This window comes from Nonomuraea sp. NPDC050451 (assembly GCF_044458585.1).
Genome location: NZ_JBITHZ010000018.1, coordinates 176,460 through 225,607, shown reverse-complemented (window position 1 = coordinate 225,607; position 49,148 = coordinate 176,460). Strand labels below are relative to the sequence as shown.

The 49,148-nt window shown below is 71.3% G+C and carries 46 protein-coding genes (1 of these 46 only partly in view); 17 read left to right on the top strand and 29 right to left on the bottom strand.

The genetic code is table 11. The features are described from left to right. Positions 1-94: 94 nt before the first annotated feature. Both ACIBI9_RS40825 and ACIBI9_RS40820 read right to left on the bottom strand, forming a co-directional pair. Positions 95-1,195: a hypothetical protein gene (locus ACIBI9_RS40825; RefSeq protein ID WP_397230627.1), complete on the bottom strand. Its 1,101-nt coding sequence runs from the start codon at positions 1,193-1,195 to the stop codon at positions 95-97. A 63-nt stretch (positions 1,196-1,258) separates the two neighbouring features. Next, entirely contained in the window at positions 1,259-1,834 is a 576-nt protein-coding gene (locus tag ACIBI9_RS40820; protein ID WP_397230625.1) for a TetR/AcrR family transcriptional regulator, read from the bottom strand. Positions 1,835-1,932: 98 nt separating this feature from the next. Here ACIBI9_RS40820 and ACIBI9_RS40815 point away from each other — a divergent pair, with 98 nt between their 5' ends. Further along, on the top strand, positions 1,933-3,039 hold the full coding sequence (locus ACIBI9_RS40815; RefSeq protein ID WP_397230623.1) for an FAD-dependent monooxygenase: 1,107 nt from the start codon (positions 1,933-1,935) through the stop codon (positions 3,037-3,039). Here the strand turns inward: ACIBI9_RS40815 and ACIBI9_RS40810 are convergent. Then, positions 3,024-4,508 (bottom strand): pyridoxal phosphate-dependent decarboxylase family protein, encoded by a 1,485-nt coding sequence (locus ACIBI9_RS40810; RefSeq protein WP_397230621.1) that lies wholly within the window; start codon positions 4,506-4,508, stop codon positions 3,024-3,026. The two genes, ACIBI9_RS40815 and ACIBI9_RS40810, sit on opposite strands and share 16 nt — an antisense overlap. A 161-nt stretch (positions 4,509-4,669) precedes the next feature. Here ACIBI9_RS40810 and ACIBI9_RS40805 point away from each other — a divergent pair, with 161 nt between their 5' ends. Next, a complete protein-coding gene (locus ACIBI9_RS40805; RefSeq protein WP_397230619.1) occupies positions 4,670-5,383 on the top strand; it encodes a transcriptional regulator in 714 nt (237 codons plus the stop codon). Between the two features lie 42 nt (positions 5,384-5,425). Beyond that, a complete protein-coding gene (locus ACIBI9_RS40800; RefSeq protein WP_397230617.1) occupies positions 5,426-5,665 on the top strand; it encodes a hypothetical protein in 240 nt (79 codons plus the stop codon). Here ACIBI9_RS40800 and ACIBI9_RS40795 read toward each other — a convergent pair. Further along, positions 5,612-6,361, bottom strand: coding sequence for a tyrosine-protein phosphatase (locus ACIBI9_RS40795; RefSeq protein ID WP_397230615.1), 750 nt, complete (start codon positions 6,359-6,361; stop codon positions 5,612-5,614). The genes ACIBI9_RS40800 and ACIBI9_RS40795 overlap by 54 nt on opposite strands. A gap of 119 nt (positions 6,362-6,480) precedes the next feature. Between ACIBI9_RS40795 and ACIBI9_RS40790 the strand changes: the two genes are divergently transcribed. Beyond that, positions 6,481-7,005: an RNA polymerase sigma factor gene (locus ACIBI9_RS40790; protein ID WP_397230613.1), complete on the top strand. Its 525-nt coding sequence runs from the start codon at positions 6,481-6,483 to the stop codon at positions 7,003-7,005. Between the two features lie 22 nt (positions 7,006-7,027). After that, positions 7,028-8,185 carry a CU044_5270 family protein gene (locus tag ACIBI9_RS40785; RefSeq protein ID WP_397230611.1) on the top strand — a complete coding sequence of 386 codons (1,158 nt, stop codon included), beginning with the start codon at positions 7,028-7,030 and terminating at the stop codon, positions 8,183-8,185. Between the two features lie 34 nt (positions 8,186-8,219). Here the strand turns inward: ACIBI9_RS40785 and ACIBI9_RS40780 are convergent, their stop codons facing one another. Continuing rightward, complete coding sequence (locus ACIBI9_RS40780; RefSeq protein ID WP_397230609.1) at positions 8,220-9,620, bottom strand: hypothetical protein; 1,401 nt, start codon at positions 9,618-9,620, stop codon at positions 8,220-8,222. 253 nt (positions 9,621-9,873) lie between these two features. Between ACIBI9_RS40780 and ACIBI9_RS40775 the strand changes: the two genes are divergently transcribed. Then, a complete protein-coding gene (locus ACIBI9_RS40775; RefSeq protein WP_397230607.1) occupies positions 9,874-11,415 on the top strand; it encodes a three-helix bundle dimerization domain-containing protein in 1,542 nt (513 codons plus the stop codon). Between the two features lie 4 nt (positions 11,416-11,419). Here the strand turns inward: ACIBI9_RS40775 and ACIBI9_RS40770 are convergent, their stop codons facing one another. Genes ACIBI9_RS40770 through ACIBI9_RS40760 form a run of 3 tightly spaced genes read right to left on the bottom strand, consistent with a single transcriptional unit; the run spans position 11,420 to position 12,665 of the window. Then, complete coding sequence (locus ACIBI9_RS40770) at positions 11,420-11,668, bottom strand: hypothetical protein (RefSeq protein ID WP_397230605.1); 249 nt, start codon at positions 11,666-11,668, stop codon at positions 11,420-11,422. After that, positions 11,641-12,105 (bottom strand): TetR/AcrR family transcriptional regulator, encoded by a 465-nt coding sequence (locus ACIBI9_RS40765; RefSeq protein WP_397230603.1) that lies wholly within the window; start codon positions 12,103-12,105, stop codon positions 11,641-11,643. Before ACIBI9_RS40765 ends, ACIBI9_RS40770 begins: the two co-directional genes overlap by 28 nt. After that, positions 12,102-12,665, bottom strand: a complete 564-nt coding sequence (locus ACIBI9_RS40760; RefSeq protein WP_397230601.1) for a TetR/AcrR family transcriptional regulator — start codon at positions 12,663-12,665, stop codon at positions 12,102-12,104. The genes ACIBI9_RS40765 and ACIBI9_RS40760 overlap by 4 nt, the downstream gene beginning before the upstream one ends. A gap of 80 nt (positions 12,666-12,745) precedes the next feature. On the opposite strand from ACIBI9_RS40760, the gene ACIBI9_RS40755 reads away from it, so the two are divergent. Next, positions 12,746-13,210, top strand: a complete 465-nt coding sequence (locus ACIBI9_RS40755) for a cupin domain-containing protein (protein ID WP_397230599.1) — start codon at positions 12,746-12,748, stop codon at positions 13,208-13,210. Positions 13,211-13,464: 254 nt separating this feature from the next. On the opposite strand, the gene ACIBI9_RS40750 is transcribed toward ACIBI9_RS40755, so the two are convergent. Beyond that, positions 13,465-15,702 (bottom strand): Orn/Lys/Arg decarboxylase N-terminal domain-containing protein, encoded by a 2,238-nt coding sequence (locus ACIBI9_RS40750; protein WP_397230597.1) that lies wholly within the window; start codon positions 15,700-15,702, stop codon positions 13,465-13,467. Positions 15,703-15,842: 140 nt separating this feature from the next. On the opposite strand from ACIBI9_RS40750, the gene ACIBI9_RS40745 reads away from it, so the two are divergent. Together ACIBI9_RS40745 and ACIBI9_RS40740 are read left to right on the top strand one after the other, a co-directional pair. Next, complete coding sequence (locus tag ACIBI9_RS40745; RefSeq protein WP_397230595.1) at positions 15,843-16,394, top strand: MFS transporter; 552 nt, start codon at positions 15,843-15,845, stop codon at positions 16,392-16,394. A 119-nt stretch (positions 16,395-16,513) separates the two neighbouring features. Further along, the gene (locus tag ACIBI9_RS40740; RefSeq protein WP_397230593.1) at positions 16,514-17,530 is read left to right on the top strand and encodes an MBL fold metallo-hydrolase; all 1,017 of its coding nucleotides are present in this window, start codon (positions 16,514-16,516) and stop codon (positions 17,528-17,530) included. Here the strand turns inward: ACIBI9_RS40740 and ACIBI9_RS40735 are convergent. Together ACIBI9_RS40735 and ACIBI9_RS40730 are read right to left on the bottom strand one after the other, a co-directional pair. Beyond that, a complete protein-coding gene (locus tag ACIBI9_RS40735; protein ID WP_397230642.1) occupies positions 17,510-18,565 on the bottom strand; it encodes a CU044_5270 family protein in 1,056 nt (351 codons plus the stop codon). The genes ACIBI9_RS40740 and ACIBI9_RS40735 overlap by 21 nt on opposite strands. Before the next feature lies 1 nt (position 18,566). Further along, complete coding sequence (locus tag ACIBI9_RS40730; RefSeq protein WP_397230591.1) at positions 18,567-19,166, bottom strand: RNA polymerase sigma factor; 600 nt, start codon at positions 19,164-19,166, stop codon at positions 18,567-18,569. A gap of 184 nt (positions 19,167-19,350) precedes the next feature. Here ACIBI9_RS40730 and ACIBI9_RS40725 point away from each other — a divergent pair, with 184 nt between their 5' ends. The 3 genes from ACIBI9_RS40725 to ACIBI9_RS40715 all read left to right on the top strand — a co-directional run bounded on the left by ACIBI9_RS40725 (position 19,351) and on the right by ACIBI9_RS40715 (position 22,391). Further along, positions 19,351-20,514: a glycerophosphodiester phosphodiesterase gene (locus ACIBI9_RS40725; RefSeq protein WP_397230589.1), complete on the top strand. Its 1,164-nt coding sequence runs from the start codon at positions 19,351-19,353 to the stop codon at positions 20,512-20,514. Between the two features lie 90 nt (positions 20,515-20,604). Further along, positions 20,605-21,411 carry a hypothetical protein gene (locus ACIBI9_RS40720; protein ID WP_397230587.1) on the top strand — a complete coding sequence of 269 codons (807 nt, stop codon included), beginning with the start codon at positions 20,605-20,607 and terminating at the stop codon, positions 21,409-21,411. 317 nt (positions 21,412-21,728) lie between these two features. Continuing rightward, entirely contained in the window at positions 21,729-22,391 is a 663-nt protein-coding gene (locus ACIBI9_RS40715) for a class I SAM-dependent methyltransferase (RefSeq protein ID WP_397230585.1), read from the top strand. Positions 22,392-22,461: 70 nt separating this feature from the next. On the opposite strand, the gene ACIBI9_RS40710 is transcribed toward ACIBI9_RS40715, so the two are convergent. The 10 genes from ACIBI9_RS40710 to ACIBI9_RS40665 form a co-directional block, all read right to left on the bottom strand. Then, entirely contained in the window at positions 22,462-24,039 is a 1,578-nt protein-coding gene (locus ACIBI9_RS40710; RefSeq protein WP_397230583.1) for an alpha/beta fold hydrolase, read from the bottom strand. Positions 24,040-24,247: 208 nt separating this feature from the next. Beyond that, positions 24,248-25,522 carry a glycosyltransferase gene (locus ACIBI9_RS40705; protein WP_397230581.1) on the bottom strand — a complete coding sequence of 425 codons (1,275 nt, stop codon included), beginning with the start codon at positions 25,520-25,522 and terminating at the stop codon, positions 24,248-24,250. Next, positions 25,522-27,735: a glycoside hydrolase domain-containing protein gene (locus ACIBI9_RS40700; protein WP_397230640.1), complete on the bottom strand. Its 2,214-nt coding sequence runs from the start codon at positions 27,733-27,735 to the stop codon at positions 25,522-25,524. Before ACIBI9_RS40700 ends, ACIBI9_RS40705 begins: the two co-directional genes overlap by 1 nt. Positions 27,736-27,855: 120 nt before the next feature. After that, entirely contained in the window at positions 27,856-28,479 is a 624-nt protein-coding gene (locus tag ACIBI9_RS40695) for an acyl-homoserine-lactone synthase (protein WP_397230580.1), read from the bottom strand. Between the two features lie 85 nt (positions 28,480-28,564). Next, positions 28,565-29,350, bottom strand: coding sequence for an alpha/beta fold hydrolase (locus ACIBI9_RS40690; RefSeq protein WP_397230578.1), 786 nt, complete (start codon positions 29,348-29,350; stop codon positions 28,565-28,567). Positions 29,351-29,505: 155 nt separating this feature from the next. Further along, the gene (locus ACIBI9_RS40685) at positions 29,506-30,549 is read right to left on the bottom strand and encodes a zinc-binding dehydrogenase (protein ID WP_397230576.1); all 1,044 of its coding nucleotides are present in this window, start codon (positions 30,547-30,549) and stop codon (positions 29,506-29,508) included. A gap of 27 nt (positions 30,550-30,576) precedes the next feature. After that, a complete protein-coding gene (locus ACIBI9_RS40680; RefSeq protein WP_397230574.1) occupies positions 30,577-31,635 on the bottom strand; it encodes an NAD(P)/FAD-dependent oxidoreductase in 1,059 nt (352 codons plus the stop codon). Positions 31,636-31,644: 9 nt separating this feature from the next. Beyond that, positions 31,645-31,842: a ferredoxin gene (locus ACIBI9_RS40675; RefSeq protein ID WP_397230572.1), complete on the bottom strand. Its 198-nt coding sequence runs from the start codon at positions 31,840-31,842 to the stop codon at positions 31,645-31,647. 20 nt (positions 31,843-31,862) lie between these two features. Next, positions 31,863-32,105, bottom strand: a complete 243-nt coding sequence (locus tag ACIBI9_RS40670; protein WP_397230570.1) for a cytochrome P450 — start codon at positions 32,103-32,105, stop codon at positions 31,863-31,865. A 212-nt stretch (positions 32,106-32,317) separates the two neighbouring features. Further along, positions 32,318-32,950, bottom strand: a complete 633-nt coding sequence (locus ACIBI9_RS40665) for a hypothetical protein (protein WP_397230568.1) — start codon at positions 32,948-32,950, stop codon at positions 32,318-32,320. 181 nt (positions 32,951-33,131) lie between these two features. On the opposite strand from ACIBI9_RS40665, the gene ACIBI9_RS40660 reads away from it, so the two are divergent. After that, positions 33,132-33,728: a TetR/AcrR family transcriptional regulator gene (locus ACIBI9_RS40660; protein ID WP_397230566.1), complete on the top strand. Its 597-nt coding sequence runs from the start codon at positions 33,132-33,134 to the stop codon at positions 33,726-33,728. A 2,056-nt stretch (positions 33,729-35,784) separates the two neighbouring features. On the opposite strand, the gene ACIBI9_RS40655 is transcribed toward ACIBI9_RS40660, so the two are convergent. Genes ACIBI9_RS40655 through ACIBI9_RS40625 form a run of 7 tightly spaced genes read right to left on the bottom strand, consistent with a single transcriptional unit; the run spans position 35,785 to position 43,381 of the window. Further along, positions 35,785-36,912: a mandelate racemase/muconate lactonizing enzyme family protein gene (locus tag ACIBI9_RS40655; RefSeq protein WP_397230564.1), complete on the bottom strand. Its 1,128-nt coding sequence runs from the start codon at positions 36,910-36,912 to the stop codon at positions 35,785-35,787. A 4-nt stretch (positions 36,913-36,916) separates the two neighbouring features. Continuing rightward, entirely contained in the window at positions 36,917-37,888 is a 972-nt protein-coding gene (locus ACIBI9_RS40650) for a D-2-hydroxyacid dehydrogenase (RefSeq protein WP_397230562.1), read from the bottom strand. Further along, entirely contained in the window at positions 37,885-38,871 is a 987-nt protein-coding gene (locus tag ACIBI9_RS40645) for a hydroxyacid dehydrogenase (RefSeq protein ID WP_397230560.1), read from the bottom strand. Before ACIBI9_RS40645 ends, ACIBI9_RS40650 begins: the two co-directional genes overlap by 4 nt. After that, the gene (locus ACIBI9_RS40640) at positions 38,865-40,025 is read right to left on the bottom strand and encodes a hypothetical protein (RefSeq protein WP_397230558.1); all 1,161 of its coding nucleotides are present in this window, start codon (positions 40,023-40,025) and stop codon (positions 38,865-38,867) included. Before ACIBI9_RS40640 ends, ACIBI9_RS40645 begins: the two co-directional genes overlap by 7 nt. An 8-nt stretch (positions 40,026-40,033) precedes the next feature. Then, positions 40,034-40,888 carry a carbohydrate ABC transporter permease gene (locus tag ACIBI9_RS40635; protein ID WP_397230556.1) on the bottom strand — a complete coding sequence of 285 codons (855 nt, stop codon included), beginning with the start codon at positions 40,886-40,888 and terminating at the stop codon, positions 40,034-40,036. Further along, positions 40,888-41,892, bottom strand: a complete 1,005-nt coding sequence (locus ACIBI9_RS40630) for a carbohydrate ABC transporter permease (RefSeq protein ID WP_397230554.1) — start codon at positions 41,890-41,892, stop codon at positions 40,888-40,890. The genes ACIBI9_RS40635 and ACIBI9_RS40630 overlap by 1 nt, the downstream gene beginning before the upstream one ends. A gap of 43 nt (positions 41,893-41,935) precedes the next feature. Next, complete coding sequence (locus ACIBI9_RS40625; RefSeq protein ID WP_397230552.1) at positions 41,936-43,381, bottom strand: ABC transporter substrate-binding protein; 1,446 nt, start codon at positions 43,379-43,381, stop codon at positions 41,936-41,938. Between the two features lie 281 nt (positions 43,382-43,662). On the opposite strand from ACIBI9_RS40625, the gene ACIBI9_RS40620 reads away from it, so the two are divergent. The 3 genes from ACIBI9_RS40620 (at position 43,663) to ACIBI9_RS40610 (ending at position 47,340) form a co-directional block, all read left to right on the top strand. After that, positions 43,663-44,439: a sugar phosphate isomerase/epimerase family protein gene (locus ACIBI9_RS40620; protein ID WP_397230550.1), complete on the top strand. Its 777-nt coding sequence runs from the start codon at positions 43,663-43,665 to the stop codon at positions 44,437-44,439. Positions 44,440-44,468: 29 nt separating this feature from the next. After that, complete coding sequence (locus ACIBI9_RS40615; protein ID WP_397230548.1) at positions 44,469-45,479, top strand: LacI family DNA-binding transcriptional regulator; 1,011 nt, start codon at positions 44,469-44,471, stop codon at positions 45,477-45,479. A 67-nt stretch (positions 45,480-45,546) separates the two neighbouring features. Further along, positions 45,547-47,340 carry a DUF2264 domain-containing protein gene (locus ACIBI9_RS40610; RefSeq protein ID WP_397230546.1) on the top strand — a complete coding sequence of 598 codons (1,794 nt, stop codon included), beginning with the start codon at positions 45,547-45,549 and terminating at the stop codon, positions 47,338-47,340. 27 nt (positions 47,341-47,367) lie between these two features. On the opposite strand, the gene ACIBI9_RS40605 is transcribed toward ACIBI9_RS40610, so the two are convergent. Beyond that, entirely contained in the window at positions 47,368-48,294 is a 927-nt protein-coding gene (locus tag ACIBI9_RS40605; protein WP_397230543.1) for a LysR family transcriptional regulator, read from the bottom strand. 233 nt (positions 48,295-48,527) lie between these two features. On the opposite strand from ACIBI9_RS40605, the gene ACIBI9_RS40600 reads away from it, so the two are divergent. Continuing rightward, positions 48,528-49,148, top strand: the 5' portion of a protein-coding gene (locus ACIBI9_RS40600) for an ABC transporter substrate-binding protein (RefSeq protein ID WP_397230542.1). Its footprint extends 267 nt past the window's final position; only the first 621 of its 888 coding nucleotides appear in the window; the start codon lies at positions 48,528-48,530; its stop codon lies beyond the right edge, outside the window.

Genomic DNA, 49,148 nt, shown 5'->3' with positions numbered 1-49,148 from the left:
TCGTCGGTGAGGTCTCCACGTGCCATGCCGTTGGCCTACCAGGATCCAGGCCAAGGCGCAGGCGAATCCCCCTGATCTCAACTCCGTACAGGCCCTAGGAGTTGCGGAAGATCACGTCTCCCTGAGGAGGTTTCCAGGCGAAGCCCGCGGCCAGCGCCGAGCCCGTACGCGGCACGGCGACGAGGTCCGTCCATTCGAATCCGATCGCCGGCGGAGTGACGCTCTGCCGGGTCAGCACGCCGCCGGCGTACCGGAGCGCGTCGATGGACAGGGTGGTGTAGGCGTAGGGGTCCTGGCCGTCCGGGGTCGCGGTGATCGACTGCCGGGTCGTCGCCGCGTAGACGCCGCCCGAGCCGTCGCCGGACAGGGTCGTGACGCGGTCGCCGGGCAGCCGGAGCTGCTCCCACGTCCCGCCGCGCCGGTGCAGCAGGACGGCCCCCGGCTGCGTCCAGTCGCCCTGCTGGAACCCGGCGGCGATCCAGACGTCGCCGTTCGCGGCGGCGAGCACCGCGTCGAAGCGGACCCGTACCGGTCCGTACGCGGGGACGGCCGCCGCGGGCACCGCGACGGCGGGCAGCGCCACCGGGTGCCATGCCTTGCCGTCCCAGCGCATGACGGCGGAGGGACCCCAGCCCCAGATCTCGCCGGGCGTGCGGACGCTGATCTCCCTCAGTGACGCCGGCGCGGGCAGGCTCGTCCAGCGACCGCTGTGATAGCGCTTGAAGAACACTCCCCGCGTACGGTCGTCGCGGCCCACGACCCAGGCGTGCTCGCCGTCCGGGACGTCCAGATCGGTGATCGTGGTCCGCCCTGACCCCATGAGCCGCCAGCGCCTGCCGTCCCAGCGCGACAGCACCGAGCGGGCGCCGGTGTCGCCCGCGATCCACACGTCGGCCGGGGAGGACGCCTCGATCAGGGAGATCTCACGCAGGGCCCCGCCCGGCCCGGTGAACTCCGCCCATTCCCTGCCGTTCCAGTGCCTGATCAAGGGCACGGTGAGAGGCGAGCCGGTCCGCGGATCGAGCCTCTTGGTCTCGCGCCGGCCCGCGGCCCAGGCGTCCGCCGGTCCGGTGGCGGCGAGATCCGCGATGTACGTACGGGCTCCGCCGCGGAAGCCGACCTCCCAGCCGGAGACGGCCTCGACCGGCGTGACCATGAGCGCCGCCAGCACGACGGCCACCGGGATGCGGTACACAGTCGCATGATGGCGCCTGCCCGGAATCCGGCCGGCTGCGCCGAGCTGAACGATCGACGAACTTCACCCCAGCCGGGAGGTCAGCGCGCGCAGGCCCGCCAGGACCTCCGCCCCCGTCGGGGCCTGGTCCGGGTCGTTGAGCCACTGCGTCATCACGCCCAGCAGCAGCGCGAGGTGCACCGAGCCGACGGTGCGCACCTCGCGCTCGGCGATGTCCGCCTCGTCGCCGTCCACCAGGTGCGCGGCCATGCCGCGGCGGCCCTCGCGCTGACCGGCCACGAGCTCGTCACGCAGCTCCGGCGAGTGCTCGGCCTGCACCATGGCCTCCAGGTTGGCCAGCCACAGCGTGCGGTGCTCGCCGATCGACACGATGAGCCGCTCCCAGAGCGCCTCGAAGCGCTCATCGGGCGTGGCCTTCTCGTCCACGGCCGCCATCGCGGCGCCGATCTGCTCGCCCCACTCCCGCATCGCCTCCACCAGCGCCGCGTTGAGCAGCGCCTCGCGCGAGCCGAAGTGGTAGCCGATCGCGGCCATGCTGACGCCGGCCGCCGCCGAGATGTCGCGGACGGTCGTGCGCGCCCACCCCTTCTCCTCCAGGCAGCGCCGCGCTCCGGCCAGCAGGTCCTCACGGTTTCCCATGGCGCTCAGCCTAGCACGAGCGCATGAGACAGCTGTCTTGCGCATTTGCCCAAACTCGGCGTACGGTTGCCCCACCCCAACCGAGAAGGGAAGTCCCCATGCGGATCCTGATCTCCGGCGGCAGCGTCGCCGGCCCCGCCCTGGCCTACTGGCTGCACCGGCACGGCCACGCGCCGACGATCGTGGAGCGGGCCCCGGGCGTCCGCGGCGGCGGCGCCGCCATCGACTTCCGCGGCAGCGCGCTGCAGGTGCTGGAGCGGATGGGCCTGCTGGAGGAGATGCGCCGGCACGAGACGGGGATGACCGGGATGACGCTGGTCGACGACGCCGGCGCCCCTCTGGCCGAGCTGCCCGCCACCGCCATCTCCGGCGACCTGGAGGTGCTCAAGTCCGACGTGACGGCCATCCTGTACGAGGCCACCCGCGACACCACCGACTACCTGTTCGACGACACGATCACGGGGATCGACCAGGACGGCTCCGGCGTCCACGTGACCTTCGAGCGGGCCGGATCCCGCACGTTCGACCTGGTGATCGGCGCGGACGGGATGCACTCGACCGTGCGCCGGCTCGCCTTCGGCCCCGAGTCCCGCTACGTCCGCCACCTGGGCATCTACGGCGCGCTCTTCACCGCCCCCAACCTGTTCGGCCTCGACCGCACGGGCCTGATGCACAACACCGCCGGCCGCAGCGCGCTGGCCCTCGCCGCCCGCGGCAACAGCGAGCTCCGCGTCGGCCTGTCGTTCGGGGCCGACCACCTGGACTACGACCGGCGCGACCGCCGGCAGCAGGAGAAGCTGGTGGCCGAGCACTTCGCCGGCGCGGGCTGGGAGGTGCCCCGGCTGCTGGAGGCCATGAGCGAGGCCGAGGAGTTCTTCTTCGACTCCTCCGGCCAGGTCGTGATGGACTCGTGGTCGGCCGGGCGGGTGGCGCTGGTGGGCGATGCCGCCTACTGCGCCGCGCCCACCTCCGGCCGCGGCACCTCGCAGGCGTTGATCGGCGCGTACGTGCTGGCCGGCGAGCTGGCCGAGGCCCCGGACCACGCCACCGCCTTCGCGGCGTACGAGCGTGAGCTGCGTGACTACGTCGAGCGCAACCAGCTGCACGGCCGGGCCGCGGCCCGCTGGTTCCTCCAGCCGCCCACCGAGCCCCTGGTGGAGGTGGCCGAGGACATGGTGCCGCTCAAGGACTACACCGTGGGATGAGTTCCCTCCTGGACGCCCTCGGCCTCGCCCGCGGCGGCGACCAGGTGGACGAGCCGCTCCACCTCGGCAGCGGTCGTGTGCGGGTTGAGCAGGGTGAGCTTGAGCCGGACGCGGCCCGGCCCCTCTCCCGGGAGCTCGGTACGGCCGACGACGGCACGTCCCTCGCGGAGCAGGCGGCGCCGCAGCCCGGCGTTCACCCGGTCCGCCAGGTCGGGATCCGCGGGGAGATACCGGAAGAGGAACGCCGTCAGCACCGGGTCGGCGTGCAGCTCCAGCCGGGGATGGGCGCGTACGGCCGCCGCCCCGACCCGCGCCAGGTCGTGGCAGGCGTCCACGAGGCGGCCCAGGCCGTCCCTGCCGAAGGTCGCGAGCGTGACGGCGATCTTGAAGCCGTCGGGGCGGCGGCTGGTGCGCAGGGAGTGCCCGAGCAGGCTGGTGTAGCCGGCCTCCTCGTCGTCGGCCGGGTTGAGGTAGGCCGCGCGCCGTTCCAGCGACTCGTACGTCTCGGCCTGCCGTACCAGGAAGACGCCCGCGGCGACGGGCTGCCAGCCCAGCTTGTGCCAGTCCAGGGACACCGAGTCGGCCCGTCCGATGCCCGCCAGCAGCGGCGCCAGCCGGTCGGACAGCAGGGCGCCACCGCCGTAGGCGGCGTCCACGTGCAGCCAGGCCCCGTACTCGGCGGCCAGGGCCGCGCAGGCCCCCAGCGGGTCGATCGCGCCCGTGTCGGTGGTGCCGGCCGTGGCGACCACGGCCATCGGCAGCTCGCCACGCCGGACGCACTCCCGCAGCGCGGCGGCCAGCTCTTCCGGCCGCATCCGCAGCTCGTGGTCCACAGGGATGGTCACGACCGCGTCCTCGCCCAGGCCGAGGAGGGCCGCGGCGCGGCGTACCGAGAAGTGGGCGGCGGCGGAGGCGAAGATCCTCGCCCGCGGCGCGCCCGCCGGCAGGCCGCTGCGCTCGATCCGGTGCCCGGTCGCCTTCCCGAGCACCCGGTCCCTGGCCAGCATCAGGCCCAGGAAGTTGGACTCGGTGCCGCCGGAGGTGAGCACCCCCGCGGCCGAGTCCGGGTAGCCCACCAATCCGGCCAGCTCACCCAGCAGGAGGGTCTCCATGGCGGTGGTGGCGGGGGCCTGGTCCCAGGAGTCCTGCGACGGGTTGAGCGCGGAGATCGCCAGGTCGGCGGCCACGGCGACGGCCAGCGGCGGGCAGTGCAGGTGCGCGGCGCAGGCCGGGTCGGCCGGGTCGGCGCTGCCGGCGGCCACCAGCTCGGTCAACCGCCGCAGGACGTCATCGCCCGGCTCGGCGAAGCCCTGGGCGACTCTCGTGAAGAGCTCGCCGGGCGCACCGGCCGGGATGGGCCCGTGGCGCCGTGCCGCACCCTCCGAGAGAGCGGCCAGCACCGTACGCAGCAGAGGCTCCAGGGCGGCGGCGCCGGAGACGCCGCCGGACAGGGCGGGCACGACAGTCATGCCGTCCGAGCGTACCGGGACGGCGGTCAAGGTTACGGCTTGTTGCAGTGCTCTACAATAGTGAGAAGTTTCCATGAAGTAACACCTCCTTGGCGCCATACGCGGCAGCGCTCCTTCGACATGCTGTTGATCTTCTGGCAGCCACGAGACAGGTGCCGGTCATGACATCCACATCCGAGGACGACGCGCAGACGTTCACCACGGGCGATCGGGCGCACGCCGCGCTGGTGGTCGAGATCCTGGGGCCGGTCGTCCCGGTGCTCGCCCGGGCCATGGGCCCCAAGACCGAGGTGGTGCTGCACAACCTGACCACGATGCCCGACACGATCGCGGCCATCGGCGGCACGCTGACCGGCAGGGACATCGGCGGGCCGCCCACCGACCTGGGGCTGCGGACGTTCAAGGCGGGCTGGACCGAGCACCTGATCGGCTACCGGTCGGAGACCGCCGACGGGCTGGTGATGCGCTCGTCGAGCATCTTCTTCCACGCCCCCTCCGGCCGGTCGGTGGTGTGCCTGTGCGTCAACACCGACATCGGCGACCTGAAGCGGGCCGAGGAGATCCTGCGGGCGCTGACCTCGGCCGGCCCGGGCGCGGGCCCGCTGCTGGACGGGCCGCCCGGAGGGCCGGCCGAGACGTTCCCGCAGACGCTGGAGAGCCTGGGCGAGGGCATCCTGGCCGACGCCGTCGGCGCCGTGGGGGTGCCGGTCGAGCTGATGAAGAAGTCCCACAAGATCGCGGTGGTCGAGGACCTCAACAAGCGCGGCTTCTTCACCCTGCGCGGCGCCGTGGACCTGGCGGCGCAGCGGCTTCAGGTGAGCCGCTTCACGATCTACAACTACCTCAACGAAATCCAGACCGAACCTCTTGACTAAATATTGAATTCCTCTACTGTGTGTTGAACATTGGAGGTGGGCATGGAGTCGGGAGGGTATTTCGACACGGCGTCCATCGGGCTGGTGCCCGAGGCCGTCCGTGCCGCGGTCGGCGCCTGCTACGACGCGATGGGGCGCGGCACCCGGGGCTCGCGCGAGTGGCGGCCGGTCGTCGAGCGGGCGCACCGGGGAGGTGTCGTACGAGCCGCGCGGCGCCGAGGTCGCCTCCTACCGCTGGCTGCCGGCGTAGCCGTCGTGGACGTACCGGGCGCGGAGTTCTGAGATCAGCTCCTCGTCCACGCCGAGCCGGTCGGTGACATAGCGCCGGACGGAGCCGTGAGCCGCCGTCAGGTCGTCCAGGAAAAGCCGCATGATCTCGGCGGGGGCTCTGCCGTACCCGGGCCACTTCAGTTCGCGGCCCGGGTGGGCCACCCGCCAGTCGGCGACCAGCCGGTCGGTGGCCAGCTCGGTCAGCGCGAAATCCCGCACGATGTCGTCTTCCGGCACCTCCAGCAGGGCCAGCACCAGTGCGGCCACCAGCCCGGTCCTGTCCTTGCCGGAGGCGCAGTGGAACACCAGCGGCTCGTCCGCCGCGGCGATGACCTCCAGGGCCTGCCGCAGCTCCGCGACCCCGTCGAGGGCGACCTCGGCGTAACGGTCGGCCAGGAAGCGCCACGGGTCGGCGTCCGGGTCGATCTCCGCCTGGTCGTAGGGCCGGTGCTCGATGCTGAGGTTGTGATAGGCGACCCCGTCGTGGTGCGGCACCCGCCCCTTGGCCTCGATCTCCCAGGGGTAGCGCAGGTCGATCACCGTACGGACGCCCAGGCCGAGGAAGCGGTCCCAGTCCTCGCCGCGCAGCTTGGCCAGCGAATCGGATCTGAAGAGCCGCCCCCACCGCACCACGCTCCCGTCGGCGGCCCGGTAGCCGCCGAGATCCCGGAAGTTGTGCAGGCGCTCGAACGCGATATGTCTTCTCACGCGATCACTCTACGACCGCGCCATGACCCGCCCGCTCTCAGCATCCCCGGGACGTTCAGCCGGTACGGATAATTCGGTAGGTCGCGGTAATCCGGGGACGTCCGGAGGGACTACTGGGTGTGGATGATCCCGAGGAACGATTCACAGACCTCTACGACCGGCACTATCGCAGCGTCCTGGGCTACGCCCTGCTGCGGGCCGAGCGCGACCTGGCCGAGGACGTCTCCAGCGAGACGTTCCTCGTGGCGTGGCGGCGGCTCGACGACGTGCCGGAGCCGCCGCTGCCGTGGCTGCTCGGGGTGGCGCGCAACCTGCTGGCCAAGCAGCGCGACTCGCGCCACCGGCGGCAGGCCCTGGTCGACCGGATCGTGGCCCTGACCACCCCGCGCGACCAGCTGGCCTGGGACGTGGCCGAGCACGTCATCGACAGGGAGACCGCGCTGGCCGCGCTCTCGGCCCTGCCGGAGCACGACGTAGAGGCCATGATCTTCGCCACCTGGTACGGCCTGCCGCCCGAGCAGGCGGCCTCCGTCGTGGGCTGCTCGGTCCGTACGTACAACGTCCGGCTCCACCGTGCGCGCAAGCGCCTCACCCAGGCCCTCCGCCTGGGCGGCGCGAGCCCGGCCCGCAGCCTCGACTTCTGATCACACCCTTGGAGGACCTCTGATGACCGACCGACTCTTCGCCGAGCTCAAGCCCGACGGGCTGGACGAGCTGGCCGAGGACGGCTACCGGCGGCGCCGCTCGGCCGACCTGGCCCGCGCCTTCGCCACGCCGCGCGTCAAGCGGCGCTCGCGGCGGCCGTTCCTGCTGGTGGCGAGCGCGGCCGCGGCCGGGCTCGCGGCCGCGACCGTGGTCGTCGCCTCCGGCGAGACCCCGGCCCCCAAGACGCAGAGCCCGGGAGTCGCGGCCGAGCCGCTGAACGCCCGCTCCTTCCTGCTCGCGGCGGCCTCGACGGCGCTGCGCGAGCCGGACGGGTCCGGCCGCTACTGGTATCTCCGGGAGCGCACGTTCGCGAAGATACAGAACGTGCCGGGCGAGTACATGGCCAAGCTCAAGGCCCTGCTCGACGCGCAGAAGAGCAAGGAGGCGGAGCTCAAGGGCGACCCGGAGCGACTGGCCGCCGCGAAGAAGGAGTTCGACCGGAAGGTCACGGAGCTGAAGACCGGCGGGACCACCGAGCTGCCGTACACGGCCTTCGCCGCCGACACCCGTGAGACCTGGCGCCCGATGAAGGCGGGCGAGACCGGCCGCAGCGCGGGCAACCAGGACGTCGAGGTCACCTTCGGCTCCCCGCAGGACGAGGCCGACTGGCGCGCGGCCGGCTCCCCCGAGCTGGTCGAGAAGAGGCCCACGACCTACGACGACGACACCGAGCGGATCCTGTCGATCGACAACCCGAGCCTGAACCTGCGCAACATCGCGGACCTGCCCACCGGCGAGGACGCGTTGCGCCGCCGTCTGGACGACCTCTGGAAGCGCAGCCCGAACAGCGCGAACACCGACAAGGCCGGCTACCTCTGGCAGACCGGCGTGGACCTGATGACCGCGCCGCTCAAGCCGGGCACCCGCTCGGCCCTGTTCCGCGTGCTGGCCGACCAGCCGGTCATGACGCTCGAGGGCAAGACCTCGGACGCGCTGGGGCGTACCGGGGTCGCCCTCTCCGCGCCGACGGCGCACGCGCTCACGGTGCGGCTGATCGTGGACGAGCAGTCGGCGGAGCTGCTGCAGTACGAGCTGGCCGAGAAGGGCAAGCTCCTGCTGCGGGTGGCGCTGGAGGACATGGGCTGGTCCGACGAGCTCGGCAAGCGCCCGGCCGGCTGACGGCCCGGCCGGACGCCTTTCGCTGTCAGGGGGCTCAGCGGCGCCAGATCACCGCGGAGGGGGTGCCGGCGTCGACGGTGACGTCGCCGCTCCAGGTGAGGAAGGACTGCTGCGGAAGGTAGTCCTGGCCCAGGAAGAAGCCGCGCTTGATGCCGGTGACGTGCACGACGGCGCCGTTGTCGGTGCCGACCACGACGCGGTTGGCGGTGATCTCCTGGATGTCGTCGGCCGTCGTGCCGGGCGGCAGCTCCACGGTGGTCGCGGCCGGGTCGTCCCGCTGGATGGACCAGGTCGGGTCCACGTGGTTCGACAGGTGGACGGTGGCGCCGCTCCTGAGGCGTACGCCGAGCGAGACGCCGACCCAGGACGAGCCGGTGTTGGGCCGGTCGGTCGTCTTCTTGACCACCGCGTACAGGTAGTTGCGCTGGTCGCTGACCTCCGGCGTGGCAGGCGTCGTGTCGGAGGCGGCCTCGATCTTGCCCTCCCGGATCATCTCCTTGGACATGATCTGGTAGGTCCACGAGTTGGTGTCCATCATGTACTCGCGGGCCTCACCGGCCGGGCGGGTCTGCAGGGCCGACAGGAAGAACCGCATCGGGTCGGTGACCTTGTCGCACATGTTGTTGTTGTTCGTGCAGGTCTCCAGCTGGGCGTGGTCGCCCTCGTACGTGCCGGCGAACCGCAGCGTCTGGTGGTTGGCGGCCTGGTAGGTGTCGCTGCCCGCGATCCGGTTGCCGCGCTCGTCGACCTCCACCGCGTAGACCCACTCGATGTCGGTGGTACGGCCCCAGCGCGCCATCAGCGCCGGCGTGTTCGTCCCGCCGTCCTCGTTGCTCCACACGACGGAGTACGTGAGCTTCGTCCGGCCCGGCGCCGACCCCGGGCCGACCTCGTGCCAGGCGATGAGCGGGGTGTCGGTCGTCGCGTTCTGGTACGGGGTGCCGAGCTCGGACAGGTTGCGGCCGTAGACGATCGGGGCGTAGCGCAGCGCCAGGTACTCGGCGCCGCCCGGCGCGTACGTCGTCACCTTCACCCGGTCGAGCAGGACGGATGTGCTTCCCGCGGCGGACCGGTCACCGGCGAAGCGCAGCCGCAGCACGTGCGGCCCCGGCCGCAGCGCGCCGAGCGCGAGCTGCCGGGGCAGCCGCCGGTCTCCGGAGACGACGAGGTCGGTGGCGTAGCGGTTGTCGACGTAGATCGACACGACGGCCGACTCGCCGCCCTTCACGGCCCAGTCCGTGCCGGGCGCGGCGGCGTTCAGGTCGACGACCGCCTCGCCGGCCCGCTTCACGAGGAACGGCACCCGTACGTCGGAGTGGTCGCGGCGAACCTGGATCGGGCGGCCGTGATCGGCCTGCGCCACGGCGGGTGCGGCGAGCACGGCCGCCGTGGCGAAGGCCGCGGCAGCGGCGGTGAGCAGTTGGACGACTCGCATCAGAGTTTCCTCCGTGGGGGATTGCACCGCGAACCCGCGGTCAGAGCGATTGTCAGACCTGTCAGCCAACGCCGAGAGAGCAATCGCTGAAAATCAGGACAACGCCCCAGATCTCCGGCATATCCGGGCACAATACGGCCGATGGATAGGGTCTGGGGCCATGACGTCCGGCGAGCGGTTCCTCCTGCTCGTCCACCGCGCGCCCTCCACCACCTCGTAGGCCATGAAATCCAATTGAACAAAAAATGCTTCAATGGTGAACAGACGATTCCGGACGTCATTCAATAACCGATTGGCCCGGGTTATCTTCTCGACCGAAACCCCTATAAGGTTGGGCCCGGCGCGCGGGCAGACACGGCAGTCTGCGGCGATATATGAGGTCGAGGAGATACTGGTGGGCGTCGATACTCTGCGTGAGGAACAGGCGATAAGCCGGGCCACCGACCGCCTGGTTCAGCTTTACGCCGGCACTCACTCCGCCGAGCACGTCAGAGCCGTTATGGAGGCGGCCCGTAACCGCTTCGACGGCTTTCCCATCAGGGATTTCGTCCCCATTCTGGTGGAACGCATCGCGCACGGAGAGTTGGCGGCGGAGGCGCGGGCCGACGAGGTCGCGGACATCGAGGTTCCGGAACCGGCCGACGATATCCCCGATTCACCGGAAATTCACGCTCCGGAAAACGACCGGCCATCCCCGAAGCTGCCCTCCCTCATTCGCAGTAAGGGATTTCTTTCTCTCGCCGCGGCGGCGGTCGTCGTGGCCGCCGCCGTCGTCGTGGTCGTGAACACCGGCCAGGACGAGCCTCCACCCCCGCCCCCGCTCACGACCGTGCGGGGTGTGATCGGCTCCGAGAAGAAGGCGTTCTTCGAGGATCCACGCGTGCAGCAGGCCCTCGCCGGCAAGGGCGTGAAAGTCGAGGTCGAATCGGCGGGCTCGCGCCAGATCGCCACCTCGATCAACCTCGAACGGTACGACTTCGCGTTCCCGTCGAGCGCGCCCGCGGGCGAGTCGATCCAGCGCACGCGCAAGGTCAGCACGAAATACACGCCGTTCTCCTCGCCGATGGCGATCGCGACCTTCCAGCCGATCGTGGACCTGCTGGCCAAGGCGGGCGTGGTGAAAAAGGGGACCGTCCCGACCTTCAGCGTCGACCGCTACCTCGGCCTCGTCACGGCGGGCACGAAGTGGTCCCAGCTCTCGCGCAACTCCGCCTACCCCGTCGACAAGAACGTCCTGGTCTCCACGACGGACCCGCGCACGTCGAATTCCGCGGCCATGTACCTGGCGACCGCGAGCTATGTCGCGAACGGCAACGCGGTCGTGCACGGCGCCACCGCCGAGAAGAGCGTGCTGCCCCTGATGACCCAGCTCTTCACCAGCCAGGGCTACACCGACAACACCTCCGAGGGCCCGTTCAACGAATACCTCACGGTGGGCATGGGCCCGACCCCGATGGTCTGGATCTACGAGGCGCAGTACGTGGACGCCGCCGCGCGGGGGCGGCTCAAGCCCGGGATGGTGCTGATGTACCCGTCGCCGACCGTGCTGTCCCAGCACACGCTCGTGCCCCTCACCCCGTCCGGCGACCGGATCGGACGCCTGTTGAGCACCGACCCCGAGCTGCAGGGACTCGCCGCCGAGCACGGGCTCCGCTCGGGCGACGCCACCCGGTTCGCCAAGGTCGCCGCCGATCACAACGTGCCCGCCCCGAAGGACCTCATCGACGTGGTCGACATCCCTTCGTACGACACGCTTGAACACCTGCTCGACGGCGTCGCCAAGTCGTACGGCTAGAGCCTCAGCGCTCCTGCGGGGCGTCGTTCAGGATGTCGAATGCCTGGCGGGCCAGGCCGCGCGCCGACTCCAGCGTGCGCTCCTCCTCGGGCAGCGCGTGGAAGGCCAGGACCGTGGCGCGCAGCGCGGCCACGCAGGCGCGGGCGAGCACGGAGGCCCGCAGGGACAGGGCCCGCTCGTCCTCCCCGCCACCCGAGCCGACCAGCCGCTCACGCAGCGCGGCCGTCAGGCCGTCCTCCAGCTCCAGCAGCACCGGCTGCGCGGACCGGGCCGGGTGGGAGAACACCTGGCCGGGCAGGCCGCTGAACAGCAGGGCCACCCCGGTGCCGCGAGGTGGAACAGGGCGTTGCGCACGGCGAGGTAGGGCCCCTCGCCCGCGGGCCTGCCCCGCACCAGCCGGGCGAACTCGGGGAACAGCTCGAGGATCTCCCCCAGGATCAGGTCTTCCTTGGACGGGAAGTAGCGGAAGAACGTCCGCTCGGTCACCCCCACGGCCTCGGCGATGTCGCGCACCGTGGTCTCGGCGTACCCCCGCTCCTCGAACATGCGCGTCGCGGCCTCCTGCAAGGCCTGCCTCGTCGCCCTCTTGTGCAGCTCGCGCCGTCCGGCAGTGACCAGCTGTGGCGTTTCGCCGTATGCAGCGGTTCTCCACGGTCGACGCGGGCGGGTCGACCAAGCCCGTGGCCTCACGGACGGAGGCCGTTGAGCGCGATCTCGGCGAACCGCCGCCAGTCACCCGCCGAGCGCCGGATGACGGCCGCCAGACCGCACACGACCATGTTGATGTCCGCGGCCGTCACGTCCGGCCGGACCGTGCCGCCGGCTCGCGCCGCATCGATCAGCTCCGCGACGACGGCGTGGAGCGCCGCGCGCGGCTCCCCTTGCGGCTCGGTCGAGCCCATGGCCTGCTCGATCACCTCCGACATCCCGCGGTCACCCGCCAGTACCTCGCCGACGTGACCCAGGAAGCGGCCCAGCGCCTGGGACGGGTCACCCTCGGCCAGGCATCGCTCCCTCGCGAAGGCGACCATCTCGGCGGAGCGGCGCTCGGCGACGGCCTCGATCAGGGCCTCGCGGGTCGGGAACTTGCGGTAGAGAGTGCCGACGCCCACCCCGGCCACGCGGGCGACCTCCGACATCTGCACGTCATAGCCGTGCTCCGCGAACAGCGCCCGGGCCGCCTCCAGGACGCGGTCACGGTTGCGCTCGGCATCGGTACGCGGCTTGCGGCGGGTCGGCGGAGTTGACATGCCTTGCGATCCCCTGTCTAGACTCATTACGGAATCAGGATTCCGCATTCCATTATGCCACGTCCGAAAGGGCCGTCACCATGTCGAAGGATCGTTTCATCCTGCTCAAGCCGGGCGAGGTACGGCCGAGCCGGGTCCCCATGCCTCCCGTGTTCGGTCTCAAGGCCAGGACCGAGGACACCGAGGGCAGGCTCTCCCTGCTGGAGGTGACCCTGGGCCGCGACATCCCCCGCCACGTCCACCACGTGGCCGACGAATGCGTCTATGTGCTGGACGGCGTGCTGGAGGTCGAGTTCGACGACCGGGTCGAGCAGGTGGCGGCGGGCGGGTTCGTGCTGTTGCCGCACGGCGTCCCGCACGCCCTGCGCAGGGGATCCACCCCGCCCCCGCGGGTGATCCAGATCTCCACGCCGGGCGGATGGGAGTGCTACCTCGAGGACGCCGCCGAGGCCGGACCGGACGCCACCACCACTGACGGGCAGTTCGACCCCAGGAAGCTCAACCTCATCGCCGCCAAGCACCAGATCACCTACGAGGAGCAGTGACCCGAGCCGGGCAGCTCGCATGAGGTCGGCGGCCCTGCCTCACGCAGGCGATCGAGGACCTCCCGTCGGCCACGACCCCGCCATGCGGATCGGCCTGCAGAGCCGCGGCACGTTCCGCCTCGCCGCCGGGCGGCGCCGGGCAACCGGCAGGCCGTCACTGCCCGGCGGAGTCCGTTGGAGATCACGTCCAGGGTCGCGAGCACGGCCGGCAGCGGGATCCGCCTCATCCGCACGGCCAGGGCGGTGAGGCGGGCTCAGACCTTGACGACCTCCACCCAGTAGCGGCCCTCGCCGTCGCGGTGGGCGCCGTGGATCTCGGTGGCCAGGTCGGGAAAGGCCCGGTCGAAGTCCTCCAGAGCCCGCAAATAGGTCATCAGCGGCCCGTCGGCCGGGCCGGTCGCCTCGCCGGGCATCAGCATGGGGATGCCGGGCGGGGTGACCACCACCGTGGCCGCGGCGACCCGGCCCGGCAGGTCGTCCAGCGGAACGCGTTCGGTGCGGGCCCGGATCATGGCCTGGTAGCAGTCGGCGGGGGTGGACACCGGCTCCGGCAGGGTGGTGAAGACCTGGTCGAGCAGCTTCCCGAGCTCGGAGTCGCGCAGCTTCTCGTGGACCAGGGTGCAGAACTTCTGCAGCGAGACCGCGGGCGGCCCGAAGCCGGGCAGCACCTCCGCCAAGGGGAGATCGTCGTCGTAGGCGTTCTTGAAGTCGGTGAGCGCGTCGATCAGCGTGCCCCATTTGCCCTTGGTGATCCCCATGGAGAACAGCACCAGCAGCGTGTGGTCGCCGGTCTTCTCCACCACGATGCCGCGCCGCGCCAGGTAGGCGGCCACGATGCGGGCCGGGATGCCCCAGTCGAGCGTGCCGGTGGCGGCGTCTGCCCCCGGACAGGTGATCGTCACCTTGACCGGGTCGAGCAGGCCGTAGCCTTCGGACATCCCGTCGAACCCGTGCCACGCCGCCCCCGCCCCCAGAGCCCAGCACCGGGGCTCGGTGCACAGCAGCGCCGGGTCGGCCTCGGCGAACGAGACGGTCTGCCCGGTGCGCGGGTCGGTGACCGTACGGGGCTGCCAGACGCCGAAGAACCAGTCGGGCCGCCGGCCGTCCTCGCGGATGCGCGCGGCCAGCCTCACCATCGCCTGCCGGAACCGGACCGCCTCGACGATCGCCTCCCCGGTGAGGAACGGCCCCGACGGGCCGTCCATCATCGCCGCCGCGACGTCCAGCGAGGCGATCATCGGATAGAGCGGCGAGGTGGAGGCGTGCATGAGGTACGTCTCGTTGAACGCGTCGTAGTCGACCGGCGCCCGCTCCGCGGGTCGGACGTGCAGCATCGCCGCCTGCGACAGCGCGGCCAGCAGCTTGTGCGTCGACTGGGTGGCGAACACGGTGGGGCGGCCGGGGCCGGGCAGCGTGCGCTCGTCGATCGCCATGCCGTACCGGCCGGTGTAGAGCGGGTTGAACCGGGCGTAGGCGAACCACGCCTCGTCGAAGTGCAGCCGCGGCACGCTGGCGCCCAGCAGCTCGCCGACCCGCACCGCGTCGTAGCACACCCCGTCGTAGGTGGAGTTGGTGATCACCGCGTACGCCGGCGCTCCGGCGGCCAGGGGGTGAGCGGCCACCCGCGCCCTGACCGCGTCCGCCTCCAGCACGGCGGGCGGGATCGGGCCCGCCAGCCCGAGCCCGTTGCGCTCGGGCACGAGGTAGACCGGGCGGGCCCCGCTGATGGCCAGCGCGTGCTGGACCGACTTGTGGCAGTTGCGGTCGACCAGGACGGTGTCGTCGCGGGCGATCGCGTGGTGGCCGACGATGCGGTTGGCGGTGGAGTTGCCGTTGACGACGAAGAACGTGCGGTCGGCGCCGAAGACGCGGGCGGCGTTGCGCTCGGCCTCGCCGATCGGGCCGGTGTGGTCGAGCGGCGATCCCAGCTCGGTGACGGAGATGGACAGATCGGTGCGCAGCAGCCGCTCCCCGTAGAAGTCGAAGAACGCCCGGCCCACCGGCGACTTGAGGAACGCCACGCCTCCGGCGTGCGCCGGCGTGTGCCAGGAGTAGCGATGGTGGTCCTCAAGGCGCCGCAGCGCGCCGAAGAACGGCGGCAGGATCTTCTCGGCGTACTGCTCGGCCGCGTAGGCGATGCGCCCGGCGATGAAGCGCGGGGTGTCCTCCAGCGGGAAGACGTAGCCCTGGATGACCTCGTACACCCACAGCGGAAGCTCCTGCTCCTGCGTCATCAGGAAGACGGGCAGGCCGCGGAACCGCCTGGAGACCGCGCCCAGCAGCTCCTCGGCCCCCGGCGCGTCCCACGCCACCAGCACCGCCGACAGCGACGCGTCGGACCCGACCACCGCCAGGGCGTCCTCGGCACGGTGGGTCCAGCGCACCTGGAGCCCGAGCTCGTCCATCGCCGCGCACACGCGGCGGAGCTGCTCGGCGAGTGCCGAATCGGCGTCGGGACGTTCGGTGACGGCGGCCAGAACCGTTCGCTCCATGCGGCACTCCGTGGTCAGGGGGAAGGGTCGGGAAGGTCCTGCGGGCCCCACGCCATAGTAACCCTCTGGAGTCGAATGACAACATCACGTAGCGGTCGCGACAAGTGATCGTCAAGTGCGTGAGAGTAAAGTGTCGGACCGTGACTGGACGATGGCAGATGATGGTCGCCCTGAGCTTGTGCGTGGCGCTCTTCTCCGCGAACTGGACCGCGCTGCACGCAGCTCAGGAGATGATCTCCAGAGACCTCGACTTGACCCCGGCCGCCGGTGTATGGCTGGTCTACATCTATCCGGCCGCTCTGTTAGCGGTGTTGATCCCCATAAAAGGCCGGCTCGGCGTGCTCCTCCTGGGGCTCGGCGCGTTCGGCCTGGCCTCGGCGGCAGCCGCGTTCGCCGCGAACGGCGTCATGCTGGTCGGCTGCCGGGCCGCGCAGGGACTGGCGGCCGCGATCGTGCTGCGGGCGGGCTTCGAGCTCGCCAGGGAGCACTTCCGCGGCACCGAGTTGTGGCCGGCGCTGGTGATCCCGGTGGTGCTCGCCGTCCCGGCCCAGATCGCGGGGCCCGTGATCGGCGGCGTCATCACCGAATTCCTGTCCTTCCGGTGGGTCTTCCTGATCAATGTGCCGCTGACCGTCGTGGCCTTGCTCGCGGTCGCGCTCTTCACGCCACGCAGAGCCCCCGCGCCCGCCTGACCAGCTTAGATATCGGCTTCGCTATCGAAGCGCGAGCGTTACCAATATTGGACATCGCATGATCGGCTCTGGTCTGCTGGGCGGCACCGACGTCCACCCGTGAAAGCAGGTCCGCCCGCATGTCGTTCGAGCAGTCCAACCTGTCCCGCCGTACTCTGCTGGTCGCCTCGGCCCTCCTGCCGCTGGCAGGAGGCGCGGCCGAGGCGTCGGCCGCCACGGCCAGGCGCGCGAAGGACTACTACGACCGCGCGGCCGCACTGGCCGGCGACGACCCGGTCCTGCGGCAGCTCGTCAAGGCGCTCTCCCCCGGCGCCGCGATCCCGGAGGTCAAGGCCCCCGAGCCGCTGAAGATCTTCGACAACGTGGCCGTGGTGAGCACCGGCTTCGTCTCGGCCACGGCGCTCCTCACGTCCGGGGGCGTCATCCTCATCGACGCGCTGGGGTCGCCGGACGACGCCAAGAAGATCATCGTCCCGGAGCTGCGTTCGCTGGGAGTGGATCCCTCGACGATCAAGTACGTGGTGGCCGCCCACGGCCACAGCGATCACTTCGGCGGCGCCCAGTACCTCGCCGACCAGTACGGGGCCCGCGTCATGATGGCCCCGGCCGACTGGAAACTCATCGCCGCCGACCGTCCGGCCAACGCTCCCAAGCGGGACCTGGACATCGCCGACGGTCAGCGGCTGACCCTCGGCGACACCACGGTCACCTTCCATTACACGCCCGGACACACGCCGGGCACCGTCTCGCCGATCTTCCCGGTGCGGTGGAAGGGGCAGCGGCACACCGCGATGTTGTGGGGCGGCACCAACCCGCCCACCGCCACCAAGGACAAGCGGACCCTCCTCACCTCCGTGCTCGCCTTCACCGCCCGGATGAGGCAGACAGGCGTGGACGTCGAGCTGAACAACCACGGGCTCTGCGACAACGGCCTCGCGCGCATGGAGGAGCTGCGCAGCGGGTCGTCCGGGGCCGCGAACCCGTTCGTCATCGGCGCTCCCCGGGCGCAGCGCTTCATGAAGGTCATGGAGACCATGCTGCGCGGCCGGATCGCCGCCGACCGCGAGGCGAGCACCGGCGCCCGGTCGGCGGCCGGGTCCGCCGGGCCCGTGCGGTCAACCCCCGACTGCTGCTGACGGCGCGTGGCCGGCCACCGAGACGCTGAGCTGCGCGGAGGAGGTCAGCACCGTGCCCACCGGCGCCCCCGCCCGTTCGGCGTCGGTGACGACGCTGCGCTCACCCAGGTAGAGGTACGTCTCGCGGTCGAAGATGTACTCCTGCCGCTGCCCGATCACGGGATCGACCCTGGCCGCGGCGATCCCTTCGCGCCCGGCGGCGTCCACGGCGTGCTCGACGGTGACGACGCCGGGGATGGCCGCCGCCGCGCGGAACAGGGCGGCGCGCTGGGCCGCGGGCAGGTACGCCTCCGTGAGCAGGCCGCGAACCCGGTCCCAGGCGTCGGTGTCGTCCTGCCGGGTGTTGCCCAGCTGGGTGTAGAGGTGCTCGTACATCTTGCGCGGGTCGGTGGGCAGGCGGCTCACGTAGGCGTAGTCGTTGCGCAGGAACTCGGCGCGGTCGTCGAAGTCGGCGAGCTTGGAAGGGCCTGCGCCGCGGCCGACGTTCTCGCGGGCCTCGGGCGGGATCGGCCAGCCGGGCCACGGCTTGGGCTCCAGCACCTCTTCCTCGATGAACCCGCCCGTCGCGTCGCCGTCCACGGGCAGCCAGACCTTGCGCACGGCTCGGGACAGGTACCGCATGGGGCGTCCGTCGCGGTCCTCTCCGGTGGCGGGGTCCATGGTCCGCGACTCGTAGACGAGGAACTGGCCGGGCTCGGGATGCAGTTCGGGCGTCTTGGTCACGTTCTGCGCGGCCCGGGCGAGGACCTCGGACGCCGCCGCGGGCATCGGGTGGATGACCGCGGGCGGGTCGTCCCGGCGGGTCGTGACGACCACGACTCCGGCCGCCAGCGCGGCGGCCAGGCCGGCCGCCAGGCCGAGCCTGCCCAGGCGGAAGGGGGCGCGGAACGGGCGGCGTACCGCGTCCTGGGCGAGCCGGCGCGGACCGCGTTCCCCGTCCTGGGCGATGGCGGCCAGCAGCCGGTCCTCCTGTGCACGCAGGCGGTCCGGGTCGGGCCGGGGGACCTCCGAGCGGAACCGCTCGAGCCTGGTCATCTCATTCACAGACGGACTCCTCGCTGACGGTGGCCGAAGGGTTGATCCCGCCGAGCTCGGCCCGGAGCCTGCCCCGGGCCCGGTTGATGCGCGACTGCACGGTCCCCAGGCGTACGCCCAGCGCCTCGGCGGCCTCCGCGTAGCTGAGCCCGCCCCAGGCGACCAGCAGCAACGCGTCGCGGTGCCCCTTGGGCAGCGCCGCCAGCGCCCCCGCCAGTCGCCGCCGGGACGCCTCGGCGCTGAGCCGCTCGTCGCTGCGCTCGGCGAACGACGCCGTGACGGGGTCGGCACCGGTGCGCTCCACGACGCGTAGCTGCTGGACCTCGGTCCGGACGTGGCGGCGCATCAGGTTGGTGGCGATGCCGTACAGCCAGGGCCGCGCGCTCGGGCGGGACAGGTCGTAGCCGTCGCGCTGCCGGAACGCCGTCAGGAACGTCTCAGCCACCACGTCGTCGGCGGCGTCCTCGCCCAGCCTGCGCGTGACATAGCGGGTGATGTCCGCGGCGTGCCGGCGGAAGACCTCGGCGAACACCTCGGGGTCACGCCGGGACCGTTCGATGCACGAGGCGTCATCCACCTCTGCCCGGCTCGTCCCGCTCATTCTGTGGCCTCACGGCTCTGAAGTAGCACACCTGTTGTTGCCGAGCGGGCTGCGGCTTGTTCCCACCACGGTGTCACCGGAAATTCCGCCAATATTGGCCCATAGTCGCATTTCGGTCCTTACCATAATCGCCGCGGCGATCACCGGTGAGAGTCTCCGGTGCCGATGCCGCAGGGAGTTTCACGTGCGAAAGATCGCGGCCACCACGCTCGCCATCATCACCCCCCTCGCCGGAGCCGGTGCCAGTGCCGCTCCGGCCGCCGCCGAGGCCACGCCCGACCGGTCCCAGGTCGTCGTCATCGGCCACCGCGGCGCGGCGGGCCACCGCCCCGAGCACACGCAGGGCGGCTACGAGCTCGCCGTGGCCATGGGCGCCGACTGGATCGAGCCCGACCTGGTGCCGACCAAGGACCACGTGCTGGTCGTCCGGCACGAGAACGAGATCTCCGGCACCACCGACGTGTCGCTGCACCCCGAGTTCGCCGCGCGCAAGACCACCAAGGTCGTCGACGGGCGCAACGTGACCGGGTGGTTCACCGAGGACTTCACGCTGGCCGAGCTGAAGACGCTGCGCGCGGTCGAGCGGCTGCCCGCGATCCGCCAGCGCAACACCGTTTACAACGGCTACTACCAGGTGCTCACCTTCCAGGAGGTGCTCGACCTGGCCAAGCGGCTCTCGCGCCAGTACGGGAGGCAGGTCGGCGTCTTCCCCGAGACCAAGCACCCGACGTACTTCAGGTCGATCGGGCTGCCGCTGGAGGAGCCGCTGATCGAGACCGTCAAGCGCAACGGCCTCAACCGGCCGGGCGGCCCGGTGGTGGTGCAGTCGTTCGAGCCGTCCAGCCTCAAGCGGGTGGCCAAGGACCTGCGCGTGCCGCTGTGGCAGGCGCTGGGCACCACCGGCCGGCCGTACGACCTGACGGCGGCCGGGGACCCGACGACGTACGCGGACATGATGAAGCCCGAGGGGCTGGCGAAGATCGCGCAGTACGCGCAGTGGATCGGGCCGGACAAGTCCTCGGCGATCTCCCTCAACCCGGACGGCAGCTGGGGAGCACCGACGACGCTGGTCTCCGACACGCACAAGGCGGGACTGAAGATCGGCGTCTACACCTTCCGCAGCGAGAACCAGTACCTGCCCCTGCAGCTGCGCCGCGGCCAGGTCGCGACCGACCACGGTGACGCGCTGGCGGAGTACCGCGCGCACCTGGACCTGGGCGTGGACGCGTTCGTCACCGACTACCCGGACGCCGCCGTCCTGGCGCGGGGTGAGCGGGGCAAGCCGCACAAGCAGGTGCAGCCCCAGCAGCAGTTCGACAACGGGCTGCCGGAAGAGGGCCAGCAGTAGGCAGGCGACGGGGCCGCCTCCGAAACGGGGGCGGCCCTCAGCCCGGTCCTGTGGTGTCGTGGCCACCGCCGCCCGACCCTGGCCGGAGAGATGCTGGTCCTCCAGCTGGCCATCGTCCTGGTGGTCCTGTTCGCCGTCGGCGCCATCTCGCTGGCGCAGTCGGCGGCGACGTTCGACCGCGTCGAGGGACGGCGGGTGACCGCGCTGGCCGAGCAGTTGGCGTGGAACCCGCTGTTGCGCGCCCAGATCGACCAGCCGGCGCCGCGCGAGGTGCTCGCCCCGCTGGTGCACTCGACACTGACGCAATCCGGTGTCACGTCGGTGACCGTGGCCGACGTCCACGGCAAGATCATCAGCTCGACGAACACCACGCTCCTGGACAGCGACCTGCCGCCGGGCGACCCGGGCCTGGCCCAGGCGCGAGGGCGGTCCGGCCACCTCGTGGTCGACGGGATCCCCGAGGTCGCCGCCCAAGTGCCCGTGCTGGACGACACTCCGGCCCGCCACGGCCGCCACCTCGGGACGGTCTCGGTCGGAGTGGCCACCCCCACCGTCTGGCAGCGACTGGTCGGCGCCTCCTCGTACCTGCTGACCTACCTCAGCGTCGCCATCCTGCTCGGTGGGCTCGGATCGTGGCTGCTGGCCAGGCGGATCAAACGCCAGACCCTCGGCATGGAGCCCCGCGAGATCGCCGGCCTGACCGAGCACCGCGAGGCCATGCTCCACGTCATCTCCGGGCTGATCCAGGTCAGGGAGCACGACGAGGTCGTCCGCTACATCCGGGCGATCCGCGAGCACCGCGAATCCCTCGACCTGAGCCTCAGCAGCCGCGTCCGCGACACCGCCCGGCGTGATTCCCGGGCCCGGCGGGCACGCGGTCGGCCGCATCGGCATTAGGGTCTACTACCAGGTCACAGGCCGCGACGACTGGAGCGACACCCTTGCCGATGACACCGACAAGGCCGGATCCCCACTCCCAGATGCGCCCCGGCTCGGACGACTCCACACTAATCAGGACATCTCTTTTGGGTACAGCTCTCCAATGACCTGGTCGGTCAGACGGTGAGGAGGGATCGGTCCTGGCAGCGGGTTTGGCGGGCGCGGCGGTGCTCGCGGTCACCATGGCCGCCTCCCAGTCCCCGCAGCGGCTTCTCCCCTGGTCGCCGACGTAAGTGATCGCAATGTCCCGCATCCGCACACCGCGAAGGGAAAGCATGACCTCCAGCACCACTCACGCCACCGGCGAACCGGACCGCCATCACACCGAGGCGGACCCGGCCCGGCTCGCGCCGAACGACCTCACGTTGTTCCTGGGACAGTGGCTGCGATCCCCTCTGCGGATCGGCGCCGTCGCTCCCAGCTCACGGCATCTCGCGCGCGCGGTCTCCTGCTCCCTCCCGGAACGCGGAGAGCCCGTGGTGGTCGAGCTGGGCCCCGGCACGGGGCCGTTCACCGCGGAGATCCAGCGCCGGCTCGGCGGCCGCGGCCGCCACCTGGCCATCGAGCTCAACCCGCGCCTGGCCGACCTGCTCCGGCACCGCTATCCGGGGGCCGAGGTGATCCAGGAGGACGCCAAGCATCTGCGGCGACTCCTGGACGAACGCGGGATCGAGCGCGCCGACGTCGTGGTGAGCGGCCTGCCCTGGACCCTCTTCCCGGCCGCCGACCAGCAGGAGCTCATGGACGCGACGACCGGGATCCTCGGGCCGTACAGCGCCTTCACCGCCTTCACCTACCTCCACGCCGTCCCCCTGAGCTCCGCGCGCCGCTTCCGCGACCTGATGACGGACCGCTTCGAGGAGGTCATCCCCAGCCGCACCGTCTGGCGCAACTGGCCCCCGGCCTTCGTCCTCCACGCCCGCCGCCCCCGATCCTGACACCCCGGAAAGCTGAGACGCCGCCCATGGCCACGTACCCGGGCCATGGGCGGCGTCAAAGGCGGCTGGCTCAGCCGGCCGGCCTGAAGGACGGGGTCGCGAGCGAGCCACCCCAGGTGAGCCGGTCGGTCGGCCACAGTCGGCCGGGCTGCCGCTTGGCCATGATCTCGGCCTTGCCGCCCACCTCGCAGCGGAAGCCCTTCGGGGGCACGGTCAGTGAGATCAGGTAGTTGTCGATGGGCACCGTGCTGCACTCGTCCTTGCCGTAGATGCGGTGACCCCAGCCCTCGTAGGTGAGCAGCGTCGCCTTCGATCCGAGCTGGCGGCCCACGTTGGCGGACCACATGTACGGAGTGGCAGGGTCGTGCAGCGAGTTCCCGAGCAGGATCGGGGCGTCGCCCGTGTACCGCAGCGCGTGCGGCGGGTTCGTCGTGGTCGAGTTCAGGCAGATCGGCATGTCGTCGTACGGGTACGGGTGGTACCGCACGTCGGGCGCCAGGCCGTTGGAGACGCGCATGAGAGCCGCGTACTCCGTGTAGTTCCGCACCCGGAGGTTGAAGTCCTGGCACAGGATCCGGGTCGGCAGCTCGGCCACGTCGCCCTCGACGGGCCCCCGGCCCGGCAGCGGCGGCACCCACGACGGCTCAGGGCCGCCGCTCAGCCAGTTGATGACCTCGCTCAGCGTGCGCCAGTCGGGCCCCTCGGTGCCGAGCGCGGCGTTGTAGACGACCTGCAGCTCCGTCATGGGCTTGCCCGGGGCGGTCGGGTAGTACAGCTCCCCGCGCCGCGCCTTGGCCAGCAGGTCCGCCCACATAGCGCGGATGTCACGCCCGTGCAGGACGCAGCTCTCGTCGACCTCGCACCAGCCCACGAACTCGTCGAACGCGTCCTCGACGGCGACCGCCTCGGTGGCGAGGAAGCCCGCGACGCCGAGGCTGTGGTCCATGTTGCTGTCGAGCGCGAGCGCCCGGATCCGGTTCGGGAACATCTCGGCGTACATCTGGCCGATCAGCGTCCCGTACGAGATGCCGTAGTAGGTCAGCTTCTCCTCGCCGAGGGCGGCGCGCAGGGCGTCCATGTCGCGGGCCACGTTGCGCGAGTCGACGTGGTCGTACAGCGGGCCGGTGCGCTCCCGGCAGTCCTTGTGCAGCTTCTTGGTGAAGGCGTCCCAGGCGTCGAACTCGGCCTGGGAGGAGATGACGGTGTGCGGCATCTGGTTGTACACCGACGCCGAGCAGATCACCGGGTGACTGCGGCCCACGCCCCTGGGGTCGAAGCCGACGATGTCGAAGCGCTTCTGGAGCTCGTCGGTGAACCAGGTGGCGCCGTACGCGGCCTCCACGCCGGACCCGCCGGGACCGCCCGGGTTGATCACCAGGGAGCCGATCCGGGCCGCGGGGTCCGTGGCCTTGCGCCGGGCGACGGCCAGGTCGATCTTCTCGCCGTTCGGGTTGGACCAGTCGATCGGGACGGCCAGCTTGCCGCACTCGGCGGAGGGCTCCTCCTCGCAGGGCGCCCAGGCGATGGTGCCTGTCGTGGCCTCCCCCGAGGCTCCGTCCCGGGTGGCCGCACCTGCGGCCGGCGAGACGGGCAAAAGCGCTGCTAACGCCACGAAGGCGGCAGCCAGCACAGAGTACTTTCGTCGCACATTGCTCCAATCGTTGTCGGCTGGCCCCCGCGCGGCACGCGGCCGACTCTGATCATCCCCGTCGACGGCCCCGTGGCCCGGCGGCGCGCGGCGAGCGCGCACACCATGGGCAGGCCGAGCGCAACATCCAGCCGATCCATACGTTCGCTCGTACGTCCTACCACGAAACATATGGACGTGTTCGGGACTTATTCAGACACGTCCCAAATCAGCAAGAAGCCACGGCAGGCGTCTCCTGTGGGAACAGGCTGTCGAACACCGCGACCCGGTCGAAGGACATCGCGCGGGCGCGGGCGCGAAGCTCCAGGTCCTGCCGTTCGGCGGCGGGCATGTCGAGGACCACCCGGTCCACGGCCGCGACCAGACCGGCGACGTCGCCGGGTTCGATGACGACGGCGGTGTCGCCGACCGCCTCGAGGGTCCCGCCCGTCGTGGTGGTGACGATCGGCCCGCCGCCGGAGAGCATCTTCTCGGCCAGGGCGATGCCGAACGTCTCCACGAACTCGGGCTCGGGCTTGGTGGGCAGGACGTAGGCCGCGCAGCCGCGCATGAGCAGCGGCTTCTCCTGGTCGTCGACGTCGGCGAAGAAGACCACCCGGTCGTCGCCCTCGGCCGCCGCCCGTACCTGCTCCAGCGCCGGTCCGGTGCCGACGACGGCCAGTTTCACGCGCGAGCGGCAGCGCATCCGGCCGAAGGCGGCCAGCAGGTCGTGGATCCCCTTGGCCCGGGTCACGCGGGACAGGAACAGGATGTACCCGTCACGCTCCAGGCCGCGTCGCGCGAGCGCGGCGTCCACCTGGGCCGGGTCCGGATCGAGGAAGGCGGAGGAGTCGATCGGCGGGTAGCTGACGGTGACGCGGCGCCGGCACTGCTCGGCGAACGTGGTGCCGCAGTGGGCGTCCACCTGCTCGGCCGAGGCGACGATCTCCTCGCGGGTGTACTCGGAGACCGCGACGACCTCGTCGTTGGCCAGGAAGGTAGTGAACAGCACGGTCGCCGCGCCGAACCGGCCTTCCCGCAGGCACGAGCGGATCACGTTGGTCACGTCGGAGCCGACGGCTTTCGCGATGGTGTGGACGTTCGGCGCGAACCCGGCCGCCCGCGCGGCCGCGACCGCGTCCACGACGACCGCGGTGTGCGGGGCGAGATACATGGACAGGCAGGTCGTGGGTAACGGCTCGGCGAGCAGCTCGACGAGGCGGCCGGTGAGCCCGGCCTGGTGGCGCCCGTCGGGCACCCGGTAGTCGCCGACCGGTTCCGGCCGCTCCACGGTGATCCCGGCGCTGTACGGCAGCAGCCGGTCCAGCGGCTTGAGCGGCAGCCCGGCCGCCTGCAACGTCGGGATCGGCCAGGTCAGCAGCCGTACGTCGGCGAACCCGCGGGTCAGCGCCACCTCGGCGAGGTTGCGGGCTTCGCCGGAGTGGCCGCAGATGACCGGGTCGGCCCTGACCACGATGACGAGACGGCGACGGGGGTGGGTCATCACGGTTCCTCCGGTGTCGCGGGCGGATCGGACAGGGACGGCGGACGGATCCCCCGGCCCCACGCCGACGGTTCCGGTCCCAGCCGCAGGTGCAACCGGCCGCCCCGGTGCACGGTGGCGGCGCTCAGGTGCGTCGCGTGCAGGGGTTCGCCGTTGAGGGTCGCCGACTGTACGTACTGCGCCGGCGGGTCGTGATCGATGCCGTCGACGCCGATCGGCGTCTCGCGGTGCCCGCTGGTCTCGATGACGAACTCGTTGCCGCCGGCCCGGAGCACGGCCCGTTCGAACGCGGGCGCGTTGACCAGGAACAGGTTCTGCCCGGCGACCGGGAACAGCCCCAGGGACGCCCAGACGTACCACGAGCTCAGGCCGCCGGAGTCGTCGTTACCGGGCAGCCCGCCGGGACCGGTGCCGAACTGCCAGGTCAGTGCCGCCTGCACCACCTGGGCCGTGCGGTCGGGCCGGCCCGCGTAGTGGTACGCCCACGGCGCCTCCATGTCGGGCTCGTTGTTCAGCCCCTCGAACCGGTTGAGGGCGTAACCGGCCGCCATCTCCGCCGCCCGCGGACGCCGGCCGGGCTGCGTCACCCGTGCGGCGCCGAAGCCGAAGAACCTGTCCAGCTTGTCGATGAAGGCCGCGTCGCCGCCCGCCAGGGCGATCCGCGCGGCCATGTCGTGCAGCAGCCTGAACGAGTAGTTCCACTTGCCGCCCTCGTAGAAGTCCGAGTCGCGCAGCAGCCCCGTGCCCGGGTCGAAGGCGTTGGACCAGTGACGGCTGCGGTCCTCGAGGTCGGCGGCGAGGCGACGGTCGTTCAGCGCCCGGGCGACCTGCGCCGTGCAGTGGTGGGCGTAGGCGAGGTCGAGGGTGTGGGTGATCGGGTGGACCACTCCGTGCTCGAAGAAGTCCTCGCCGTACATCCGGCGCAGGTCGTCGACCATGTGCACGAGCGCCCAGTTCCAGTCGAGGCCCCCGAAGCCGAGTGCGTGGGCGTCCGCCAGCGCGGTGTGCGCGAGCGCGCTGGCCTGGCGGAAGAACCGGTCGGCGCCGCGGGACATCCGGTATCCGATCGGGAAGTTGCCCTCTTCCTCGCAGACCCGGATCAGCGACTCCAGCAGGTCCGCGGCCCGGTCGGGGGCGATGGCCGCGAGCAGCGGCAGCTGCGTCTTGTAGATGTCCCACATGGTGCACACGTCGAACGCGAACGGCCCGGGCGTCGGCCAGAACGGGCTCTCGTCGTCGGCGACGCACGGCTTGATCAGCGCGTGGTAGAGCGACGTCGCGAACACGGTCCGGCGGGCCGGCGTGCCGCCCTCGACCTGGACCCGGTCGAGGTGATCACTCCAGCGGGCGCGCGTCCGGGCGCGTACCGCGTCGAACGCCGGCTGCCCCTGCCCGCACTCGCGCTCCAGGTTGTCGCGCGCCTGGTCGCACCCGCGCAACGAGAAGCCCAGCCGTACCTCGATGGTCTGCCCCGGCGTGGCCGGGCCCATGTGGAGCATGCCGAAAGGGCGCAGCGTGGTGTGCCGGATGCTGTCGAAGTCGAGGCGCGTGCCGCCGTCGATGAGCCGCCGGTCGTACCAGAGCATCTGCCGCCAGCCCGGGCTGTCGACGTCGACGACCACCGACAGCGGGACGCCCTCCATCACCACGGTGCCCTGGGTGCGCCCGTGACCCATGCTCTCCACCTGGGCCCGCAGCGGCACGGTACGGCCGAGCTCTATGTCCAGGCCACCGCAGGACAGGTCGATCACCACCCGGGCGCTGCTGTGCTCCGGGAACGTGTAGCGGTGCACGGCGACCTTGGCGCCCACGGTGAGCTCGCAGCGAACCCCCGTGTCCAGGGTGGCCGCGTAGTAGCCCGCCTCCGCCACCTCGTCGTGCAGCTGCCAGGCCTCCCCCAGCGCGTCGAGCGGCTGCACCATCGGCGTGACCCGGACGTAGTTGTAGTACTTGCGGATCGCGCCGGTGCCGGACTGCTGGAAATGGGTGAACCCGGACGCCTGCAGCCGCTCCAGCATCTCCTCGGGCACGCCTTCGGTGTTCTTGGTGTACCTGCCGTACCCCGTCGGGTACGCGCCGGAGTAGGCACAGGCCGACACCATGCCGAGTGGCGAGGTGGCCCCCGGATGGGTGTTGCCCACCTGCGGTTTCGGCCACCACCAAGTGGCGGCCAGACCACGTGCCCTGGGCAGGTCGGTCGCCGAGGTACCGATGAATGGATCAACGTTGTCGAGGATGGCGGGACTCTATCCGGCGCGATCCCGCCATAGGTTTCGGCGAGATGAAATTCTTGGCCTGCGGCACGTCAAATGCGGCACGCGCCCGCCCTGGCGCTACAGCTCTCCTTCCGGCACGGGAGGCACGTTCTCCAGGAAGTCCCTGGTGGAGGTGGTGTAGGCGGAGCAGAGCAGACTGCCCAGCCGCGTCGCCCTGCCGTCACCGAGGCGCCGGGTCGGCACGCCCATGGCGTTCACGCTGCGCTCCACCGCCACGCTGGAGACCGCGACCACCGTGTCACCGCGCTGGTCGACCCAGCGGAACGCCTCCCGGATCAGCGCGCGGGCGAGCGGCCCGAACCCCACCGTCGCCTTGTGGGACCAGGCGCGAGCGGTGGCCAGCCGGCTGAGCTCCCAGACGGCCGGGTCGCACGGGGCCGGGCCGCCGCGTAACGCCTCGGAGAAGACGTCGCGGAGCATGTAGGGGCCGACGGTCGGGAGCAGCCGGCAGCAGCCCGTGACCTCCTGGCGGTCCTCCGCGTAACTGATCACGTAGACCGGATCGCAGTCGTCGTAGAAGTCGCGTTCCCTGCCGTGGAAGCTGTCGACGTCCCAGCGGAGGCGTTCGAAGAACACTGTGTGGCGCAGGCGGAACATGCCGTCGACCAGCCACACCGGCAGTTCCCCCGCACCACCTACCACGATCCGTTGCGCGCATCTCTCCCCCAGCGAACCGCCCACGAGCACCCCTTCGCGAATGAACCGGATCCCCTTCCTTGTGTTGTTCGCGGGAGCGAGATCTCCGGACGACGTGAACGGGCGGCGTTCAGCGTACGGAGCAGACCGCGTCCTCGATCACCCGCGTCACGGCGTCCGGGTGCGAGATGAGCGTGAGGTGGGAGCCGCCGGGGAACTCGGTGACCTTCGAGCCCGCCCGCTCGGCCATCGCCCGCTGCGAGGCCGGCACGATGATCCGGTCACCGGTGGCGATGAAGTACCACGATGGGATGGTCTTCCACGCCGCGGCCTTCGACGGCGTCGTGAACGCGACCGTCGAAGCGGCCCGCTGGGAGGCCCACAGCCGGTCGGCCGTCTCGCGGGGCAGGTCCGAGGCGAAGGAGCGGCGGAACACCTCCCGCTTCAGGTACAGGTCGGCGGCGTCGCCGCTCGATCCCGGGTAGGCCGAGCGGTCGTAAAGGGTGGCCGGGTCACCGCCGAGCGCCGAGCCGGAGCCACTGAGCTGCCCCGTGGTCTCGCCGACGTCCGGCGCGGCGGCACTGACGTACACCAGCGCCTTGACGCGCGGGTCGCCCGCTGCGGCATTCGTGATCACCGAGCCGCCGTAGGAGTGCCCCACGAGCACGACCGGCCCCGAGACGGTCCGCAGGAAGTCCCGTACGGTCTGCGCGTCACCGGTCAGGCCGCGCAGGGGATTGGCCACGGCCCGCACGACGTGGCCCGCCCGCTGCAGCGCCTGCACCTCCCCGCTCCAGCTGGAGGTGTCGGCCCACGCACCGTGCACCAGCACGACCGTCGACCTGGCAGCGCCCGGCGACGGGCACGCCCCGCGCCCCGTTGCCGCCGCCGCGCCGGGCACCGGGACGACGGCCACGGCCGACAGGAGAAGGGCGCACGAAACTCGGCATCTCGTCATGTCGTCGTACCCCTCTCCGGCCGGTCCTCGAGGGCTCCATCCATTCACGGTGTCATCCGCACCGCCCGAACAAGGTCATGAAAGCGACAAACAGCGCCTAAATCGTGCGAGGGCTACGGCTGGTCGTCGAAGGTCACCACCACCTTCTCCGCCGCTCCCGGCGTCAGAGTGAGGGCGAAGGCGCGGTCGACCTCCGAGAAGGGCACGGTGTGGCTGATCAGCCGGGAGAAGCGCTCCTGGTGTTCCACGATCTCCGGGGTCACCTCGAAGATCTCCGTGGGGTAGCCCTGGGAGCCGAGGATGGTCATCTCGCTGCGGAGGATCGCGCCCAGGTCGATGGGCTCGGGCTTCGTGTGCACGGCCACCGTGACCAGTTTGGCGCCCCACTTCGCCGACGACAGAGCCGTGTCGACGACGGCGGCCGCGCCCGCGGCGTCGATGTAGATGTCCGTGCCGGGGCGGGGCCGGCCCAGGGAGTCGGTGCCCTGACCGTGCAGTTCCGTCAGGCGCGCGGCCACGTCCTCCCGTGAGGAGTCGATGACGGCGTCCGCCCCCACGGCCAGGGCCGTCTCCAGGCGCTGCGGGATGACGTCGGCGACGGTCACGTGCTCGACCCCGCGCAGCTTCAGCCAGATCGCGGCGCCCAGGCCGATGGGGCCGGCGCCGAACACCAGGACCTTGTCCGCCGGTCCGGCCTCGGAGCGGTTGACGCAGTGGCGGGCGACCGCCATGGGCTCGTTGAGCGCGGCGACGGCGAACGGCACCGTATCGGGGAGGACCGCCACGCTCTTGCCCGCGACGGCGTTCTCGATGAGCAGGTATTCGCTCATGCCGCCGAGCGCGCCGCCGCAGCCGATGATGCCGGAGGGAGCGGCCTGCGGGTTGACGACGACGCGATCGCCGGCCTTCAGGGTGGTGACCTCGGCGCCCACCCCGACGATCTCGCCCGCCGGCTCGTGCCCGAGCGGGATCGAGGTCAGCTGCCCGTCCGGGCCCAGCGGCATGCCGCCCATGCGCAGGAAGGTCAGGTCGGTGCCGCAGATGCCGCAGGCGCGGATCCGCAGCAGGGCGTCTTTGGGGCCGGGGACGGGACGTTCGATGTCCACCACGTCGACCGTGCCCTGTGCACCGGTCCGGACGGACTTCATCGTGGCCATGGAGAGACTCTCTTTCTCGAGGTGATGCTAGGCGGGGGCGGCGAGCCGGTCGGCGGGCTCATCGCTGCCGGCGCCGGCCGCGATCGCCTGGCGCCAGGGGCGGATCGCCTTGGGCGGCATGCCGACCGTGAGCACTCCGGTCAGGCGGTCGCCGGTGCGGTAGGCGGCCAGGAAGCGGCGCTCGTCCAGGTCCCCCTCCATCACGGCCACGCCGTCGTGGCCGCGCAGGTAGCCGTACGCCTGGATCTTCATGTCGTACTGGTCGGACCAGAAGTAGGGCACCGGGGCGAAAGGCTTGCGCGCCTCCGGGCGGAGGAGGTTGCGGGCGGCGGCCATGCCCTGCTCGGCGGCGTTCGTACGGTGCTCGATCCGCATCGACGTACCGAACAGCGGGTTGTGCCAGCGGGCGACGTCCCCGGCGGCGTACACGTCCGGCCCGGCGGCGCAGTACGCGTCGCACACCAGGCCGTCGGCCACCGTCAGGCCGCTGCCGGCCAGCCATTCGGTGTTCGGCAGGGAGCCGATGGCGACCAGGACCTCGTCGGCCTCGACCAGTTCGCCGTCCGCGAGCCGTACGCCGCCCTCGCTCGCCTCGGTCACGGTGACTCCGGTGCGCAGATTCACCCCGTGCTCCAGGTGGGCCCGGGACAGCACACGTCCGACCTGTTCGCCGAGGGCGTGGGCGAGCGGCACCGGCGCCGGTTCGAGGAGGGTGACCTCGCAGCCGAGGCCGCGGGCCACCGCCGCGGCCTCCGCCCCGAGGAATCCGGCGCCGACCACGGCCAGGCGCCGTCCGGGCCCCAGCCGCCCCCGCAGGGCCAGGGCGTCGTCCAGGGTGCGCAGCACGTGCGCGCCTTGTCCGGGCAGGCGGCGCGGCCGCACCCCGGTGGCCACGATCAGCCCGTCGTACGGCACCGCGGCGCCGTCCGCCAGCCGCACCGTGCGCTCGGCGAGGTCGAGACCGGTCGCGGCGACCCCGAGGCGCAGGTCGAGGCCGAGCGCGTCGAGATCGGCGGGCGTGCGCAGCGGCAGCCGCCCCGCGTTCCACTCGCCCGAGAGGATCTGCTGCCGAGGCGCCGACGACAAGGACCCGCTTCACCGTTCCACCAGCCGGATCGCCGCCGCGGGGCAGATCGCCACGGCCTCCCGGACCCCGTCGAGAAGCCCGGCGGCGGGAGTCTCGTCCAGCAGGATCGCGACGCCGTCATCGTCCCGCTGGTCGAACACCTCGGGGGCGGCCAGCACGCACTGCCCCGACGCCACGCACTTCGGTTCGTCCAGTTCCACTCGCATGGGATTTCTTCCTTCCTTGATCAACTGAGCCAGGTGACGGGCAGAGAACGCAGGCCGTAGGCGATGCCCTCGAACGCGAACTGGACCTCGTCCATCGGCACGGCCAGGCGGAGGGTCGGCACGCGGCGGTAGAGCGTGCCGTACACGACCTGGAGCTCCACGCGGGCCAGCGACTGGCCCAGGCACTGGTGCGGCCCGTACCCGAACGCCTGGTGCCGGCGCGCGGCCCGCCCCAGGTCGAGCCGCTCGGGCTCGGGGAACATGCCGGCGTCCCAGTTCGCGGCGCGTTCGCGATCACCTTCGGGTCGTCGGTGTCGCGCAGCACGGCGAGCTGGTCAGGGTGCCGCAGCAGGAGCAGCGTGCCGAGGGAGATCATGCTCGCGCTGGTCTCGTGCCCGGCGATCAGCACGGCCACGCCCATGGTGACGGCCTCGGCGCGGGTCATCTCGCCGGCCTCGACCCGGGCGGCCAGCTCCTACAGCATGTCGTCGGCGGGAGCGGCCGTCTTCTGTCCCAGCAGGCCGTCGAGGTAGCCGTAGAGCGCGGCGCCCGCCTCCTGCGCCTCCTGCTCCGACGCGCTGTGGCTGACCGCGACGGTGCTGTTGCGGTGGAAGAACTCGCTCTCCTCGTACGGCACGCCCAGCAGCTCGCTGATCACCAGCGTCGGCACGGGCAGGCCCAGCGCGGTGACGAGATCGGCGGGCTTCGGCCCGGCCAGCATGGCGTCGATCAGGTCGTCGGTGATCTTCTGGATCGCCGGGCGCAGGGCCTCGACCCGCTTGACGGTGAACGGGGCGTTGACCATCCGGCGCAGGCGGGTGTGCTCGGGCGCGTCGGTGTTGGTGATCAGCGCGGGGGTGACCTTCGCGGTCTCCGCCCTCCCTCGGGTCATGTGCGGGAACCCGGGCAGTTTCTCGTCGATGCTGAGGCGCGGATCGTTCATCAGCGCCCGCTGGTCGGCGTGCCGGGTGATCAGCCACGGCGTGCTGCCGTCCCAGATCCGCACCTTGGAGACGGGTTCCTCGGCGGTCAGCCGCCGCACTCCCTCCGGCGGGTGGAACGGGCAGCGGCTGTCCCTGGCCATCGGGTAGCCGGGAGCGTCGGCCATGCGTCTCTCCTTCGGTCCTGTACGACAAGTGCCGACCTAGCCGATCGGCAAGCCAATTCCTAGCCGATCGGCTAGCCGTAAACCAGGAACTGTGATGCAAATCACTTGCCGATCGGCAGGTTGGAAGCTTGCCGATCGGCAAGCTAGAATCCGCACAGAGACCATGAGAGAAGGAGCAGACGTGACAGTGAGAACCGCCCGGAAGGGGTCCGTCACACCCGACACCCGGCAGCGCCTCATCGACGTCGCGGTTCGCCTGTTCGCCCGGCACAGCTTCGCGGGCACGTCGCTCCAGATGATCGCCGACGAGATGGGCATCACCAAGGCCGCCGTCTACCACCACTTCCGCACCCGCGAGGAGCTGCTCAGCGCGGTGGTCGAACCGGCGCTACGCCAACTCCAGGTGGCCATCGAGTCGGCCGAGACGAGACGCACGCCCCACGCGCGGGCCGAGCACCTGCTCACCGCCTACGCCACCCTCGCCGTGGAGCACCGGGCCGTGGTCGCCGTCCTCGCCACCGATCCCGGAGCGATCGACCTGCTGCGCGGCCAGCCGGAGTCCAGCGACCTGATCAACCGCCAGCTGGCCATCCTCGCCGACCTCACCCCCGGCCCGGCCGGCTACGTCAACGCCACCATGGTGCTGGCCGGCATCGCCTCCGCGGCCAGGCCGGCCCTGGTCCACGTCGACGACGACGTCCTGCTCCGGCATCTCGTCGAGGCCGGCCGGCGCGCGCTCGGGCTGCGGGCGCCACGCCGCCCGGCCCAGGCCGGGTGACGAAGGTCAGGCCCCCTGGGACCTGGTCGTCACCGTGCCACTCGCCGGTCAGGGGGTGAGGTTGAGCGGGGTGGTGATGCGCAGGTTCCAGTCGAGGCCGGCCGGCGCGGGGCTCAAGGCTCTCGAACGCCACCAGCGGCCGCCCCGCGCGGTCCACGACCAGCACCGGAGCCGCCTGGAACTCGCTTCCGGCGCCCAGCGTGCGCACGTCGGCCTGGGCGCAGTCGGGGGTGCGGCAGTCGAGCAGTTTGGTCGCCTGGTCGCGCAGGTCCCGGTAGGCGATGGCGGGGCGGCCGTCGGGGCGTACCGCCATGGCCAGGCCGGCATTCCAGAGCCGGTCGGGAGCCGGCGGAGCGGGGGGCACGGGGCTGGTCACGCTCGGCTGGTGGCAGGCGACGTCCAGGCAGGAGATCACATTGATCCGGCCGGTGGCGGAGTCGTACCGGGCGGCGACCGGACGGTCCCCGGGGCCGACGGCGACGACCAGGTCATGCTCCATGGACGAGTACCCGGCCGCCTCCAGGCGGGCGACCTGCCTGGACTCCGGGCGCGCGCAGCTCGGGTCCGGGCAGAAGATGAAGGAGACGAGGTCGTGAGTCGGCTGGTCACCGCCCGCCGGATCCGCTTCGGCGTAGGCCACGACCGGTCCGCCACCCGGTCGCACCGCCAGCGCCACCCCCACCGACTCCGGCGGCCTGCGCGTCGTCGCGACGGCCCCGCTGCCGCGTACGCACGCGGTCGCCGCGCAGGTGAGCAGTTCGAGCCTGCCGGAGGTCCAGGTGGTGAGGAGGAGGCGCCCGTCGGGCAGCCGTGCGCTGGCCGCGCCCGCCTGCCAGCGGGTGCCGGAGTCGTCCGGCTCGGCCCACGCGAAGCTCGCCCTCCGGCACGAGGGGTCGGCGCAGGCCAGCAGGCTGGAATCATCCTCGAAGCCGTCCATCACCGCGACCGGTCGCCCGTCGCGGCCGATGTGCAGGTCCTGCAGGTCGAGGGGGCGCAGCTGCGGTTCGCGGCCGCGGGAGGAGGCGGAGAACTCCGTCACGTCCGTCTCGGTGATCTCCGGCCACCCGAACGGGTTGACCAGCACGACTCCGCTGAACAGCAGTCCGGGCAGCAGCGCCACCGGCAGGAGGCCGGGCCGCACCGGGCGCGGCGACGGGCCGTCGGGCAGGCCGTGCGCCAGGTCGGAGTCGTCCACCTCGGTGCGCCAGGCCATGCTGTGCAGGAACTGGCGCGCGACCACGGCGGCCTGGAAGGGCGTGATGACCAGCGCCAGCACGGTTGCGGCCAGGCCCCATCCGAGGGTGGCGAGGGGGCCGGGGAGCAGGCGCAGCCCTGACTCGAGAGCCCACGCCGCCGCGCCGGGAACGAGGACGACCCCGAAGCCCAGCGTCAACGCGGTCGGCAGGAAACTCAGCTCGGTCATGCGGTAGGCGCGGCGGATCGAGCCCAGCCCCGAGCAGCCGTGCAGCAGAACTGCGGGCACGGCCAGCAGGGCCGGCATCGCCGCGTACGCGGCCACCACCAGCCCCACCTTGACCAGCCAATGCTGATCGGTCACCATCAGCAGGCCGGCTCCCGCAGCCCAGGCCGCCCCGGACACCAGGAGCAGGACCAGCAGGGGCGGCAGCCGCCGCACCGTCGCCCGCAGCGCCTCGACAGGCGGGATCCGCCGGTCGACCAGGTGACCCGTGGCGATGATCACGGTCGCGGGGAACACCACGATCTCCCCGGCGAGCGCGACCACCGCCGGTACGAGCGTCCAGATCCGCAGCGGGACATCGGACGTCCCGATCAGCTGGAACCGCCCGTTGACCACCGCCGCCGAGTCGCCGGTCGACACCGTCAGCGCCAGCAGGGACAGCGTGGCGAGCGGCACGTGCACCAGCACCCCGGGCAGCGCGAGCCGCACCAGGTGCCGCCCGGCGTCCAGATAACTCCGGAACGGCACGCCGTCCTTGCGCAGCCGTTCGACGTGCTCCATCGAGCTCACGGGCCAAACGCTGACAGGGCGTTTCGCCGGTTCGCTTCCTACTTGCGGGAAATGGTCTGGGCCCGTTCAGAGAGCGAGCGCCCGGACCGCCTCCTCGTCCACGCCGATCCCCAGGCCGGGGCCGGCGGGTACGTGGGCGACGCCGTCGGTGACCGTGATGACCGGATCCGTGGCGTATGGGCTGGTGATGAACTGCCGGCCGTTGAGGTCGACCGGCGTGTCCACGCCGAACGCGGCGAACAGGTGGAGCGAGGCGGCCAGCCCGATGTCGGACTCGGTGAGGCCGGAGCCCATGATCGCCAGGCCACAGTCCTCGGCGAGCTGGCACTGCCGCAGCGCCAGGGTCAGCCCGCCGCAGCGCTGCACCTTGGCGACGGCGACGTCGATGGCGTCGAGCCGGACGAACGTCGCCAGATCGCTCGGATGGCGCAGGCTCTCGTCCACGGCCACCGGGATCGGGCTGGCGTCACGCAGGCGGCGCAGGCCGGCAAGGTCGTTGGACGGCACCGGCTGCTCGAAGACGGCGACGTCCAGGTCGGTCAGACGCCGGGCCACCCGGAGCGCGGCGGCGGCCGTGTAGCCTTGGTTGGCGTCCACCCAGAGCACGGCGTCGGGGGCGGCGGCGCGCACGGCCTCCACGAGGGCCACGTCCTCGTCCTCGGTGTGCAGGCCGACCTTGACCTTGACGTGGCGGTAGCCGAGCGCGCGGCCCTCGGCCACCGAGTCCGCGGCCACGGCGGCCGACTCGGTGGCCACGATCCAGGCCAGCTCGATGGTGTCGCGCCTGCGCCGGCCCCACAGCTCGCCGAGTGACAGGCCGAGGCTGCGGGCGTAGGCGTCGTGGCAGGCCACGTCGACCGCCGCGCGCGCCAGCGGCATGCCGATCGAGAAGCCCTTGCTGATCGTACGGTCGAAGACGCGGCAGAGCCCGTCCAGGTCCCACAGCGGACGGCCGACGGCCGCCGGGGCCAGGTAGTTCTCGATGGTGGAGACGATGGACTCGGTGGTCTCGTACGTCCAGGAGGGGATCGGGGTGGCCTCGCCCCACCCGACGGCCCCGTCGTCGGCGGTGATCTTCACCAGGACTCTGACGGCCGGCCGGCCGCCCTGGACGACGGAGCCGCCTGCCACGGCGAAGTCGCGCAGCGAGGGCAGGCCCACGGTGAAGGTCTCGACGCGTGCTATCCGGTTCACGTGATCAGTACCATTCGGACTTGTCGACCAGATTGATCAGTTCCCGCCCGTCCACGAAGCGCCGGGCGTTCTCCAGCAGTACGGCGAAGCGCCGCTCGTCGCCGTGCGGCCCCACGCCCCCCACGTGCGGGGTGATGAGCACGTCGGGACGCCCCCAGAGCGGGTGATCGGCGGGGAGCGGTTCGGTCTCGAAGACGTCCAGGGCCGCGCCGGCCAGGCGCCCTTCGGACAGGGCGGCGGCCAGGTCGTCGAGCCGCACGGTGGGCCCGCGGCCGATGTTGACGACGTACGCCCCGGGCTTGGCCAGCGCCAGCCGCCGCGCGTCCAGCAGGCCCTCGGTGGCGGGCGTGTGCGGGACGGTCAGGATGACCAGGTCCGCCTCGGGCAGCAGCCGGTCGAGGGCGTCGGCCGGCAGCACCTCGGCGAAGCCCGGCACGGGGCCGCCGCGCCGGGCGTCCACGCCCACCACCCTGGTGCCGAACGCCGCCAGCAGCCTGCCGACCTCGGCCCCGACCGCGCCCACCCCCACGACCAGGGCGGTTGCCTCGCCCAGGGAGAGCACGGCGCCGGGGTCCCAGTCGGGCGCCCAGCGCGCGCGGGCCTGTTCGCGGGCGTACCTGGGCAGGCCCCTGGCCAGCGCGAGCACGAGCGCCAGCGCGTGCGCGGCCACGTGGTCGGTGTAGGTGTCGCGCATGTTGGTGACCTGCACGGGGTGCGCGACCAGGGCCGGGTGGTAGAAGCCCGGAGGCGGCCCGGCCTGCGGGGCCTGCAGCCAGCGCAGCCGTCCGGCGTGCGCCAGCAGGTCCGCGGGCAGCGTGCCGTAGGCGGCGTCGGCGTCGGCCAGCGCGCGCACCGCCTCCTCGCGGGTCTCCGGCTGGAGGACGGCGAGCTCCGGCACCGCCTGCTCAAGCCGGGCCCGCCAGCCGGCGGTGGCCGGATCGTGCGGCGGCAGCAGCACCAGGGTGGCTACGCTCACGCCCTCCTCGCCAGGCCGGATTCGGTGATCTCGTACAGCAGCGGCTCTCCCGCGACGTAGCGGGCGAGCTCCTCGGCCATCGCCTGCCCGTGGCGGCGCCGCTCGTGGCCCAGGCTGCCCGCCACGTGCGGGGTCACGACGATGTTGGGCATCGTGAACAGCGGCGACCCCGCGACGGGCGGCTCCGGGTCGGTCACGTCGAGGACGGCGAACAGATCGGTCCGCCGGCTCAGCACGTCGACGAGCGCGGCCTCGTCGACGAGGCCGCCGCGCGCCGAATTGATCAGGGTGGCGTCGGGCTTCATCGACTCCAGCAGCTCGGTGCCGACCAGGCGCTGCGTCTCCGGGGTGAGCGGCGAGTGCAGGCTGACCACGTCGGAGGTGGCGAACAGCTCCTTCAGGCCGACGAGGCGCACGCCGAGCTCCGCGGCCTGCGCCGGGTCGGCGTAGGGGTCGTAGGCCTGCACGTCGAGGTGGTGATGGGCGAGCAGCCGCGCGGTGGCCCGGCCCGTGGCGCCGAGCGAGACCAGCCCGACCACCGCGTCGTAGGCCCCGATCTCGGGCCCGCGCGGGGCGGTGGCGGCGGCGGCGCGGGCGGCCAGCACGTAGCGCCAGCCGTGCTTGAGCGCGTACAGGATCTGCGAGAGGGCGAACTCGGCGACCGGCTCGGCGTTGGCCGTGGCCGCCGAGGTGACCCGCACTCCCCTGGCCCACATCTCCGGGGTGACCATCCCCTTGATGGAGCCCGCGCCGTACAGCACCAGCGAGAGCTTCGGCGCGGCGGCGAGCAGGTCGGCGTCCAGCTTGGGCGCCCCCCACCCGGTCACCAGCACGTCAAGGTCGGCGAGCACGTCCGGGGTGAGCCGGTCGGCGGTGAGCAGGGGCGAGGCGATGGTCAGGTGCCGCTCGATCGCCTCCCTGGCCTGGGGGCCGTAGACGTCGTCGAAGCGGTTCGGGTCCATCACGTACAGCCCGTTCAGCATTGCCTCTCCTTCAAGCGAGCCGCCGCCCGCACGCTGGCCAGGCGGGCGGGTGAGCCGAGCCCGGCGTGGTAGTAACGTAGCTGCCGCGCTCCCCCTGCGATGAGGTCGGCGGCAAGTGCCGGGATCCGGGCGTGCCCGTCCTCCAGCACGGTCAGGTTGGCGACGAGGGAGGTCTCGGTGCGGCTGGCCGCGGCCTTCACCTGGGCCAGTGCCGCCTCCTCCGGGCCCCAGCACTTGAGCACGTACGCGTCGACCGGCGCGTCGAAGGAGGCCAGGTCGATCCCCACGTCGGGGCCGGTGACCTGCGGGTCGTCGGTGGCCATGAGCAGCAGCTCGCGGCCGGCGGCCGGCGCGGCCATGGCGCGGACCAGGTCGGCGATGACCCGGCCGCGGTGGTCGTAGAGGGCCTGGGCGCGATCGTGGCCGAGCGCGTCGCCCAGGCTCGCCCCGGCCGGGACGCCCTGCTGGAGCTCCCCGTCCACGGCGGCGCGCACGTCGCGCGCCAGCTCCTCGACGTCCAGGCCGCGCTCCGCCAGCCCGGCCCGGCAGGCGGGGCAGAGGCAGAGCGACAGCAGCGCCCTGCCGCAGGCGGACAGGTGGGCGCCGGAGGTCTTCTCGTGGTGGCCGGCGTGCTCCGCGCCCAGCCAGCCGCACGCCTCCAGCATCAGCGCGGGCACGTCGTACTGCTCGCAGACCTCGCTCACGAGGGTGAGCGCGTAGTCGTGGACGGCGGGCTGGGCGGGGCAGAGCGCGTACGGGTACGACTCGCCGTACGCGTTCCTGACCGTCAGGTCGGGCGCCTCGCGGCCCAGGATCGAGGAGTGCGTGAGCACCATCCAGGCCTCGGCCCGCAGCCCGGCCGCCGCCAGCGCGGCCAGCGCCGTGCCGAACCTGTCCTCGTCCGGCACCCCCCAGCCCGGCGGGTACGGCTTGAGCCGCCCGCGCCAGCGGTCGGGGCGCAGCCGGAAGTAGGCCGCCGCGTGGTCGGCCTGCACGATGCGGTGGCGCGGATGCCACGCGGTGGTGGCCCGTACCGAGTGGTAGGCCGCCTGCAGGGTCACCGTGCTCACACCGAGTCCGGCGATGCGCTCGGCCGCCGCGGGGTCGCCCACGAGGTCCCAGGTGTAGGCGAACGCGCCGTGCCTCGTCTCCAAGCGGACAGTCACCCCTTAGTGGCGCCGGCCAGGCCGCGCGTGAAGTAGTTCTGGAAGAAGAGGAAGATCGCCAGCATCGGCAGGAACGAGATCGTCATCCCGGCGGCGAACCCGGTCCAGTCGGTGGCGTGCTCGCCCTGGAAGGACAGCATCCCGACGGCGAGGTTCTGCAGGTCGGGCTGGCCGAGCGTGAACACCAGCGGGATGTTGAACTCGTTCCAGCTGCTGATGAACTGGAAGATGACCACCACCGCGATGACCGGTTTGGCCAGCGGCAGGATGAGGCCGAACGTCTTGATGAAACCGGCCCCGTCGAGCTTGGCCGCCTCGAACAGGTCGCTCGGTACGCTGGAGAAGAACCCGACGAACAGCAGGACGTAGAGCGCGCCCGCGCCGCCGGACATGGCCAGGATGACCCCGGCCCGCGTGTTCAGCAGGCCGAGGTTCTCGATCAGCACGAACTGCGGGACGATGATCGAGGCGACCGGGATGAACAGGGTCCCCACGATCATCCGGTAGAGCAGGGTGCGGCCGGGAAACTCGTACCTGGCCAGCACGTAGCCGCACAGGGCCGCCTTGACCAGCTCGACGAGGGTCGAGGCGACCGAGTAGAGCACCGTGTTGAAGAAGTATCCGGAGAACCCGGCGTTGACCCAGGCCCGTACGAAGTTGTCGAAGTTCAGCTGGTCGGGCACGAGGCTCGCGCCGCTGGTGAACATCCCGGCCTGGGTCTTGAACGCCGCCGAGATCGTCCACAGGAACGGATAGACCCAGACGAGCCCGATGACCAGCAGGATCGGCAGGGCGATGAGGTTGGCCCGCGTCCTGTGGCTGCGCCGGGCGGCCTGGTTGACCGTGGTCATCAGACGCCGTACTCCTTCCTGAGTCGCTGGGCCCGGCGGACCGCGACGCCCTGGGCGGAGACCAGCACGAAGGCGATGACGGAGAACAGCAGCGCCGCGGCCGAGGCGTAGCCGTAGGCGAACGGCACCGAGCCGAAGGCGTTCTGGTAGATGAAGTAGGACACCACGTACGTGCTGGTGCCCGGGCCGCCCGCGGTGAGCGTGACGACCAGCCCGAAGACGTGCATGGCGTTCACGATGCCGAGCAGGGCGATGATCACGGCGACCGGCCTGATCATCGGCAGCGTGATGCGGGTGAGCTTCTTCCACTCGCCCGCGCCGTCGATGGCGGCCGCCTCGTAGACCTCCTCCGGCACGTTCTGCAGCGCCGCGATCCAGTAGATCATGTACTGGCCGAAGATCTGCCAGACGGAGACGAGCACGAGCACGAGCAGCGCGCTCCACCGGTTGGCGAACACGTCGAACCCCTGGTCGACCAGGCCGAGGTCACGCAGGATCGCGTTCAGCGCGCCGTTGGACGGGTTGAGCAGGTAGGTGAACACCAGGCCCGCCATGGCGACGGGGATGATCAGCGGCGCGAAGAACAGCGTCCGGAAGAACCGCTTGCCGCGCAGCCACTTGCGAGTGAGCACGATCGCCGCCAGCAGCGAGATCGGGAGCTTGATGACGGTGGTCAGCAGGGCGAAGATCAGCGTGTTGACGACCGAGAGCCAGAACAGCGGGTCGACCAGGATCGAGCCGTAGTTGCCGGTACCGACGAAGTGGTCGATCGGGCCGATGCCCGACCAGTCGAAGAACGAGTAGTAGATCGTCGCGGCCAGCGGCCAGAGGGTGAAGCCGAGGTAGAGCAGGAGGAAGGGGGCCAGGAAGATGACCAGCCAGACCCTGTCGAAGCCGCGGACACGCTCGCGGGAGTGATCGACGCGTTCGGGCACGCGCTCGGCGGGCGACCGGTCCTTGTCCGTCACCCTCTCCCTGCCTGGGGCGGGGGCGGTGGTTGTCATGGATGTCCTCACGAGGGAGAAAGGGGGCGCCGTCCGGTCTGGCTCAGTGCCGGTACATGTCCTTGGAGTAATCCTTGGTGTAGTCCCAGTCGGGGAAGGTGTAGCAGTCCATCGACACCTTCAGGCCGGCGGCGGCCTCCTGCTTGAGCCCTTCCTCCAGGGCGGTCTGCCGCTGCTTGACGATGGCGGCGCCCACCGACTCCAGCGACTGGCCGCTGACGAGCGCCTGGCCCATGGCCTCCCACTCCCCGTCGGGGTTCTTCGCCAGCGCGTTGACGTACGCCTTGGACTTGGCGATGTCGGGGCACTTGAGCAGCGGCACGGGAAGCTGGACCCGGTAGCCCGGCTGCGCGCCGATCTGCATGATCTGCTTGAGCGCCGGGTCGGTGACCATCTTCTGGTTGTCGACGTAGGCCAGCGTGCCGAAGGCGCTCTTGTAGTACTGCTTGACGAAGTAGCCGTCGGGGTCGGTCATCCACTGGATGAACGTCCACATGGCGTCATGGTTCTTGGTCTGCGAGCTGACCCAGTACTTGTTGGTGTCGTACTTGCGGCCGGCCGCGCCGGTCTGCCCGTCGTCCGGGTTGGGGCGCGGCGCCACCACGTACTTGTCGCTGCTGAAGCCCTGGCTGGCCCACACGCTCGGCAGCCAGGTTCCGTCGAAGAAGATGCCGGCCTGATCGGCGGCGAACTGCTGGCGGGAGAAGTTCTTGTCGTTGGTGCCCGGCGCCAGGTAACCGGCCTTCTTGAGCTCCTGGATGAAGGCGAAGGCCTTCAGCTGGCCGGGCTCGGTCAGGTCGAACTTGCCCGTCTTGTAGTCGAAGAACTCGTCCGTCGAGACGCTGCTGATCATCGCGTACCAGATCCGCTGCATGTCCGGGCCCTTGGTGGGGGCGGCGATGCACTCGGCCTTGGTCTTGGACTTGATCTGCGCGCAGGCGTTCTTGAGGTCGGTCCAGGTCTTGGGCGGGTTGTTGACGTCCAGCCCGGCCTGCTGGAAGACCTGCTTGTTGAGGAACATGTAGCCGGAGCCCCAGTACAGGTTCTCCGAGAACGGGAAACCGTACGTCTTCCCGTCCTGCACGTTGATGCCTTCCAGGAAGGACCCGTCCGGCCAGCGCTTGGTGAAGTCGGCGGGGACGGTGCCGCTCGGGCTGAGCGGGCTGATCCACTTCTGGTCGAGCAGCTGGGACAGCCCGGTCGCGTTCCAGTAGAACATGTCCGGCGCCTGGTTGCTCTGGAAGGCCAGGGGCAGGGTCTTCATGTAGTCGGCCTGCGTGATCGAGCGCCACTCGATCTTGATGGTGGGATGTTCCTTGGTGAACTGCGCGCCGATGTCCTTGTGGAAGTTCACCTGTTCGGCGGAGAAGTCCCAGATCTGCAGCGTGGTCTGCGAGCCGCCGCCGCTGCCGCTGCTCGACGTGCCGCATGCCGCCACGAGCAGTGACGCCAGGAATGCGGTGATCATCGCGGGCCGATGGAGTTTCATGAAGCCCTCCCGAGAGACGGAGGTCAGAGGGGTGTCGGGCACCGGGTAAGCGCTTGCCCGAGAGGTGGGTCCGAGAGTAACCCCGGTCACAGGCCGATTCAAGACTTGTGAGAAAGCGGTTTCAGATCGATGCTCGGTCATGACACCTGTCCGTCGATGACCCCTACCACCCGACATATGCTGGTTTTCCTGGCATTTTTCGGCGACGCGCGCCGGTAAGATCATGAGATCGGCGCGCCGGAAAAATCTCTACAAGCGCTTTCAGAACTTCGGGAGTACGTGTGCGCCTGCTCGCCTTCACCAAGCCCTTCGGCCTGATCGACCCCGCCCGGCTGGCCGAGACCGTGGCCTCGGTGGGCGCCGACGGGGTCGACCTCGTCGTGCGCGAGGGGCAGACCGTCAGCCCCGCCGACCCGGGCGGCATCGCCGTCGTCGCCGCCGAGCTCGAGCGCCGCAGGCTCACCCTCGACGTCGTCACCACCGACCTGCTCGACGTCGACGCGGACGCCGAGCGGATCATCGCGGCCTGCGGCGAGAGCGGCGTCCCCCTGATGCGGGTGGGCTTCTACCGCTACGACCCCGCCGCCGGATACCGCCGTCAACTGGAGGAGGCCAGGGCCGCGCTGTCCCGCCTGGTCGCCCTCGCCGCCCGGCACGGCGTACGGCTGGCGGTCCAGTTGCATCACGGTACGATCCATCCATCCGCCTCGCTCGCCCTCGCGCTCGCAGGCGACCTGGACGACGTGCGTTTCTACGCCGACCCCGGCAACCAGGCCAAGGAGGGCAGCGAGGCATGGGCGCTCAACGTCGACCTGCTGGGCGATCGGATGGCCTGCATGGGAGTGAAGAACGCCGTCTGGCGGTCCACCGCGGACGGCTGGGTGTGCGAGTGGCAACCGTTCGCGGACGGAGGCGTGGTCCCCTGGCCGGAGATCGTCCCCGGGCTGCGTGCCCGCGGCTACACCGGAGTGCTGTCGCTGCACGTCCACTACCCGGCGGCCGACCCGGTGGCGGCCGTACGGCGGGATCTTGATCATCTGCGCGGACTGCTCGGCTGACGGGCGCTCCACAGGGGGAGGAGGAGCGGGTGCGTAATCTGCGGCAGGGCCGCTCGGCCCGGGTGACGATCAGCGACGTCGGGGCGGCGGCGGGGGTGTCGGCCTCGACGGTCTCCCGCGTGCTCAACGGCACGGCCAAGGTCGACCCCTCGCTGGCGGCACGCGTCCACGACGCGGTCAGGCAGCTGGGCTACCGTCCCAACGCCGCTGCGCAGGGGCTGGCCCGCGGGGAGTGGGGCACCATCGGCGTGCTGGTCCCCAACCTGGCCAACCCCTACTTCCCCGACGTGCTCAAGGCGGTCTCGGCCGTCGCCCGCTCCCACGGGCGCCGCGTCATGGTCATGGAGTCGGACGACGATCCCTCGATCGAGCACGACCTGGTCGAGGACCTGATGCGCAGCTGCGACGGGGTGCTGCTCTGCTCCTCCCGCATGGAGCGCTCGGACCTGGTCGTGCTGACCGCCCGCGACCACCCGCTCGTCCTGCTCGACCGGATCGTCCCCGGCATCGCCGCGCCCGCCGTCTCCGCCGACTTCTTCGGCGGGATGATGCTGATCTGCGGCCACCTGGCGCAGCTGGGCCACCGCCGGGTCGCCTACCTGAGCGGTCCCGAGGTGTCCTGGGCCAACGCCGAGCGGATCAGGGCGCTGGAGGCGGCCAAGGCGTTCGGCATCTCCGTCACGATCCTGCCGTGCGGGTCCACCAGCCGCGCCGGGTACGACGCCGCCGCCGAGGTGGCCGGCACCGGCGCCACCGCGCTCACCAGCTACAACGACCTGGTGGCCCTGGGGGCGGTGACCCGGATGCGCGAGCTCGGGGTACGGGTCCCCGAGGATCTGTCGGTGGTCGGGTTCGACGACATCGCGCTGGACCACGTGGCGCACACGAGCCTGACCACGGTGTCGGTGCCCCGCGGGCAGCTCGGCAGGCAGGCGGCCGAGATCCTGGAGGCCCTCATGACCGAGGGGCACGACGGGGAGCCGGTCTGCCTGCCGATGGAGTTGCACGTCCGCGACAGCACCGCACCGCCCCACTGTTGACAAGTACGGCCGGCGACGGGAACCCTGTCTTCCAGAAAGCGCTTTCCCAGCGGAGGAGAGAGAACCCGTGGACACCGACGACCGCGCAGGGCGGCCTGGCAGCGACCGTGACGATCTGAGGGATCAGGTTCTGGACCTGGTCACACCATTGATCACCAGGTTCGGCCCGGGCGGGGGGCGGCTGCGGCTGGGGTTCAACACGGCGCACTACGACCAGGCGGCATCGGAGCTGGAAGCGTTTGCGCGCCCGCTCTGGGGCCTGGCGCCGCTGGCGGCGGGCGGCGGGGCGTTCGATCACTGGGAGCTCTGGCGCGCCGGGCTCGCCGCCGGGACCGACCCCGAGCACCCCGACTACTGGGGCGCGGCCTTCGACCGCAACCAGCGGCTGGTCGAGACCGCCGCCATCGGCCTGGCGCTCGCCCTGGCCCCCGAGCAGGTCTGGGACCCGCTGACCGGCCGGCAGCGCGACACGGTGGCCGCCTGGCTGCGGCACGCGGTCACCGTGGAGCCCAACGACAACAACTGGCTGTTCTTCCCCGTCATGGTGGGGCTCGGGCTCGACCGCGTCGGGGTCGCCCACGACCGCGACGCCAACAGGGCCAGGCTCGACCGGCTGGAGGAGTTCGACCTCGGACGCGGGTGGTACTCCGACGGGCCCAAGTGGCAGCGCGACTACTACATCCCGTTCGCCATGCACTACTACGGCCTCATCTACGCGGCGCTCGGCGACGACCCGGGCAGGGTCGGGCGCTTCCGCGCGCGGGCCGCGGCGTTCGCCCAGGACTTCCAGCACTGGTTCACCAGCGAGGGGGTCGCCGTTCCGTTCGGCAGGAGCCTGACCTACCGCTTCGCGCAGTCGGCGTTCTGGGGGGCGCTGGCCTTCGCCGGGGTCGAGGCGCTGCCCTGGGAGGTGACCAAGGGCCACCTGCTGCGGAACCTGCGCTGGTGGGGCGGGCAGCCCATCCGCGACACCTCAGGGCTGCTCACCATCGGCTACCGCTATCCCCAGCCGCACCTGGCCGAGCAGTACAACGCGCCCGGCTCGCCGTACTGGGCCATGAAGGCGTTCCTGCCGCTCGCCCTGCCCGCGGAGCACCCGTTCTGGGCCGCCAAGGAGGCCGACGCGCCGCCACTGCCCGAGGTCAGCACCCAGCCGGAGGCGGGCGTGGCGCTGCTGCGCTGCGAGGAGGGGCGGCACGTGGTGCTGCTGAGCGCGGGGCAGCACGCCCCGTGGATGCGGCACGGCGCGGCCAAGTACGCCAAGTTCGCCTACTCCACGCGGTTCGGCTTCAGCGTGCCCGCCGGGACGCTGGGGCTCGAACAGGGCGCCTTCGACAGCACGCTGGCGCTCAGCGAGGACGGCGAGCACTGGCGGCCGTGCGAGCTGCCGCAGGACGCCTCCGCCGCCGACGGTGTGCTGCACGCGCGCTGGACGCCCTGGGACGACGTGGAGGTCGAGACCTGGCTCGTGGCGCTGCCCCCGTGGCACGTGCGGGTGCACCGGATCAGGACCGGGCGGGCGCTGCGCACGGCCGAGGGGGCCTTCGCGGTCGACCGGGACCGGCCGCCGGCCCGGGTCGACACCGGTCCCGGGCGGGCCAGGCTCGACTCGCCGAACGGCCTGTGCGTGATCGAGGACCTGTCCGGCGGGCGGGAGGGAGACCTCGTCACGGCCCTGCCGGGCACCAACGTGTTCGCCCCGCGCACCCTGATCCCCACGCTGAAGGGCGACCTGCCGCCCGGCGAGCACCTGCTGGCCTGCGCGGTCATCGGTCTGGAGGCGGCGGAGGGGAGCGAGTGGCCGGCGCCTCCCACGTGGGAGGCCGTCGAGCCGCTGCTCGGCCCGGCGGCGCGGCCGTGATCGTGCAGGCCGTGTTCCGCGCTGGGCTCACACGGCGATGGGGAGGTCCGCGCGCTGGTGCAGGGATTCGGCGGCGTTGATGAGCATGCTCGTCGCGTGGCCGAGCAGGGGGTTGGGGTCGGTGGCGCGGCACACGGTGAAGACCCTGCGGACCTGGGAGGGGTCGCCGAGCCGGAACACGCACACGTCGCGCGACTCGATCATCGCCAACTCCGGCACGATCGCCACCCCCAGCCCCTTGCGTACGAGCTCGAAGGGCAGGTTGTAGTCGTTGGTGCGGAACAGCACGTCGGGGTCGAAGCCGCTGGCCGCGCAGATGTGCGACAGGTTGAGTGAGGCGTCCATCCCCTCGGTGTAGGAGATCCACCGCTCGGCGGACAGCTCGCCGAACTGGATGCGCTTGCGACCGGCCAGCCGGTGGCCGGTCGGCACGAGCACGTAGAGCGGCTCCTCCATGATCAACGTCATGGTCAGGTCCTTCGGCCAGTTGTGCGGCACCATGCCGTACTCGAAGACCACGGACAGGTCGAGCCGCCCCTCGTTCACGGCCGGAATGGTCCGGTGCGGATCGCCCTCCTCGTACCGGATGTCCACGTTGGGCCGGTCGCGGAGAAACTCCGCCAGTACGGCGGGCACCAGCCGAAATCCAGCGGACCAGAAGCTGCCGAGCCGCAGCCTGCCCCGGTGGGTGGTGGCGAAGGACCGCATCTCCTCCTCCGCCGCCTCGAGGTCGGCCAGCAGCCGGGCGGCCTTGCGGGCCAGCTCGGCCCCCGCCGCGGTGGGCCGGATGCTGCGCGGCAGCCGCTCGAACAGCTGGACGCCCAGGGTCCGCTCCAGCGAGGAGACCTGCTGCGAGATGGCCGACGGGGTGAACCCGAGGCGCTTGGCGGCGGTCCTGAGCGAACCGGTGGCGACCACCTCACGGATCGCCTGAAGCTGGGCGGGGGTAAGCATCGGCCCAACTTAACAGTCGGGCGATAAGCATCACCAGACCGCGAACCATCTTGGGGCGAGACGATCGATCACCTGGGCGGCGAGCTGGGGAGGTCGAGAAAGAGGATAAGGAGGACTGAACAGGATGTGCACCAATGCGCATGCTCGCTTACCTTGTCGTATCTAAACGGACCCCCAATATTGGTGTTTACGGAACGTAGTAGTACGAAGCGCGAAAGGTGGTGTCCTGCGCCATGCGGTTCACCCAAGCAGCCGCCGCATTCGGCCTGGCGGGACTCCTGTCCCTGACAGCCTGTTCCGGAGGCGGCGCCTCCCAGGCGGCCGCCCCGGCACAGCAGAAGAACCAAGAACTGCACGACCTGTTGCCCGACAAGATCAAGAAGAGTGGCACGCTCAACGTGGCGGCAGGTCACAACTACCCGCCGCTGGTCTTCCTCGACACCGACAACAAGTCGGTCATCGGCCTCGAACCCGAGCTGATGAAGGCCATCGGCCAGGTGCTCGGCGTCGAAGTGACGTTCAGCCAGGCCAGTTTCGACAGCCTCATCGCCGGCGTGCAGGCACGCCGCTACGACCTGGCCATCCAGGCGATGCTCGACAAGCCGGAACGCCGCGAGAAGGTCACCTTCGTCGACTACTTCAAGACCAGCAGCTCGCTCCTGGTCCAGGAGAAGGACGCTCAGACGATCAAGTCGCTCGACGATCTCTGCGGGAAGACGGCGGCCGTCGAGCAGGGCACCGCCCAGGCCGACGACGCCGAGCAGCAGAAGAAGAAGTGCACGGACGCGGGCAAGCCGGCGGTCCAGGTGCTGGTGTTCCCCGACACGGTCGGCTGCCTGCAGGCCGTCTCCACC

Coding starts and splice junctions, on each gene's coding strand:
- ACIBI9_RS40670 (WP_397230570.1), bottom strand. CDS start 32,105: ATGTTCCCCGAGCCCGAGCGGCTCGACCTGGGGCGGGCCGCGCGCCGG.
- ACIBI9_RS40730 (WP_397230591.1), bottom strand. CDS start 19,166: ATGAGCGGGACGAGCCGGGCAGAGGTGGATGACGCCTCGTGCATCGAA.
- ACIBI9_RS40665 (WP_397230568.1), bottom strand. CDS start 32,950: ATGGCCGACGCTCCCGGCTACCCGATGGCCAGGGACAGCCGCTGCCCG.
- ACIBI9_RS40625 (WP_397230552.1), bottom strand. CDS start 43,381: ATGAAACTCCATCGGCCCGCGATGATCACCGCATTCCTGGCGTCACTG.
- ACIBI9_RS40630 (WP_397230554.1), bottom strand. CDS start 41,892: ATGACAACCACCGCCCCCGCCCCAGGCAGGGAGAGGGTGACGGACAAG.
- ACIBI9_RS40815 (WP_397230623.1), top strand. CDS start 1,933: ATGCGGATCCTGATCTCCGGCGGCAGCGTCGCCGGCCCCGCCCTGGCC.
- ACIBI9_RS40755 (WP_397230599.1), top strand. CDS start 12,746: ATGTCGAAGGATCGTTTCATCCTGCTCAAGCCGGGCGAGGTACGGCCG.
- ACIBI9_RS40645 (WP_397230560.1), bottom strand. CDS start 38,871: ATGCTGAACGGGCTGTACGTGATGGACCCGAACCGCTTCGACGACGTC.
- ACIBI9_RS40705 (WP_397230581.1), bottom strand. CDS start 25,522: ATGACCCACCCCCGTCGCCGTCTCGTCATCGTGGTCAGGGCCGACCCG.
- ACIBI9_RS40715 (WP_397230585.1), top strand. CDS start 21,729: ATGACCTCCAGCACCACTCACGCCACCGGCGAACCGGACCGCCATCAC.
- ACIBI9_RS40720 (WP_397230587.1), top strand. CDS start 20,605: ATGCTGGTCCTCCAGCTGGCCATCGTCCTGGTGGTCCTGTTCGCCGTC.
- ACIBI9_RS40605 (WP_397230543.1), bottom strand. CDS start 48,294: ATGCTTACCCCCGCCCAGCTTCAGGCGATCCGTGAGGTGGTCGCCACC.
- ACIBI9_RS40635 (WP_397230556.1), bottom strand. CDS start 40,888: ATGACCACGGTCAACCAGGCCGCCCGGCGCAGCCACAGGACGCGGGCC.
- ACIBI9_RS40800 (WP_397230617.1), top strand. CDS start 5,426: ATGGAGTCGGGAGGGTATTTCGACACGGCGTCCATCGGGCTGGTGCCC.
- ACIBI9_RS40810 (WP_397230621.1), bottom strand. CDS start 4,508: ATGACTGTCGTGCCCGCCCTGTCCGGCGGCGTCTCCGGCGCCGCCGCC.
- ACIBI9_RS40785 (WP_397230611.1), top strand. CDS start 7,028: ATGACCGACCGACTCTTCGCCGAGCTCAAGCCCGACGGGCTGGACGAG.
- ACIBI9_RS40735 (WP_397230642.1), bottom strand. CDS start 18,565: ATGACCAGGCTCGAGCGGTTCCGCTCGGAGGTCCCCCGGCCCGACCCG.
- ACIBI9_RS40685 (WP_397230576.1), bottom strand. CDS start 30,549: ATGGCCACGATGAAGTCCGTCCGGACCGGTGCACAGGGCACGGTCGAC.
- ACIBI9_RS40775 (WP_397230607.1), top strand. CDS start 9,874: ATGGTGAACAGACGATTCCGGACGTCATTCAATAACCGATTGGCCCGG.
- ACIBI9_RS40760 (WP_397230601.1), bottom strand. CDS start 12,665: ATGTCAACTCCGCCGACCCGCCGCAAGCCGCGTACCGATGCCGAGCGC.
- ACIBI9_RS40750 (WP_397230597.1), bottom strand. CDS start 15,702: ATGGAGCGAACGGTTCTGGCCGCCGTCACCGAACGTCCCGACGCCGAT.
- ACIBI9_RS40740 (WP_397230593.1), top strand. CDS start 16,514: ATGTCGTTCGAGCAGTCCAACCTGTCCCGCCGTACTCTGCTGGTCGCC.
- ACIBI9_RS40805 (WP_397230619.1), top strand. CDS start 4,670: ATGACATCCACATCCGAGGACGACGCGCAGACGTTCACCACGGGCGAT.
- ACIBI9_RS40780 (WP_397230609.1), bottom strand. CDS start 9,620: ATGCGAGTCGTCCAACTGCTCACCGCCGCTGCCGCGGCCTTCGCCACG.
- ACIBI9_RS40675 (WP_397230572.1), bottom strand. CDS start 31,842: ATGCGAGTGGAACTGGACGAACCGAAGTGCGTGGCGTCGGGGCAGTGC.
- ACIBI9_RS40820 (WP_397230625.1), bottom strand. CDS start 1,834: ATGGGAAACCGTGAGGACCTGCTGGCCGGAGCGCGGCGCTGCCTGGAG.